This is a genomic window from Criibacterium bergeronii (assembly GCF_001693775.2).
GTDB lineage: Bacteria > Bacillota > Clostridia > Peptostreptococcales > Filifactoraceae > Peptoanaerobacter > Peptoanaerobacter bergeronii.
Genome location: NZ_MBEW02000008.1, coordinates 1 through 57,671, shown reverse-complemented (window position 1 = coordinate 57,671; position 57,671 = coordinate 1). Strand labels below are relative to the sequence as shown.

The following is a 57,671-nucleotide window of genomic DNA, read 5'->3' as shown; positions in this document are numbered from 1 at the left end:
GGAAAATATGGCAGAGTGCTTTTAGATTAATTAGTACAAACATAAATTTGAAAATAAAAAAAGATGGCTGCAAATTTCATATAATCTGCAACCATCTTTTTTTTCATAATCTTTACTTTGAATTATCTAATACTAACTTACATAAGAAAATGTAGTATTAGTTTTAATTATAAAAATTTTTGCATGAGGTAGTAGCATAAATTTCTTTTTAATATGTATGCTACAATTTTCAAAGTAATTTAGTATAATTATTATCCAACTCCAGCTTTTTTTAGAACCAATTCGCTCTAATATTTTTTTCTCTTGAAATATTTTAAAAGCTCTCTTTATGGTTCTGTTTGTTACACCAATTTTTTCTGCTAAGTTTTCTGAAGTATAGCTTGGGTTTTCTATCAAAAGCTCAATCACTATTTTTTGCGTTTTATTTAACCCAACATCTTTATCAAATGGAATAGTAAAGCGGATATAATTACTTGCTGTTTCAAAAGCTTTTAGTCGCTGTTTCAATAGTATCATATAAAAATCTAGCTATTTGAAAGCTTTTATGGCAAGTATTTCTCTGACACTTCCACGACCTCACCGTTTTTAATAATTACATTGTAGAGGTTTGTTCGTGAATTAAGTTCTGTTGCAAAAATTTCTAAAGAGCAATCAACTAAAGCCCAATCTCTGCCGTTTGCAGTGTCTAAAATCTTAAAAACTGCATCCTCGCTTATAGGCAAAGTCAAAAACTCCTTTTATTTTAATATAAATAGACTAAAAATAACTAGTTGCTTTTATGTACTAGATAAATACATAGCAAAAAATAAATAAGAACAAAAATGCCAATAGGAGTTTCCAGTCCTGTTTTAGAATTTTGACCGGCTAAAATAAAACCAATTGCTGGAATTATTCCTATAAAACTACCAACTATAAGCTTTTTTGACAATAAAAAGCCTGCCAAAATAAATAAGAATTCAACTATAAACGCAGTGTTTTCCATAGAGCTTATACCAAAAATATATGACAACCATATCATCAAAATAAAAAATGATATCGCTGGAAAATAATATATAAATTTTTTTAGCATGAAAACTCCAATCATGTAAGGTTTTTTAATTGTTTAATTAATCTGATGAGTATTCAATAAAAAAATATATTCGTATTGAATATGTTTCGATATTATGATATATTATATTTATAAACTTGTCAATCAGAACTTGAAACTTAGAGGTGACCAATGATGCTCAAACAATTAAAAATAATTTCGTTTATGTTAATTATTATATTATCACTTGTGGGTTGTAGTACAACTAAAACTGTTAAAACCAAGCAATTTGAAGATTTTAAAAAGGAAATTTCTTCAAGTGTTTTAAAAGAAAAAATAAAAAATTTTAATGTATATTTTACACGTCCCGAATTGTCTATATATTTTGAAGTTGACAAAAGTTTTAACGATAATGATTTGTTACAGGTAGTTAATCATTTAAAGCCAGTCATAAATGTAGAGCATATGAATGAAATTGCACAAAAATATTGGGAAAATAACTCAAAGATTTCGACTATTAATATTAATTTTTATAATGGTAAAATTGATAATAATGATTTGACACAAAATTTATTATATAATATCAATACCCGATACTATAAATCAAGTGATACAAGTTTACAACCTGAGAATGTAGATGGGTATAAGACTTGGTATATAACCATTAAACAAGAGGATAAAAATAAAGAAAAAAACTTTAAAATGGTATTATTAGATGATTATTTTGACGTGTCTAAAGAAAATTTTTCAATAGTAGAAGATGAGCAGGCAAGCTTACTTTTTAAAGAGTATGGCTGGACATTAGATTATAAAATAGGAAATGTTAAAGCGAACTTACAGGATTTAAGCACCTTGAAAGAGATTTATCCATCTTTATACTATTTTTCATACTGTAATGAGCTTTCTAAAGACATTGGCCTAGATATGAATAATAATCTTGGCGAAGCAGATGTATCAATTTATAGGATTATAGAGCCTATGCCAGAAGAATTTTTTCCAGCTAAAAATTGCAGGGCAGTAGTGGTGAAGAAATCAGATAAAATAATTGGAGCTTTTATAAGTGCAGGTAGACATAGCACATTTAATTCATGTAGTTTAAAAGGCAACAGCTTTGAAAAAGTTACTGGGTTAACAGTAGATGAATGGCTTGCAAAAAATATAAAAGCTAATGACACTGAAAAGATATTGTCAAAACTTAGTCTAGAGCAGATTATCCAAAAGTATTTTAATTCACTAGACCAAAAAAATGCAGATATGGCAAAATATTGTTTGTCAAAGAAAGAAATACTAGAAAATCTATCATCAAACCTAACGAATGATAAGTTGTACAATGAAGATATTGCATTACCTTTAACAGATGCATATGATTGTATAGATGTATTCGACAATTTGAAATCAGCAAAAGTATTAAATATTAAATTAATTCAAGAGCCAGACGAAAATACAAAAATATTCAAAGTTGATATGGATTTGCAATATAACGAAGAAGTAACTATTAATAGTGGCAAGCAAGATTGGGATTGCAAAATGATTTATGAATCTCCACAAACTGGATGGAAGATAGAAAGTTTTGGCCACTAAAAGAACCTATACAGTTTTAAGCATAGAGAATTGTTTATAAAACAATTCTCTATGCTTATTTTTATTTAAAAAATATTAAGTTGATTAACAAAAATATCGCTATATCGTATAATCACGATATAGCGAATAATGGTTTTATCTAAGATATAATTAAAAAATTAACTAATAAGATTATTAAAATAAAATCCGACTTTAATCAAAAATGCTCAAGCTGTAGGAGTAAAAATTTTAGCTTGTGCTATGTCTATGGATGTAATGGGCATAAAAAAAGAAGAACTAATTGATGGAGTAGATGTAGTTGGAGTGGCAACCTATCTTGGTGCAGCATCAGAAAGTAATATAAATTTATTTATATAGGACTGCTTTAGGTGTTAGTGTTACAATAATAAATCTGCAAGTATACTCTAAAATAAAAGAACGTTGAAATCATAGTTTTAATAAACTGATTTCAACGTTTTTTTGAATTATATGAACTACGGCTTATATTTCAAGGGGATTTTTGACTAGGTAGCAGCCGCTATCGTCTTTTACTAAGGCTGTATCTTTAGAGAAGAAGTAAAATTTATCCTGAGTGAATTTTACAGGTGTAAAGGTTTTATAATTATCAGATAGATATCCCCATTTACCATTTGATTTTACAAAAACTTTGTTTAAATTTTTACTGTATTCAAGATTATCATAGATTAGTGGGGTAATTTCTTTTCCATTTTTATCTACTAAACCGTATTTGTCGTTTAAGTTTAAATAAAAAATACCAAGGCTGTCAATAAGGGATAAAGCGTCATATTTAGCAGGTATGAATTCTTTACCCTTAGAGTTTATCACACCATATTTATCATTTAGTCGTACTTCAAATAAGCCCTGAGAGATGTTAAATAAAAAATCATATTTAGGTGGTACTACTTCTTTTCCAGTGCCATCAATTAGTCCGTATTTATCATTTAATACTACTTCAGCCAATCCATCAGAAAAGTCAAATATTGTATCATATTTAGGTGGCACTATTTCTTTTCCGCTGATGTCTATTACTCCATTGAGTTTATTTTGCTTAACAAGAGAAAAGCCTTCGTTAAATTCTGTTGCCCAATCGTATTTTAGTGGTATGACTTCTTTTCCGTTTTCATCAATCATGCCTAGTTTTCCGTTTAAATGCACCTCTACTAGATTATTTTTGCTATATCCGATATAGTCATAGTTTTTAAGCTTAATAAAGTCAGAGGAGTTAGTATTTGTTTTTTCTTGTGCAGCTTGACTGCTATCAGTTGCTTTTGCTAATGAAGTGCTGTTTTTATTGCAAGCAGTAAAAAAGCTGACTGATAATATGGATGTTGTAAGTATTAGTGAAAATATTTTTCTTTTTTTATTCATAATACACCTATTATTCAACTTGTGTTATATACTGATTATATTTTAATTTTAGCATAAAGTAAATAATAAGATTATATTTTCATTACAATTACAGTTAAAGTTAATAAATTGTGGTATAATTATTTCATTAAGACATTAGAACATTCGTAAGATTGATTGGAGATTAAAAATGAAAAATTTTAAAAGGATATTATTTTCGCTATTGCTAATATTTTCTATTGCAGGGGTAACGACATCCTTTGCAGTACCTTCAAAGGTAAAGGTTATAGTTAATGGAGCAGAGCTAAAAACGGATACACCGGCGGTAATTAGAAATAGCAGGACTATGGTTCCATTTCGTGCATTATTTGAGGCACTTGGACTAAACACAATAACATGGGATGAGCCAACTCAAAAGGTTATCGGTAGTAATGGCACTACAACTATAGAGCTTGTAATCGGCTCTTACGATATCTATGTAAATGGCACGCCTGTAACTATGGATACTCCACCGATTATAATAAATTCAAGAACAATGATACCACTTTCTTTTGTATCAAAAAGTACGGGTGCTGATGTAAAATGGGATGGGAAAAATTATATAGCAACAGTTACTCAGCCAAATCAAGCTCAAAATTCATCGCCTGCTTTCCCAACAGGTATAACGGACTTACCTAGTTCACAAGTGATTTCAAATCCTACTGTATTAGATGGATATTATGCTATGGAGGATTTATCAAGGAATAAATATGTTGTATCATATCAAGCGGGTGCAGTGACTATATTAAAAATAGGAGGCGGACGAGCTGTAACAGGCACATACACCTTTGACGGCACAACACTTACCCTAAAAGCCGGCACTATAAATGGCACATTTACTAAGGAAGATGTAAATTATTCAGGTAAAAATATTTTGTTTATGAAAGACAACAACAATCCAAATGCAGGACAGAGCTTTGCAATGGTAAAGACTACTAAAGAAGATTTTGATAAATATGCACTGGCTAAATAACAAATAAAAATGTAAAAGACTTGCCTTAATATCAATGCTTAAATTAGCAGAGATGTTAAGGCAAGTCTTTTTTTATAAATTTTTTAATACTTAAAAATAGCTTGTAGGGGCTAACTTTGTTCGCCCGCAAGTATAATTAAAGTAATTTATTAGAGTTAAACGTGATTTTTAAATGGGGCAACAAATAAAAATATCATTACACCAATATATAAGGCAAAAAGCAGGTAAGTTATCTCAACCATCCAAGGAAAAGAGCCTTCGGGGTGATTTAAAGCATAGCTTATAAAAATTATAAATACAATCAGCATAATACTGGCAATTATTCTTGAGGTTCTTTTAGTCATTGTAAGCTCTCTAATTTAATTAATTTAATTTTGAACTTGGTATTCTTTATTTGTAATCTCTATTTTGTCCTTTAATCCTGAGCTTAGATATACTTTCTTATCATTTGTGATTATCATGCCTTCTACTCCATCCATGTTTTCAAGTAGCTGCATACCTTTTTCTATGCCAAGTGTAAATACGGTTGTTGACATTGCATCGGAGACTGTAGAGTTTTTACATATTATAGAAGTGGCATAAATTCCATTTTTTATCGGATAGCCATCCTTGGTTGATAGTATGTGATGGTAAAATTTGCCATCTTTTGTGAAATTTCTTTCGTATACGCCTGATGTTACTACGCTGATATTTTGTCCTTTATATATGCAAAAACATTGGCTAGGGTCTTTAGAAAAACCATCTCTTATACCGACTTTGTAGTCTTGTCCGTTTTTATTTCCAAGTACATATATGTTTCCACCCATGTTAATAATGGCAGAGCTTACGTCATTTTGTTTTAAAAGCTCAATTATTTTGTCTGTAACATAACCTTTGGCTATAGCTCCTAAATCTATTGACATACCTTGATTTTTTAGAAAAATAGACTTATCGGCATCATTAAATTCTATTTTTTTATAATCAATTAAGTTTAATGCCTTATCAATATTTTTTTGGCTAGGTACGTTTTCATTTTCAGTGCCTATACCCCAAATTGCATTAAGTGGCTGGATAGTGACATCAAATGCTCCGTCAGATAATTCAGAATATTTTATTGACTCTTGTATTAGTTCATATGTCGAATTAGAAACCTTTACCGACGATTTACCGGCACTTTGAGAAATTTTTGACACTTCACTGGTGTCGGACTTGGTGGTAAATTTTTCTTCATAGTCTTGTACTAATTGAGATATTTTTTTATTCAATTCTTCCTTGTCGGCTCTGTCATCAAGTATATTTACTGTAAGCATAGAGTTTAAAAAAAAGTGTTGACCTTGAATAGTTTTTTCTTGAGCTTTTGTAATTTGAGTTGTTTTATTGCTTGCACAAGCACTAATATTTAATATCATGAGTGATAATAATAATAATATATATGATAATTTTTTCAATATGTCACCTCTAATTTATAAAAATTTAACCCTTAGATACTTTAATTTTACTTCCCATGCCATCTTCAGAAGAAATTACGTCTATTTTTATTGGCACAAAGTCCTTGATTTTTTCAATATGACTTATTATGCCAATAGATAGACCGCTGTCGCCTAGATATTTTAAAGTGTCTAATGCAGTATCCAGTGAAGAGTCGTCCAGCGTGCCAAAGCCTTCATCAAGGAAAAAAAATTCCAAAGGGGCACTGCCTTTAAGCTGTATTTGAGAGGATAGGGCGATTGCAAGAGAAAGAGATACCAAAAAGGTTTCTCCACCTGACAAGGTGCTAGGAGTTCTTTTTATTCCTCCATTTTTAAGGTCAATTATTAAAAATTCTCCTTCATCGTTAAGCTCTATTAGGTATCCGCCTCTGCTGATATCTGATAATATTTGTGATGCTCTTTCACAAACGTAGCTTAGCTGGTATCTGCTCAAGAATTGGACGAAGGCTTTTGCCTTGAAAAGAGAATAAATTTTCTCTGTTTCATTTACTACTATGGTTAAAGCTGCTATTTTTTTCTCTAAGTCCAGTTTAACAGCGTAATTTTTCTCAGACACTTCAATTTGGTTTATAAGATTTCCAAGTAGCTTTTGTTTGTCATTTAAGCTTTGTTTTAGCTCAAGATATAAATTTTCGTCATAAGGTGTATTCTTTATAATTTCATCAATTTTTTGTTTTTGCGAATTATAATTTTGCTCGCTAGATTTTAGCTCTGCCTCTAGAGTTTCCTTTTTTGAGGTGTAAGCTTTTAGCTTTTCCTGTATATACGGGAGTTTAGCATATTCGTCTGCAAATGTAAATACTTCTTCAAAATCTGTAAATTCACCTTTTTGAACTAGCTTATTTAATGAAACTTCAAGGCTTGATTTATTAGCTACAAAAATTTCAAGCTTTGTGTTTACTGAGCAGAGTTTATTTGTAGTTTTTGACAGTGTATCTTTATAGCTATCAGCCTGCTTTTGATACTGTTCTAGTTTTAATTTAGTAGCATTAATATCTGACCTTATTATTTGTGAAATGCTATTATTTTTTGACTTATCCTTTAATTCGGCGATTTTCGTATCCAGCTCAGCTTTTTGAGTTTCGCTGTAATTTGATAAAAATTCATTTAGCAAAAGCTGTTCTTTTTTTAAATTATTAGTAATTTCAGAGTTTTGCGAATTTAAAGTATTTAATTTTTCTGAGCTGTTTTCTAATTTAATTTTGTTAGTGGCTATGTTTTTGTTTAGCTCAGCTAATTTATTTGATAAGCCTTTTTGTAAATCAATGTATTTAGAAAAATCTTCACAAGCTATTTTATCAATACAATCAGCTTTTGAAATTGTCTGAGTGGTAGCGTCAGAAATGTTTTGCGAATAGATTTTTATGTTTGTCTGTAGCTCTGTAATTTGCTGAGATAATTTTTTTATATCATCGTCAATTGGTGAAAGATTTTCATTTATGTTTAGACTTAGCTGTATTTCTTGTATCTTATTTCCGCATACAGGGCAGATTTGACCTTTGTGTAGGTGATTTTGCAAATGCTCTACGGCGTCTTTAGTTTTTTGTTTTAGTTTTTGATTTTCTTTAGACTCAAGTTCTAATTTTTTTTGCTCTAAAATTCTATTTAATATCTTTAAATTAAAATGATTTTCACGATTTAATTTTGTCAGCTCATCAGAGAATAAGTCTTTGTCTTTATTTAGGCTTTTATTTTTTAAGCTTTCTTGTCTTAGTTGTTCTTCATTTTTTGACAAGGAGTTTTTTTGCAGTTCAATTTTATCTAGCAAATTAACATAGTCAGTAAGACTTTGTAGCATTTCATAATTTTTGTTATTTTGCTCAGACACTTTAGTTATGTTTTTTTCCAGCTCAGAAGTTTTTTCGTTTATTTCTTTTAGTAATTTTTGCAAATCGTCTTGATTTTTTTTCTCAAGTGGAAGATTTACAAGGATTTCTTTATAGCTCTTTATATCAGAAATGTATTCAGTCAAATTTGACAGTCTTTGAGCCTTTTTTTGTAAGGTATCTATGTCTGTTTCGTTTTCCAGCAACTGGTTATAGCTTTTTTTAGACGAATTTAATTTTTCTTCATAGATTGATAAAATATCCATCTCATTTTTGATTGTTGTATATTTTTCAAACTGTAGCTCCAGCTTGTTTATACTTTCCAAGGTTTCGCTATGCTGTTTTTTTAAAGCACCGATACTTTCTTTTGTAATATCTTTAAAATTGGATAAATTATTTTCTAATAAAGTCATGTTAGTATTTTGCTCTTGTCTATACAGCTTTATCTTTTGGGTGAGGTCGTCTCCATATTTTTGCAGTGAAAATAATCTTTCCAGCATTGATAGTTTATTTGTATTTTTTTCTTTTAGAAATGCACTGAATTCTCCTTGTGGGAGTACAACGGTTTTTATAAAATCCTCGTAGGTTAGACCGATTATTTGCTCTATTTTTGCGTCTACTTCTTTTTTTGAGTCAGCAAGTATTTTTGTTTCATCATCGGATATTTTTTTTAATATTGAACGCTTTGTACCGTTTGCTCTTGGAAGTAGGGGGGAGTTTTCAAGTTTTTCTTTATTAACCTGTCTTGTTATTTCATATATACCAGCCTCAGAGCCTTTTATTGAAAAGGTGAACTTGACAACTGCTTTATTTGAATAGATATTTACTAGGTTGTCTGCTCCTCTAGGGATTTTTGAATAGAGTGAATATATGATAGCGTCTAAAATGCTGGTTTTTCCACTACCGGTTTTTCCAAATATGCCAAAAATCCCATAGGATGTGATATTGCTAAAATCAATGGTTTGTTTTTCTACAAAGCTGTTAAAGCCTTCTAATTCAAGCAAAATTGGTTTCATAGTATCTTCTTTGCAAAATAGTTTTATTAAAAAATTGGACTTTCACTTGTATTTGTATCAGGTGTAGGTGCTGGTTCAGGTGAAGGGACAGGCTCAGGTGCGGGATGGGTTTCTTCTAGTGGAGTTTCAGGAGCTGGAGCTGGCTGTTCAGGAGCTGGTGAATTTTCTACCGGTACTTCTGTTGGTACAATTTCGGCTGGTAAATCAGGCTCTTGCACCGGGATTTCAGGAGCTATAGGTTTATTTTGTCTGACAGGTGTAGTTGGTATATTTCTATTTACTTGTTGACTACTTTGAGAATAGATGTTTTCTATAGGTAATTCCTCTTGTTTTAGCACATTGGTGTTATTGGACTCTTGTTCAGATTTAATTTTAATGCTTTCTTTTTCATCGTTTAAGATTACCGGTTTATCGTATATGCCCATGTATTGAGCGATTACATCTCTAGTGGCAGGTGTTGCAAAGGTACTGCTACCGCCTTGAGTTAAAAATGTTACTACTACGATTTGTGGGTCATCATAAGGTGCGTAAGCTACAAACCACGAAAAGTCGGCGTAAGGTTCTTTAAATCTATTTAGCTTATCTATAGTCATTTTTGGATTTAATTCAAGAATAGCCATTTGTATGAAATATTGTTTGCTGTAGGCGTTGTTATATTCAGCCGCTAATTTATTTGATAAATTTATTACGTCTTTCTTATTAACACCATAATCTCTAAGGTGAGACATATAGTATCCGACTTCGTCCTTAGTAGGAATTTTACCCTGAGTTTCTGCTGTACCTGTCTTTGAGGCGATTTTTACTGGGAAATTTGAGAAGATATTTTTTATTGTGCCTTGCTCTGTAACTAGTAGCATACCTTGTTTAACATAGTCAAAGTTTTGAGGATTGTTTAATTCGACTTTTTGTGACTGTTGTTCAACTTTTGTAATTTCACCGGTTTTTTTATTTTCTACCTTATCAATGACACTTACTTTATTTAAATATCCACCATTGGCTACTGCGGCGATATATCTTGCTATTTGAATAGGTGTATATCTATGAGTGCCTTGCCCGATTGACATATTGAAAATGTCACCGGTAGACCACTGAGCATTGTTAAAGTAAGTGTATTTTAATAGGTCGGCTATTTCTTCCAACAGCTCATTTTTTACATTTAGCTTGCTTAATCTTTTAATAATTTCAGCTCTTGACGGATTTTCGTCTGCCCAAGAGGTTATTTCTTCAAGCCTTTTATTATATTCCTGCTCATTATTTTCAATGGTTATGTCTTTATAAGCCTCTAGCATTTTTGATGAAATGTCTTTTTTCATTCTAGCTATTTGTTGTCTATATTTTTCATAAGGGTCAGGAACGCTGCCGGCTGTTTCAAATATTTCTATGCCTGTTTTTTCATTTAAGCCAAATTTTTTCGCCATATCAATAATTTTCATACCATTTTTCATGTCGCCCATAGGTATTGGCTCATCCTTGGCGTAATTATATGCTACAGATATACAAAAGAAGAAGTAGTTGTTGGAGTCTTTTATTGCGGTTATAACATTTTCAGGACCTTGCAGACCTCTGTTTTCACCATACAACCAGTTTTTAAATTGGACTCCGGCTATAGAAATTACACCTTTATCTTGAATGATATAGTTTGGCGACAATCCGTTTTCTAAGGCTGCTAGGGCACTAATCATTTTAAAGGTTGAACCCGGTTGCACTGCGGTCATGGTAGCTACATTTAATAATGGCTTTGCAGAAAGTGGGTCATTTGGATTTTCGGGTTGCAGTGAATTATATTCGTCTATTGTCATATAATCTGTAAAAATATTCGGGTCATAAGCAGGGTAGCTTGCCATTGCTAAAACTTTTCCAGTTTTTGCATCTAAGGCGACAATTGCACCTGATGTGGCATGATTGTATATTCTATTAGCACCTCTCATTTTTACATTGCCCCATGTGCTGTCATATACTCCGCCGGTTTGTAATTTTTCAAGGGTCTTTTTTAATGAGTCTTCGGCAACTTTTTGCAGTTTTGCATCTATTGATAGGTATACGGAATTTCCGGGGTAGCTTTCCTTGCTGTCGATGTTAGAAATTTTTTTGCCGACTGAGTCAACTAAGACCTTTTCATAGCCACTAACACCTTTTAATTGACTTTCGTAGTATAGCTCTATGCCGGACTTTCCTACATAGTCTTGTTTTGAGTATCTTTCGTCTTTTAGTAAATCTTCATCGCTAGAAGAAATTTTACCTATTTGTCCTATGATATGAGCGGCTAGAGTGCCTTGTGGATAATATCTCAATGGCTCAGCCTGAACAGTTACATTTTTTAGTTCGACCTTGCGTTCCATAATGGACGAAACAGTTTTTTGGCTGATGTCTTTTGCTATAACAGCAGGTTCGTATTGAAGATAGGCTTTTGAAACGATGGCATCGTTCATAGATAAAATATATCTAGCATCAACATCTGATAGTTCTTCTTTGATATTTCTTGATTTTCTTAATTTTGCAAAGGCATCCTTTGCGGAGGTATTTTTATCTTTTATACCGTATTTGTATAGCCACGCATTTTTTTCTGCTGTTTTTGTAAATTCAAAACCATCTTTTATGGAAATAGGGGGGTATATACCGCAGTCGTTAAGTGTTTTTTGCAACACTATTGGGTCTGAGTCTTTAGTTAAGCCGTAGGATGGATTAGTATCTATAAAATTTTGAGCAACTTGGTAAAAGGCTGTCTTTGCATTAGCGTCAAGGGCAATACCATTTTCAGTCTTCCATTTTGCAACTTGCTCGTCAAAGCTATAGGTAAAATTGCCGTTTTCAAGCTTTATTGGAAAAGAGTCCTCTATATTTTCATTATTTTTTACTAGGATTTTTGACAAGATTAGAGCAACATCATTGAATTCTTCTTTTGTGATATTGTCATTTTTATTTATACTCACTGTAAAGACGGGTTTGCTTCCAGCTAGAAGTATTCCGTTTTTATCTCTAATCTCTCCCCTTGGAGCTGGAATGACAATATTTTTATATATGCTACTTTTTTCTATATTTTCATAATATTCGCCCTCAACAACGTTGAGATAAAGTATCCTAAGACATAGTAGTATACATATAAATATTATGAACCTCAGTATATACATCAACCTTTTTGATAGCATTTAATCACCTTATTTTTACTGCTTTTATTGTTATTAAAAGTGCTAGGTAAAGCACTATTGAATTAGATAGTATAAATTGGATATTAGATATAATAAATTTATTTGAGATAATCAAATTAAAGTAAGGATATATTGAAAAAATTGTTCTATATATTGCATTAATTATAAGTACAGTAAAGCATACAAAAAATACTGCTGAAAGCTTATCTCTTAGCAATTTGTTTTTGAGATATGTTAGAGCTACAGCAGTCAAGAAAAAACTAATGCTGTAAAATCCTTGATACCTTGCAATTAAAATATCATATATAATTCCAAGCACTAAGCTTATAATTATAAGTGGGGTATCTTGAGATTTTGAATACAAGCAGACCAAGAATATAAATATCATGAGAAAGTCCGGTTGTGAGAGTAAATCAAAAAAATTCAAAACTGTAGCAGTAAGGATTGCTATAAATATGCCAACTATTAGAATTATAATATTTTTCATATTTATACCACTCAATCTAAATTCTTTTTGTTAAAAATGAGCACATCGTTTACTTTTTTTAAATTTACAAATGGCTCTACGACAACATATTTCAAAAGATTTTTTTCATCAGGGACAATTTGCACAATTTTACCTATAGGTATTCCCTCAGGGTAAAGCCCCAATGATGAAGTAACCACTGTATCTCCAACTTTAACTAGAGAATTGATATTGAACATATAGCCTTTAATATAACTCTCTTTTTCTATCTTAATATTTGATGAGTCCTGAGATAGCATACCTGTATCACTAGAGCTATCAAGTATTTGAAAGCTTACGGGAGAGTCTTGGTCAATAATTGAAACTGCCTTGCTATAGTTTTGAGCAACATTGTAGACTCTACCTATAAGACCTTGTCCATTTATAACTATTGAGTCTTTTTTTACTCCATTTGCTGAGCCGGCAGAAATAGTAAAGGATTTTAAGTAAATCCCATCATTTTTGGCTATAACCTTTGCACTTATTGGAGGTTCTGAGGTTTTGTCTTCGACATATCCCAATGAAGCCTTTAGTGCATTTAAATCATCAAGCTGATTTCTATTTAGTTGGGCGGTGATTAATTCTTGTCTAAGGTTTTCATTTTCTTTTTTTAATTTTTCTATTTCACTGGAGTCATTTTCACCGGTAATACCGTTTTTTATGTTGGCGATTGGTTCAGACAATCCGCCTAAAACATTCATCAAAGACAAATTAAACTTTGGGGCTCTATCATTTTTAACAGAATTGATTAATACTGCAACTAGTGAGAGCAAAATTACAAAAAAAACAATTTGCCCTTTATATTTGGAAATGAATTTTAAAATTTTAGAAATCATCTATAATATTCCTTTTTCAGATTGTATCTTCTTTCATGAAACTATACACTTTATCAGAGCAACCATAGATAAGATGGTCTATAAGTGGTATTCCAACTATTTCTCCGGTTTTTTTGAGATTGTTGGTCACGTCAATATCATTCCTGCTTGGAGTAGGGTCTCCTGAGGGGTGATTATGTATTACAATTATACCGCAGGCATCTCTTAGCATAGCCTCTTTGTATATATCCTTTACTGATACCAAAGACATATTTGTTGTGCCTTTGGTTATGTTTTTTGAAAATGTAATTCTGTTTTTTGCATCTAGGCAAACCAGCTTTACTATTTCTACATTTAATGAGCTAAGCTCATATTTAAAATAATCTATTACTTTGCTTGGGCTGGTTATTTGTGGCATCTCCAACAGGTCGGATTTTAAAGCTCTGCTTGCCAATTCCATAGAGGCTACAATTTTGCAAGCCTTGGCAGGACCAACGCCTTTTACTTTTTGTAACATTTTTACATCAAGTTTTGGCAAATTATTAATACTTCCTGCAAAATGAAGTAGCTCGTCTGCTAATTGCAATACGTTTTGCTCTTTTGTACCGGTATCTAATAGTATAGCTAATAATTCGACATTTGTGAGGTAAGAGCTACCGGAAGTTATTAACTTTTCTCTTGGTTTAAAATCAACCTCCATTTGAGGATTTATGACTTCTTTTTTTGTCATATCATACCTCTGCGGATAGTAAATCTATTTTAAATTTTTCTTTTAATTTGTCATAGATTGCCGAAATTGGTAATCCTACAACATTGTCGTAGTCACCCTCTATTTTTTTGACAAGTACAGAGCCAAGACCTTGTATTGCGTATGAACCTGCTTTGTCAATGCCTTCTTTTGACTCGATGTATTTTTTTATGGTATCATCGTCCAAAGCTTTAAACTCTACTTTTGTACTTACACAATCTACATACTTACTATTTGAAGAGATTATAGCGTAGCCTGTAGTCACCTCATGACTTTTGCCTGACAAGGATTTTAGCATTTTAAAGCTGTCATTTTCATTTTTTGGCTTGCCAAATTGGAAATCGCCAATGGATACTACGGTATCTGCTCCAATAACTACTAATTCGTTGTTAGGAGCTATATTTTTTGCTATAGCCTGCTCAAATACATCCTGAGCTTTCATAAATGCACTGACCATGGTATTTATTCTAACTGTAGAGCTCAGTATCAAGCTATCCTCAATCTTGCTGGGCATTACTGTATAATTATTTGACATAATATTCATAATATCTATGCGTCTAGGTGAAGACGAAGCCAAAATTAATTTCATTATCTACTCCTTATCTAAGGTATTTATACATTATATACGCATCTTCCTTGTTGTCCTGATAGTACTGTTTTCTTGTGGTGATTATTTCAAAGCCGAATTTTTCGTACAAATTTATTGCCTTATAATTAGAAACTCTGACCTCTAGGCTCATGGTAAATATATCCTTTTGCTCAGATACCTCATGCAAATGCTCCATCATGAGATTGCCTATGCCTTGTCCTTGATATGACGGCTCTACTGCAATACTCATTATCTGAGTGTCATCCATTATAAACCACACTCCAAGGTAACCAGCCATTGTTTCGCCATCCATTACTACTACATAATAGGCTAGGCCATTTTCTAATTCTTTGTATAATAAATTTGGTGACCATGCGTCAGTAAAGCATTTTTTTTCTATTTCATGAGCCTGAGGGACATCTTCAGACTCCATTTTTCTTATTATAAAATTTTTTGTAGCTTTCATTTTATCTCGTATACATAAAATTAGTAAATGGGTTTTATATTTGATGAAATTTTTGAATTATGAACTTTAAGGACTATACTTCCTTGTTTATCAGTACGAAAATAGCCTATATTATGTTTTTTTATGACATTTAATACGATTTGTGACGGGTGATTGTATTTATTATCGATGCCACATGATATGACAGCGAATTTTGGTGCTATTCTTTTTACAAAGTATTCACTGCTGGATGTAGAGCTACCATGATGGCCAAGCTTTAAAACATCAGCCTTTATGTTAGGAAAAGCTGATAAAATCTCGTCCTCGATTGCTATACCGGCATCTCCCATAAACATCATTGAAACATTTCCATAATCCATTTTTAAAACAATTGATTGGCTGTTGGTGTCGGAGCTTAAATTATTACCGTCTGGATTTAAAACAGTAAATTTTAAATTATCCATTGTAAAGCTGTCTTTTCTTTGTATAGGAGTTAGCTTTATATTTTTTTTGCTTAGGCTGTCTGCCAATTCCTTATATTCAATGCTATTACTTTGAAAAATTGGCATTGAAAAATACCCTATATCAAAGTAATCTACTATTTTATCCATAGCACCGATGTGGTCTGCGTCAGCATGGGTTGCGATAAGATAGTCAATTTTTTTGATATTCAAATTAGATATATATCCGATTAGTCTGTCTGACATCACATCTAAACCGGAGTCGATTAGCATGGTTTTACCATCGTCTGCTATTATTAGTGTGCTGTCGCCTTGACCGACATCAATAAAATGCACCTCTAAATGTGGAGGAGAAAAAATCCTATATATAAAATTATAAGTATATAATAAAAATGATGCTAAAATCAGAATTAAAATTAGTTTGGTTTTGTTATTCATTTAAATAGAAATTCGCTGCTCATATTATATTAAATTTTTCTTTATAAATTCTTTATTTTGCTCACCAAATTTTTTCTCATACACTTCTTCAGCTTGAGATTTTTGTATATATTTTGGCTGGGCAAAAGCTTGCTGTTCTTTTTCTTGCTCCAAATACTGTTTTTCTGCTAAAATACATATATTTGACGCTTTAATAAAGTTATCCTCAGGAGAAACGGTTATCAGATTATTTAGCTTGTAATCTTCTAAATTTTCTAATAAATATCCTGATAAAACAACATTTTTATCTAAACCTTTAATATATTCAATAAGGTTTTCTATCTTAACTACTTTTTCTTCACAAGCTGCAGTCAATGTGCCATCGTTGGGTTCATAAATACAAGTATACACGCTTTCTCTTTGAGCATCTACTGTAGGTATTATAATAGCATCTGAATATCTATGGTTCATAGCCAAGACTTTTAATGATGAAACTCCCACAACCTTTATGCCAAGACCAAGTGCCATAGCATTTGCCGTGGCGACACCAATCCTTATCCCTGTAAAAGAGCCCGGACCGATACATACTGCTACTAAATCCAAGTCTTTTTTATCAAAGCCTGTAAGCTTAAATAAATATTCCATCGCCGGCATAAGAGTAGTAGAATGGACTAAGCCGGAATTTAAATCCAGCTCACCTAAAATCTCATCATTGGATTTAATAGCTATAGACAAGGTGTTTGAGGATGTATCTATAGATAAAATATTCAATTTTATTTCTCCATCTAAATAAATTTATAAATCTGTATAATATGCAAGTTCTTTAAGCTTGCTGTAAAAAGTTTCAGAATTTTTTTGACTGGAAGTGATTTGAAGTATTCTTAAATCATTTTGTTTTTCAAACTGAATTACAATTTTTTCTTTAGGAAGTATTTCAGGGAATTTGTCTGCCCATTCAATTATTGTGATTGCTTTTTTATCTGATATATATTCGTCAAAACCAACATTATATAACTCATTTTCGGACTCTAATCTATAAAAATCAAAATGATATATTTTTTTGCCGTCAAAATTGTATTCATTTACAATATTAAAAGTAGGACTAGCTACATCATCTTGATTAGCAATTGCTTTTATAAAATTTCTAGTCAGCACAGTCTTGCCTGAACCCATCTCACCAACAAGAGCTATACATGATGGGATTTGGACTAAATTTGCTAATTGTTGTCCAAAATCAGAAGTTTCAAGTTCATTTTTCAGTACAATTTTCATTGAACTCTCCGTGATATATTATTAAATTTTATTGGGATTTATAATATTATAGCACAGTTTATTTAATATTTGAATTTTTTTTGACTATACTTTCGCTAAAAAATATTATAAGTGGGTATATTTAAAATTAGTTTAAATCGCTTTGCTATAAAATAATATAAATTAATTTTGAATTAATAGGAGACGTATGAAATTATTTATCACCAGCAGTATACCGGATAACATTTATAAAAAATTAGAAAATGAGTTTGAAATTACTTACCATGATAGCAATGAGCCATTGACTAAGCAAGAAATAATAGATAAAATTTCTGAAGTAGATGTGTTGTTTTGCCCGCTTTCAGACAAAATTGATGAAGAAATAATAAATTCAGCTAAAAATTTAAAATTAGTAGTAAATTATGGAGCAGGCTTTGACAACATCGACCTAAAATCAGCAAATAAAAATAATATATCCGTATGCAATACACCTGCAAAAAGCTCTGCTTATTCCACATCTGAGCTGGCATTTTTATTAATACTTAGTTGTGCAAGAGACGTTGTGGGCGGAAAATCAGAGCTTAAATCAGGAAATTTTAAAGGCTGGAGACCTACATATCACCTTGGCACTCAGCTACATGGAAAAACGCTTGGCATTATCGGATTTGGAAATATTGGTCAAAGTCTTGCTAAAAAGGCTGTAGCTTTTGGTATGAATGTACTATATAATGCAAATCATCAAAAGAAAGAGCTGGAAAATGAAACAATAAAATTTGCAACTAAAGACGAAATTTATAAAAATTCAGACTTTATATCTTTAAATTTATCATATAATGACAAGTTATTTCATATGATTGACGCTGAGCAGTTTGATATGATGAAAAATACAGCTTATTTAATCAACTCTGCAAGGGGAAAAGTAGTATCTGAGCAAGCTTTAATAAATGCTATTAAAGATAAAAAAATTGCAGGTGCGGCACTGGACGTTTATGAGTTTGAGCCTAAGGTGTCAAAGGAGCTTTTAAGCTTTGACAATTGTATATGCACGCCTCACATAGGTAATGCCACCGTGGAGGCAAGAGAAGAAATGGGCAAGATAGCTGTAGACAATATATTGGCATTTAAAAATGGCAAGGAAATGAAAAATAAAATTAATTAAATTTAAAAGGCAGGTTTTAAAATGGATTATAATAAATTGATAGACGATATCGTAATTTGGCTAAAGGAGCAGGTTAAAAAATCCGGCTCAAAAGGATTGCTTGTAGGAGTTTCAGGAGGGATAGACTCAGCGGTAGTGGCTTGCTTAATCCATAAGGCGGCAGAGGATAATAGCTTAGGAGTAATTATTCCTATAAAATCCAGTAAAAATAGCGTAGAAGATGCAAAAAAATTAATTGAAAAAGAAAAAATTAAATCCATAACCTTGGATTTAACAGACGCACATGAAATTATTTTGGATAAGACAATAAATGCTTTAAAAGAAGAAAAAATTTTGAAAGAAGAATATAAGACAATAACTGATGCAAATCTTAGAGCTAGAATGAGAATGTCCGCACTTTATGCAGTTGCAAATAATTTAGGTTATATGGTTGTAGGTACTGACAATGTGGAAGAAACCTACACCGGCTATTTTACAAAATATGGTGATGGAGGAGTAGATATATTACCACTAAAGCAAATCCACAAAAGTGAAATATACGAAATGGCAAAAATATTGAATGTGCCTGAAAGTATAATAAACAAAGCTCCATCTGCGGATTTATGGGAAAATCAGACAGACGAAAATGAAATGGGAGTAAGCTATCCTACAATAGAAAAATATCTTTCAGGAAATGATGTAGACGAAAAATCTAAGCAAATCATTGAAAGACTTCATAAAAATTCAGAGCATAAAAGAAATCAGATACCATTTTTTGAAAGAAATTAGAAAAATATTTAAATAAGGAATGATATGTACTTTACTGAAGATAAAATAAAAGTAATAAGCGACTTTAACTCAAATGCACAAAACGGACTTACAAAAGAGCAAGTCCAAGCTAATTTTGAGAAGTATGGGGCAAACAAATTAAAAGAAAAAAAGAAAAAAACCATCCTTGAGCTATTTTTGGCACAGCTAAATGACCCACTTATCTATATACTTTTGATAGCTGCAATTGTGTCGGGAGTGTTGAAAGAAGTAAGTGATACAATAATAATTATGGCAGTAGTTGTATTAAATGCTGTAATTGGAGTAACACAAGAGGCAAAAGCTGAAAAATCCATGGAGGCACTAAAAAGTTTGTCTACACCAAAGGCATATGTAATAAGAGATGGGCAAACTATAGAACTAGAGTCGGAAAAAATTGTTCCAGGGGATATAGTTGTCCTTGATGCAGGGCGATATATACCGGCAGATATGAGACTAATTGAAACTGCAAATATGCAGGTCGAAGAGTCAGCATTGACTGGAGAGTCTGTACCTGTAAATAAAAATGCTGAGCTGGTTATTAAAGACGAAAAAGTGCCACTTGGTGATAAAACAAATATGGCATTTTCATCTACTTTAGTTACAAGTGGTAGAGGTAAAGGTATAGTTGTAGCAACAGGAATGGATACAGAAATTGGTAAGATAGCTGATATGCTATCCCAAGAAGATGGTAAAACTCCACTACAAATTAAATTGGCAGAGGTTGGAAAGCTACTTGGAATAATTGCACTTGCTATTTGTGCGGTTATGTTTGGACTGGCAGTTATTCAAAAAAGAGATATTTTTGAAATGTTTCTAACAGCAGTTTCACTTGCTGTTGCAGCTATTCCTGAAGGGTTACCGGCAATAGTTTCTATAGTGCTTGCTATTGGAGTACAAAAGATGGTAAAGAAAAATGCTATTGTTAGAAAATTACCATCTGTAGAAACACTTGGAGCAGTAAATATAATTTGTTCAGACAAGACAGGCACACTTACACAAAATAAAATGACCGTCATGAAATATTATTATGACGATAAAATTATAGAAACAGAAAATGTAGATATAAAGAATGATTACCAAAAGATGTTAGTAGAAGGGTTAATGCTTTGTAGTGATGCTACATCTGATGGCACAACTTCTACAGGTGACCCGACAGAGATAGCATTGATTGATGCGGGAAGAAAACTTTCTATAACAGGAGAAGATGTAAGTGTAAGTCACCCAAGGCTAAATGAGGCACCCTTTGACTCAGATAGAAAGCTAATGAGTACAGTCAATGAATATGGCGGCAATTATAAAGTGTTTACTAAAGGTGCTACAGATGTACTGTTAGACAAAACTATTTCGGTTGTCAAAAATGGCGAAGTTGTACCTATGACACAGGAGCAAAAGCTAGAAATTTTAAAAGTAGTCGGAGATTTTTCTGACCAAGCTCTTAGAGTTTTAGGGCTGGCTTACAAAGTTGTGGGTTCATACGAAAAGCTTGAACAAGAGGACATGGAAAAGGATTTAGTCTTTTTAGGCTTAGTTGCCATGATTGACCCGCCAAGACTGGAGGTCAAAAATTCAATAAATGTGTGCAAAAAAGCAGGCATATCAACAGTTATGATTACAGGCGACCATCAAAAAACAGCATTTGCCATAGCAAAAGAGCTTGGTATTGCCAGTGAATATGACCAATCAATGTCAGGTGTAGAAATAGATAATTACACAGATGAAGAATTTAAAGAAATAGTTAAAAATAAGAGAGTATTTTCAAGAGTATCACCTCAGCACAAAGTAAAAATTGTAAATGCCTTTAGAGCCTCTGACAATATTGTTTCAATGACCGGCGATGGAGTAAATGATGCTCCATCACTTAAAGCAGCCGATATCGGAGTATCTATGGGTATAACCGGTACAGATGTAGCAAAAGGTGCGTCAGACATAATTTTGACTGACGATAATTTTCAGACAATAGTTACAGCAGTAGAAGAGGGTAGAAATATATATGCAAATATCAAAAAATCTGTAACATTTCTGCTATCTTGTAATATTGGAGAAATTGTAGCAATATTTGTTTCAGTATTATTGGGTTGGCCTACACCTCTACAGTCAGTTCATTTGTTATGGATAAACCTTATTACAGACACATTCCCTGCAATATCTCTTGGTATGGACACCGGTGACAAAGATATAATGAAAGAAAAGCCAAGACATTCAAAGCAAAGCCTATTTAAGGGAAGAATACTATTTTTAGTAGTAAATGGTGTATTAATCGGAGTAATAACTTTATTAGCATTTTTAATAGGTGCTGTAATGTATAGTAATATAAATGATTTAGGCACATTGTTAACTCACATGACTTCGTTAAATCTACTAGAAAATGCTGAAGCCGAAAGACACGCAAGAACTATGGCTTTTGTGACGCTTGCAGTTTCTCAGTTATTCCATTCATTTAACCTAAGACATGAGAAAAAAAGTATTTTTGCGATTGGCTTAACCTCAAATATGTATTTAGTCTATTCGCTAATAGGAGGTATTTTAATACAGCTAATAGTAATTTATGTTCCGTTACTAGCTGCCGCATTTAAGGTTTCTCCTTTAAGCTTGCTTGACTGGGCAATAGTTGTAGGACTATCACTTAGTGTAATAGTATTAAATGAAATAGTAAAAATATTTAAAAGAAGTGCAGCTAAATAAATTTCTTTAAAATATATTACAAAAAGCGTTAGATTGCTGTATATGCAACCTAACGCTTTAATATTTTGCGATTATTAAGGTTTATTTAATGTAGCTTGGAGATGTAAAATAATCTAATGATTTGTATTTTGTGATTGGAATATTATAAATTCTATTTGCAAGCAGGTCTTTTTCATAAAATAGTGTAGAATATTCGTCATAAGGCTTATAATTGGCAAATTTATTAATGATTTCTACATTATTTTTTTGTTTTATTTTTTTTATTATATATCTTCCTCTATCGTTAAATGCTAAAATTTTTATATATGGGATTTTATAGCCTGATGCTTTAATAGTGTCTATTTGTGATTTTTGAATGTCTAAGAGGATATTAAACATTATCCTCCTAATCCTAGCTAAGGTGTATCTCTTTGACTTTATGCTAAAAATTAAATCTTCATATGTTTTAGCAGTATCAACAAATTTTAAAATCCTGTTTTCAAGTCCCTCTGATATTTCAAATATATCTTTCAAATTTTCTTTATTAGAAATAATTTGAAATTTTATCATTTCAAAAAAATGTTCATCAAAAATATATTTTTTTTCTTTAAAATCTATAAGGCTGTTTTCCGGTAAAAATTTGAAAATATTTTCCGGGCTTTTATCAGTTAACATACCTTCGTGGATAGAGTTTCTAATTGCAGTTGAACTGGCAAATTCTTTATTAATACTAACTTCATTATGTGAGCTGACGTGCCTTTTCATGGTTAGAGGCACAATATTTGAATTAAAATATTTCAAAGCCTTTATATATTCTATTGCAAGTATATCGTTTGACATATCAGGCAAATTACCATTATTTTCAGAAAAAATTTTTATGAAAGACTTACCACTTTTATTGTTATTTTTAATAAGTGTATTTAGTGGCAAGTTTTTTTCATCCAAAATTGTATCAGAATAAATACTTGAGTAGGAGTTTTCAATTTTCTTTGATTGAGACTCAAGCAGTGCAATATCTCCGGTTTCACTGCCAAAATGTATAGCGTCAACAATACCAAGAGAATTTAATGTATTTATTGCACCTTTTGCAAAGATTTCCGCAACCTGAGTAGAAAAAAATGTGGGTAGCTGTATACATAAATCAGCACCGTTTTTTACTGCCATAGTTGCCCTTGCATATTTGTCAACGATTGCAGCTGCGCCCCTTTGCACAAATTCTCCGCTAATGAGAGAGATTATATAGGGGTTATAATATTCTTTTTTTATAGTTTCTATTTGGTGCTTGTGTCCAGTGTGAAATGGATTGTATTCACTGACTATGCCTATTACTTTATATTTATTTGTCATAATTAATTGTATTATTTATAAATTAAAACTATATCAACATCCCATTAAAGCTAGAAATTAATTGCTTTAAAACTCCGTTATATGGCTCAAATAGAGTTTTAAGTGAGGCAGGGTCTCTTATGACCTCCTCAGTAAAAGTTTTTTGATTTAGCTCAAAATGTGTCAATTTATCTAGGCTTATACCCATTTTGAGTAAAAAGCGACTGTTCTTATTATAAGTTTGTTTTATCTTGTCAAGATTATTTTGATTTCTAGCTAAGTCAATTTTTTTAATTCTGTCAACATTGGTATTAAATTTTTCAAATAAATTTAATATCGAATTTATCGTTTCTATTTCCTCTTTTGAAAATTTGTGATTTTCTTTATGAGAATTAAATTCCTTATCTTCTAAATTTTTATTTTTTCCCTTATAATCCTTTGTTTCGTCTAATTTTTCCTGATATTCTCTAAAAGAAAGCTCTGCATTTTCTGATGCGTATTGACCCTCAACAGGTGATATCGGTGACGTGGCTTGGATTGATTGCACCGGCTGTACTGAGCCTGCATTAAACGAATAATAAGGTCTATTAACAGCACCTCTTGAAATTGGATTTACCTTCATAGTTACCTCCAAAATAAATTTGTGTTTACATATATATCGGAATAAATGCTTTAGCAATTTAGTTTATGAAAATCAATCGCTATTATGTAAATTTTGGTATATAATAAATAGGTAACAATAAATTTACAGGAATATTTAAAAATAGATATGAGGTATATATGCAATTAGAAGAAAGCATTATAAATATACCAAAAATTGGTACAAAAAAACAGTCCGCTCTAAATAATTTGGGGCTTTTTACAATATATGACCTGTTGACATTTTATCCAAGGAGATATGAGGATAGGAGTGTATTTAAAAAGGTACGAGACATCAACGAAGGCGATAAAATCAGTGTAAAAGCTCAGATAGTAAGACGTGAAACCATATTTTTAAGGGGAAACAAAAAAACTATCTTAAAAATATATGTAAAAGACGAAACAGGGCACGCCCTAATAAAAATATTTAACAATAGATTTATACTAACAGAGCTTATAGAGGGCAGAACAATATATTTTTATGGTAAAGCCGCATTTCAGTCGGGAATGTTGGAGTTTAATGCACCTGAAATAGAATTTGATGAGGCTAAACATAAAATAGGACATATATTTCCAATCTACAATTTGACAAGAGGAATTACAAATACTGACATAATAAATTCGCTTGGCTACGCATTAAACGATGTAGATTTAAATGCTTTAGAATATCTTAGCGAAGAAAAACTGAATAGATATAAATTAATCTCTATGCAACAAGCCATAAAAAATATTCATTTTCCGGAAAACTTGGACTTGTTAAAAAGAAGTAGATATCGCTGTATATTCAGTGAATTTTTTGAAATAGAGGCTTTTTTATCAATATCAAAGCTTGAAATTGCGACAGAGCAAGGAATAAAATTTAAAAATTATAAAGAAAAAATTTCTGAATTTATAAATAACTTTCCATTCAAGCTTACACAAGCTCAAGAAAAAGTTGTAAATGAGTTACTTTCAGATATGAACAGTCAAAAACCGATGAACAGACTAATACAAGGTGACGTAGGCTCAGGTAAAACAATAGTATCCTTTATTTGCGTACTCAACAGCTTTTTAAACGGATATCAGTCAGTTTTAATGGTACCGACAGAAGTGCTGGCTATGCAGCATTACAATAACGCACTGGAGGTATTCAAAAACACCGATGTAAAAGTTGGACTATTAACAGGCTCAACCAAGAAAAAAAATCAACTTTTAAGTGACATAGCTGACAGCAAGCTAGATTTAATCATAGGCACACACGCTTTGATACAAGATAAAGTGGATTTTTCAAATTTGGGTTTAATAATCACCGATGAACAGCATAGATTTGGAGTAAATCAAAAAAGAGTGCTGGAGCAAAAATTAAGTATTGTGCCTGATAAAATCGTAATGAGTGCAACCCCAATACCTAGGACACTTTCGCTTGTGCTATATAAAGATTTAGACATCTCTGTAATAGATGAGCTACCAAAGGACAGACTACCTGTAATTACAAAGGCAGTGAAAAAGGACAAAGAGTCTAAAATATTTGATTTTATAGAAGAAAAATTAAAAAATAATTTGCAGACCTATATCGTATGTCCCTTTGTAGAGGAAAATGAGCAAATGGATATTGCCTCAGTAGAAGAAGTGTTTGACAGAGTAAGAGCAAGGTTTGAGCCGAAGTTTTCCGTAGGAATTTTGCATGGAAAAATGAAAGGCACACAAAAAGAAAAAGTATTGCTGGAATTTGAGCAAAACAAGATAAATATTTTAGTATCCACAACAGTAATAGAAGTCGGCATAAACGTGCCAAATGCCACCACAATGCTAATATATGACTCCCAAAGATTTGGACTATCTCAGCTACATCAGTTAAGAGGTAGAGTAGGTAGAGGAGCAGACCAGTCGTACTGTATACTGCTATACGACCAACTCAGTCAGATTAGTAAAGAAAGGTTAAACGTAATAATATCAAGTAACGATGGCTTTGAAATAGCAAAAAAAGACCTCAAACTCAGAGGAGCAGGCGACATCTTCGGAGTAAAACAGCATGGATTGCCTGAGTTTAAAATAGCAGATTTAATCAAAAATTATGACATCCTAAAATTTGCCCAAGATTGTATCGAAGAAATTACCTCTAAAAACGATATAGAGACATTGAAAAAAATTTCACAAAAAATAAATTTGAAAATTAATGCAAATTGATACTAATATACCTTTAAAATCGTAGTATAATAAATTTATATCTCACTTATCCATTTTCTTAATGTTATACTTTTTACCATTTCATTCGTTAGCTTATTTATTGTTTTACATAATCTGTTAATTACATCTTTTAATGTTTTAAATACTTCATTCTTGAACCCCATCTGACGGATTTATTTCAATATCTGTTTGCTGCGTACACATATCTGCAATCTCTTATGTGATGGCATGGCACTTTTGGTCGGATTATCTCGTTACACCAACAATACTTTGGTTTGTTTATTCGTCCGAATCCTGCTTTGTCTTGAAACATTAGTCTTACTCTTTTATTAGGGTAATAGTTTTCTAGCTTCATTCCTGAAATCCTTTTTCTTTGAATTTTCTTAACAAGGTAGCTACATAGTTAGGTGTGTACTGTATAATTTCTGCGATTTCAACATTCTTATATCCTTGAAATCTCAGAGTTATTACTCGTAATTTTTTATCTAGCGTCTTATTATTGTTAGCTTTTCTTATTTCTTCATCTTGTTTATATTCTTGTTCACTTATTTCGTATATTTTTCTCATAATTCATTATTATGCTATAAATTTAAAGGTATGTAAGTATGAGAATAAAAAATGCTGTAGGAAGAATTATCTTCTTACAGCATTTTTTATGAGTTCTATTAGATATTTTAATAATATACCACATATAACTGATAGTGTTACTAGGGGATTGTATTTTTTTATATAATGTTTTTTATAAAACAGCCACATTGTGTGGTAAAAGTTATATATCGTTTTATATTTTCTTTTTTGTCGGCTTTTGTTTTTATAGTGCGTTATAGTTTCTTTTGGATAATATATAATTTCATATCCAGCTTGTTTTGCTCTATAGCAGTAATCTATATCTTCTGCATACATAAAGTAATCTTCGTCAAGTAAACCAACGTTTTCAATTATTTCTTTAGCTATCAGCATAAACGCACCTGATACTGCATCTACATAGCCGATTTCATTTTCATCAAGTGTCAAATAATCGTAAGCACCATATTTTTGTGGATTTTTTTTATCTAATTTTGTGAAATAATAAAATGAGGCTTCAGGAGTTGGGAAACCTCTTTTGCAGGCATGGTCTAATTTTCCATCTTCTAAGAGAACTTTGCAAGTCAATATAGCTGGTTTATGTAGGCTTTCTAAATAGTTAACCGAACCATATATGGCAGTATTAGACACTTTTGTATCAGAGTTCAGTAATAGTATATAATCTGAATTTGACTTTTTAATTGCAATATTATTTGCCTTTGCAAAGCCTAGATTTTCGGTATTTTTGATTATTTCAATTTTATTATTTGAGATTTTATCAAAAAAATCTTGCTCTAGTTTTTCTATGCTACCATCATTTGATGCGTTATCAATGAGGAATATTTCATATTCAAAGTCAATATATGAATTCAATACAGATTTAATTGCACTAAATGTATAATCGTAGGTTTTATAGTTTACTATTATTATTGATAATTTCATGGTTACCATGCTTTTATTAATTTATTAACATATCTAAACATATAAATGAATAAATTTTTTATTAGTAAATATTCGATTTTTATATAATTATGCAAATTCTTTAATCTGAATTTGGTCTTTTTTATTTTGTATAGACTTGATAATCCTTCTTTTATGCCTGATGTATATTCTTTAGCATATCCTTTTTTAACATAGAAAATGTATTTGACAAAAAATCCAATGAACAAAAAGGGAAGGTTAATTATTAATTGTAGAAGGGGCATATTTTTATATGGAAGGTAGACGTTATTCCTAGAGGAAATTTTGACTTTAAATGAATTATATTTACCACCAGTTGTGCAACTGCCTATGTGATAGACTCTTGCATTTGGTGTATAAATGTTTCTATAGCCATGAATTAATGCTCTGTAAGATACGTCTATGTCTTCTAGATATGCAAAGAAGTTTTCATCAAAATACCCAATTTCATCAAATATTTTTCTTCTATATATGACACTACCACCACAAGAAGAAAAAATATTTGCTCTTTTATTCACTTTGTCATCTGTTATTTTTTGGCCATCGCATCTTTTATATGCCCAGCCAAATAGGCTGTAGCTGTCACCAGCAGTGTCAACTAGAGTTCTATCGTAATTACAAATCATCAGACATGATACAGAGAAAATTTTGCTATCTTGCTCAATTGCATTTACAAAATGTTTAAGATAGTCTTTTAAAACAATTGTATCGTTATTTAGTAAGACTACGTAATCTGTTTTAGCTAGTTTTATTCCTTGATTAACAGCTTTTGCAAATCCATAGTTTTGCTGATTTTTTATAAAAGTTGCATTTTTATAATTATTTACAAAACTATAATCCCCATCTGTAGATGCGTTGTCAATTATGATTAGGTCAAATGGAAGTCCTGCATTTTCATATAAAGAGTCTATGCAATCTTTTAAAAAATGGATGCCATTATAATTTGGTATTACTAATGTAACTTTATTCATTAAGTTTTTACTTCCTAATATTAACAATCAAATTCTATTTTTGCTTCTGCAAGGGTTTTTCTATTTTTATCTTTGTCAGAAAGAATAATTTCGTTTATGCCGTCTAAATGCCAATCTATATTTATATCTTTGTCGTCCCATGCTATGCCGCCTTCGTGCTGTGGGTCATACAGGTCTGTGCATTTATATGTGAAGGTGGCAATGTCTGACAATACTACAAATCCATGGGCAAAGCCTTTTGGAATATATAACTGCTTTTTATTTTTTGCACTCAATATTTCGCCATACCATTTGCCATAGGTAGGAGAGTTTTTACGCAAATCTACTCCTACGTCAAAAACTTCGCCATTTATTACTCTGACTAATTTTCCTTGGGTATGCTCTGTTTGATAGTGAAGTCCTCGTAGTACACCTTTTTTGGAAGAGGATTCGTTGTCTTGGACAAATTCGTCAGTTATACCGGCGGCTACAAAATCTTCTTTGTGGTAAGTTTCCATAAAGTAGCCACGATTGTCTCCAAATACTTTTGGCTCTATGACGAACATTCCTTTTATAAAGGTTGGTGTGAACTTAAAATTTGACATTTTTACCTCTTATTTTATTTCAGCTTTTTTATACATATTATCATAATATTTCATATAATCGCCTGAGACTATATTTTTCATCCATTCTTGGTTATCTATAAACCACTGGACTGTTTCTTTTATTCCTTGCTCAAATGTGTAAGATGGACTCCATCCAAGCTTATTTGTGATTTTGCTGTTGTCTATTGCATATCTTCTGTCATGCCCAGGTCTGTCTTTTACATAGGTGATTAAATCCTCAGATTTTCCAAGGGCATTTATTATCAATTTTACGATTTCTATATTAGCTTTTTCATTGTTTCCACCGATATTGTAAACTTCCCCGATTTTGCCTTTTTGTAACACTGTAAATATGGCGGTGCAGTGGTCTTTTACGTGTAACCAGTCTCTGATTTGCATACCATCTCCGTAAACCGGAAGAGATTTATTTTCTATGCAGTTGTTTATCATTAGTGGGATTAATTTTTCAGGAAATTGGTATGGACCATAGTTATTTGAGCATCTAGTGATATTTGTAGGCAGTCCAAATGTGTTGTGATAAGCTCTTACAAATAGGTCGGCACTCGCTTTTGAGGCAGAGTATGGAGAGTTTGGCTGTATGTTAGTATCTTCTGTGAACATTCCTGCTTTGCCAAGTGCTCCGTATACTTCATCAGTGGAGACTTGTAGATATTTTACTCCTTGTTTATATTCTGTGCTGTACTTATTTTCTTTGTCTATTTTCCAGTATTTTTTTGCATTTTCTAATAAATTTACTGTACCATATACGTTTGTCTGTAAAAATATTTCCGGATTTTCGATACTTCTGTCCACATGAGACTCTGCCGCAAAGTTGACTACTGTGTCGATGTCATATTTTTCAAAAATTGATTGTACTAAGTCTTTGTCGCAGATATCGCCTTTTATAAAGGTGTATTTGTCAGGGTTAGATATATCTTTTAAGTTTTCTAAGTTGCCTGCATATGTCAATAAGTCTAGATTTATAACGTTATATTCGTTTTTTTCTAACACATATTTTATAAAATTTGAGCCAATAAAGCCTGCTCCACCAGTGACTAAAATATTTTTCATAATGCTCCTAATTTTAAAGAAATTCTATAATATATTTACATAATCATATGAGCGATAATTTAAAAAGATATATTGCTTTAATTATAACGGTCAATTCTAGGGATGTCAACAAACCCAAGTTGATTATATACAAATTATGGAAATTATTTGATAAATTAACTAATAAATATTACAAACGTTTGTAAAAATAATGTATAATATAAATAAAAAGGATAATTTATGTTAATATAAAATATTTAAAACTTTTTAACAAATAATATAAACTCAATTTCTATACTTTAAAAAATATAATTATTAGAAGTACACTAGTATGATTATAAAATGCCCCAAAACATAAAATAAATGTTTTGGGGCATTTTAACAATAAATAAATTATATTAACTATGAAAAATAAAAAATCTATATATTTTTATTCCTTATCATCATACTGCACTAATGTATTAATATCGTACTGTTTTAATCTTTCGTTGGTATTAAGTGCGGTTAGTTCTATTATAAACTGGCATGATACTACTTGTGAGCCTAAATCTTCTATCATGTCTATGATTGCATTTACTGTACCGCCGGTTGCGATTAGGTCGTCTACTATGGCTACTCTGCTGCCTTTTGGTATGGCGTCATCGTGGATTTGGATGGTGTCCTCACCGTATTCAAGCTTATAGGTTTTTGATAAGGTAGTGCCGGGAAGTTTGCCTTTTTTTCTGATTGGTACAAAACCTACTCCTAATGCGTATGCTACTGGAGCACCTATTATAAAGCCTCTAGCCTCAGGTCCTATGATGTAGTCTATATTTTTATTTTTTAGATTTTCAGCTAATTTATCTATTGCGTATTTATAGGCTTTTTTATCTTTTATAAGTGTAGTAATGTCCTTAAAGCTGATGCCTTCCTTTGGAAAATTTGGTATCTCTCTTATATACTCTTTAAGATTCATTTGAGCTCCTTTGCATTTTAAAAAATTTATTATAAGCTTGGTAGGTGTTATTTTTTGCCAAATCTACTTTGTTATTTACTTTTAAAAGTTTTGCTACTGCTATATTATAGCCTTGTGGGTAGGATATGTCAACCAGTTTGCAGGTATTTAAAATTTGGTTGATTGCATAAAATTCGTCGGTTAAAATATTATATTTTTTTAGTATATCGTATAATTTTACTATTTCGTTAGTTTTGTACGCTTGATACATGACTAGCATTTTATCTCTAATATCTGAATAGCCTTGATAAATGTCGAAATCTTTGATTGGAACTTGATAAATATTTTTAGAACCTTCAAGCTTTAATATATTTTTTAGAAAAACTATGTTATCAAAGCTTTCGATTTCTTTTTCCATAGGAATAAAAAATGCCTCAATATCTTCTAATCCTGATAGTTTGATTATTTCTTGGATATATTCTAACTCTTTTAAGTAATAGCAATAAATAGCAGTTTTTCCTTTTAATTTTTTCAGCTTATTCAGGCTGATTTTTTTAATTAAATCGTTATTTTTATCAGAAATCGTATCATCAACAATTTGATTGACATGCTCTATATCTATAATTTTATCATGTATGTTTTTTAATTCGTCATTGTCATGTATTTCTTTTTCATTAGAATAATTCATATCCTCTATCATCAATTGTAAATTTGTATAGCCATTATATGTGTTTTTGTTTAGGCTAAATGCTATGTCCATTTTTTTGCTGAAATCCACATCTTTTAGCTCTTGAGCTGCGTTAAATCTAATTGCTCTGATATTTGTATCTTCAATTTTTGCTGAGAAATGAGTTTTGTCGCTACCCATGTAGCCGGGATAACTTAATTTTACATCAGTCAATGCAAAAGTAAAATTTTCGTTGCCTACTCCAAAGGGTTCAAATTTTGAAATACTATCAAAATTATCTAAAGTAAGATTTTTTACAGAAGTTATTAGGTCGATTTTTTTAGTAGGGCAGTATTCATTTTTTGAATAAAAATTATCTACATATTCAATCAATTTTTCTTTTAATAAATCCAGTTTATCCAGTGAAACCGACAAACCTCCAGCCATTTCGTGTCCGCCTGATTTTAGTGTAATAGGCTTAACATAATCAAGCATATCGACTATACTAAATCCCTCAATACTTCTAAGTGAGCCGGTGGCAATTTTATCAGTTTCAGCCATTACGATAGCAACCTTGTTGTATTTTTCTACTAATCTTGATGCAGCAATGCCTAATATTCCTATGTGATAGTCTTTTGAGGAAGAAATGACTATATTAGATTTCAAATTTTCTTTATCCAGTTTTTTTACGCTGTCATTGTATATTTCATCACCCATTGACTGCCTTTTTGCGTTTAACTGATTTAATTCGCTGGCATATTTTTTTACATATTCTTCATCTTCTGCCATAAGCAAATTAAGTGCCAAATCTGCATGGGCAATCCTGCCTGCGGAATTTAATCTTGGACCGATTACAAACCCTAATGTCCTTGAGTCTACATTTTCATTTTTTACTCCGGCGACTTTTAATAGGGCATCTACGCCTTTGTTTACACCTTTTTTAATCAATTTAAGACCAAGCTGGACGATTATCCTATTTTCTCCATTAAGCTCCACTATATCGGCAACAGTGGCAATACTGGCAATCTCTAAAATCTCTTCGGGAACAGCTGTAGTATTAGAATTTAATAGTGAAACTCCTAACTTATAAGCAAGTCCAGCTCCGCAAAAATTTTTGAATTTAGATGGGCAACCGTCTTGATGGGGGTTTACTATGCAGTAGGCTTTTGGCAATACATCGGGACAATGGTGATGGTCTGTAAGTATCACGTCAATACCTAAGCTATTTGCCAAATCTATTTCTGCTACAGAGGTTATACCGCAGTCAACAGTTATAATCAGCTTTACATCGTTAGAGGCTAACTTATTTATTGCATCATTGTTTAGTCCATATCCCTCTGTAAGCCTTGAGGGTATGTGATGAGTTACATTTTCGTATCCAAGAGCTTTAAAAGTTTTTAAAAGTATAGCAGTAGAGCAAGTGCCATCAGCATCATAGTCGCCATAGATACAAATTTTTTGATTATTTTTAATTGCCTTATTTATCCTTGATACAGCCTTATCTATACCAAGTATTGTGCCTTCGGTACCTAGGGCATCTATACTTGGGAAAAAGTATTTATTTTCATCAAAAGCATAAACATTTCTTTGGTCAAAAATTTCTTGTAAGTGTAATTTATCTAAATTTATCGCCTTAATATCCCATAAATTATTAAACATTTTGCCTCCTTTGTGGTAGAATACAATTTTACAACATAAAGCGAATTTTCTCAATCATAATGTAATTATTGCTAAATTTAAACAAATTTTTTAACATAATATATACTAGTTGTAAAATTCGTTGTCTTGATATAAAATATACTATATCTGTAAATATTATGAAATGTCGGTGAAATATATGCAAAGGAAATTAGATTTAAAGCCATCAATAATTTGGGTAGGCGGAGATGCCTTTGTGCAGATAGTTTCTGCAAGACTTATGGGCATAAAAGCAGATTTAAACGTAGAAATAAGAGTAATAAACAAACATATTGCCACACTTAAAAGAATAGATTACGAGGCAATCTTTTACGATGGCTCAGAGGAAAGGATAAACGCTGACCCATACCTAGTGAATGGCGAAGAAATATCAATTAAGCCTGACCAAACCGGCTTGGCGTCAAAGCTTAGACTAAATAAAATCTTTCCGGACACAAGAAGAATTGAAATAAAGCTTTTGCAGGCTCACTTTGATGATGATAATTCTTTGGAGTTAATCTACGAGAAAATGGAAAAATACGTTGATGAGGAGCTAGATGTAGACGATTTGGAGCTACTTAGAAAAGTTGCCGGACAAGATGCCTACAGCTTATCTGCCCTTCTAATGTATAACTGGAGGTGTGTGTGCGGGTTTTCCAATGGAAAAAATGTAGACCATTGTAGTAATTGCGGTAGGTCAAGAGACCAAGTAATAGAGGACTATTCTTCAATGAGTAGATTAATTTCTCAGGTTGAAAAAGAAATTAAAGGAGAATTTGACATCTACGAACAAATTGCACAAGAGGAAGAAGAAGAGGTAGAAGAGAGCGTTGAAGAAATAGAAACCTTAAAAAATGCCCAGCAGCTTTCAGATGCAGATTTAACAGATAAGAAAGAAAAAAAGAAAAAGCTCAAAGTTATAGAGTATATAAAAGACTTGGTGGCAAGATATCCTAGATTGGCTCTGATATTATTTTCTTTATCAGGAGTATTTATTGGAGCGACAATTTTTCTATGGGTTTCAAATGTTTTAATGTAATTGGAATGGAGAAAAAGTTGAGAATAACACAAGAGACAGACTACGCTCTTAGAATTATAGACTACTTATCAAAAAGTGGCTGTAAGGTAGTAGACGCCAGCACTATTTCTGAAAAGTTAAAAGTTCCTTTAAGGTTCACATTAAAAATTCTTAGAAAATTAAACCTTGCAGGATTAACCAGTGCCAATAGAGGTGTAAAAGGTGGATATTATCTAAAGAAAGAGCCTAGGGAAATTACTTACAAGGACGTACTTGAAGCAATAGAGGGAGATTTATACATTAATAAATGCCTTCAAGACCAAGTAAATTGTAGTAGAAATATGAAAACCGGTGAGTGCGTTATAAATGAAAATCTTAAAAAAATTCAAGATAAGTTAAACATGGAGTTAGAAAAATATACATTTGAAAATTAAATTTTCAAAAGGCGGAGGGTAAATGAACATCATTATAATGGGCGGAGGAAAGGTTGGAGGTATTCTTTGCAGACAGCTGTCCAGTATTGAAAATTGTGATGTCACTGTAATTGAAAAAAATGAAGAAGTGCTCAACAGGCTAACATCAAAATTTGACATTTATGGTATTGTAGGTTCAGGTACAGACGTAGAAATTGTAAAGCAGACGCCTATTGAAGACGCTGATATATTTGTAGCCGTATCTGAAAAAGACGAGGCAAACCTAATAAGTAGCATAATTGCTAAGAAATTGGGTGCAAAATATACAATTTCTAGAGTAAGAGGTACAGAATATTCGGGCAATCTAGGTTTTTTAAGAGAGGCTATGGGCATCTCTTTAGTAATAAATCCGGAAAAAGAAGCGGCATATAGTGTTTACAGGATGATTAAGTATCCTTACGCTGTAAGCGTAGAAACCTTTGTGGGTTTGGACGTATCTATAATAGGCGTTTACATTGATGCAAATTCCATTGTAAAAAATACTTTGCTAAAAGATTTTCGTAAACGGTTCAATATAATTATTTGCGTAATACAAAGAGACAGCGAAGTATTTATTCCTGATGGCAACTCAAAAATCCACGAGGGCGACATCGTCTATGTTACAGGACAGCCAAAGGATATGCAGTTATTTTACCAAAGTGTTGGATTTTTAAATGAAAAGCCACTTAAAAAAGCTATGATAATAGGCGGTGGAAGAATGAACCACTATCTATTACCTCTTTTAAAAAGGCTAAATATGGATATTACAGTTGTGGAAATAAATAGAGATATGGCAAGAGATATCAGCTCTACATTTGAGGACGTGACCGTAATTAATAGAGATGGTACAGACCAAGACTTGCTTGATGAATTGGTTATAGAGAGCTACGATACATTTATATCACTTACTGGTGTGGACGAAGAAAATGCTCTTGCATCACTTTATGCTTACGAAAAGGGTGTAAAAAAGATAATTACCAAGATAAATCGTACTGCTATTACTAGACTGTTTGATAAGGATAAATTAAAATCTATTGTAAATCCGAAAAGAATTATTGCCGATGAAATCATCCGGACAGTGAGGTCACAAATGAGTGCTATTGACTCTGATTTACTTGGACTATATACATTAGCTGATGAACAAGTTGAGGCAATGCAGTTCCAAGTAGCTGGAAACTCAAAGTTTCTTGGAAAGAAGCTAATTGATTTGCAATTTATAGAAAATACATTAGTTGCATATATTATCCGTGACGGGCGATTGTTTTTTCCAACCGGTATGGATGACATCAGAGAAAATGATTTAGTCCTTATAGTTACTAAGAATGATGAAATTATTGATATTGATGATATTCTTGTCTAGGTGAGTGATGAACAAAAAAATTGTAATTTATTCCCTAGGAAATATATTAAAGGTCGAAGCTTTGCTGATGATACCATCAGTTATAGTTGCTTTAATATATAATGAGGGTAAAAATAATTTATATAGCTTTATTAGTGTTATTGCATTACTTTTAGTGCTTGGCTTTAGTGTTGAATTGGTAAAGCCGCAAAAAATGTCTATGAAGGCGGTAGATGGATTTATAATAGTAGCCTTATCTTGGGTTTTGCTATCATTTTTTGGTGGCTTGCCCTTTGTTTTATCAGGAGAGATACCATCAGTTGTAGATGCTTTTTTTGAGACAGCCAGTGGATTTACGACAACTGGCTCTTCCATACTTACAAATGTTGAAGCTTTATCACATTCTATGCTGTTTTGGAGGAGCTTTACCCATTTGATTGGTGGTATGGGAATTTTGGTGTTTACGCTTGCAGTATTACCTTCTACCGGGCTTGAGTCAGTTCATGTGATGCAGGCTGAAATACCTGGTCCAGTTTTTGGAAAATTAGTTTCAAAAATGAGGTCTACTGCCAAGATACTTTATGGCATTTATTTGGTTATGACAGCAGTATTGGTGGTATTACTTATGCTTGGCGGTATGAATTTGTTTGACTCTTTAATTCATGCCTTCGGCACTGCCGGTACTGGTGGCTTTGGTATAAAGGCTGAGTCGGTAGCGTATTATGACAGTAATTATATACATCTTTTGATAGCCACGGCGATGATATTATTTGGTATCAATTTTAACTTATATTATTTGATACTTGTTGGTGAAATGGGCAAGGCATTAAAATCAGAAGAATTAAGGTTATACCTTGGCATAATCGTAGGTGCAGTGGTACTTATATTTATAAATATTGGTCTTAAAGATGGGTTTTCGTTAATACTTTTGAGGGATATATATTTCCAAGTGTCATCTATTATTACTACTACTGGATTTTCTACTGTAGATTTCAACGCATGGCCATTGTTTTCAAAAGTTATTTTGATGCTATTGATGTTTTGTGGTGCTTGTGCAGGCTCTACAGCAGGGGGATTAAAGGTTTCAAGAGTAGGGATTTTGTTCAAGCTTGCAAAAAGTGAGCTGAGAAGAATTACCCAGCCCGGTAGAGTAGTTACTACAAAATTTGAAGGAGCTGGATTAAAAGACGAAGTTTCGGTTTCTGTATTATTATATTTTGCTGCTTATATATTTATATTTTTTGCAATATTTTTAGTAGTTAGTATAGATACAGAGGATTTTTCAACGGCTTTTACAGCGGTTGCAGCTACGTTTAATAATATTGGGCCGGGGTTAAATGGTGTTGGACCAATGGAAAGTTTTGCAGGGTTCAACGATTTTACTAAGATAGTGTTGTCATTTTCTATGATTGCAGGCAGATTGGAGATATATCCGATACTAGTGTTATTTGGAAGTGTTTTTAAAAAATAGGTGTTTATGATAAATAAAAAAATAACTGCAATAGATGCGATTATTGTAGTAAACGTAATAATATTTTTGATAATGACATTGGCTGGCGGCACTACAAATACTGAGGTACTTCTCAGGTTTGGTGCTATGTATAAGCCATATATCATAGTCGATGGGGAGTTTTACAGATTTATAACAGCAATGTTTATTCACATTGGGCTTGTTCATTTGCTGATGAATATGTTTGTACTAAAAACTATGGGACCGACTTTTGAAAGGTTATTTGGTACAAAAAATTTTGTGATAATATATATTTTATCAGGCATAATGGGTAATATTATGGGCTTTGGGTTTGGCTCTGTAAGGTCGGTGGAGGCTGGAGCGTCTACATCAATTTATGGACTGATGGGCATTATTTTGGGACTTTACTTTTTTTACAAGGAGGAGTCCAACATAAAATATTTTGCAAAGCAATATTTTCCATTTATAGTAATAAGCTTAATTTATTCCATAACAGACCCAAGGGTTTCTGTACTGGGGCACTTAGGTGGACTTATTGGCGGATTTTTGATGACGGGCATATTTGATATTCCTTATCACAAATTGCCAACAAAAACACATATAATATTTTCAGCAGCGTATGTCGTTTTAGGAGCAATATTTTTACTAATTGGCTACATTACTGCATTTACTTTAGCATATTAATAAAAAGGTGTAAATTTATTTAAGAATTTACACTTTTTTTACTTTAAAAATTATTTATTGTGGAAAAAAATTATTTTTGTTGTAAAATAATATTATGGCAAAATTAATATAATTTTTAGTTTAAAATATTATAATAAAATTAATAAATGTTTTTATGTAATTAAAGGTTGATATGAATACAAATCCATTGAATGAAATTCTAAGACCGAAATCTCTTGAGGATGTATTTGGGCAAGAGCATATTACCGGTGAGGGCAAGTTACTTCGGCGTGCTATTTTGACTGGGAATATACCAAGCATGATATTTTATGGACCTCCCGGAGTAGGCAAGACTACAGTAGCTAGGATAATAGCTCAAAATGCAAAAACTGACATACATATGTTTAATGCGACCTATTCAAAGACAGAGGATATAAAAAAAATAATTTCTTCATACAATGTGGATATTAGAAATATCAGACCAATAATATATATTGATGAAATACAAAATTTTAACAAAAAACAGCAACAAATGCTCCTAGACTACTTAGAAAATGGGTCAATCACATTTATCGGCTCAACTACAGAAAATCCGTATATGTATGTGTATAAGGCACTACTTAGTAGACTTACAGTGCTGGAATTTTTTGAGGTGTCCAGTGAAAAAATTGAGCAAAATATTTTACGAAGTATTGAAAAACTAAATCAGGATAATAGAAATATTACTATTACAAACTCTGCGGTAAAAATTATATCTTCATATGCAAATGGCGATGTAAGAGCGTCTATAAATATTATAGAGTTACTTGTAAATCTTTATTCTATGGATGGAAAGCTTGAAATAAATGAAGAGCTTTTAGGTGAGCTTAATATATCAAAAGCCTTAAAATATGATTTAAAAGCTGACAGCTACTATGACTTATTGAGTGCATTTCATAAATCAGTCAGAGGCTCTGATGAAAATGCTGCACTGCATTATTTGGCAAGAGCAATAAAGGCAGGAGATATAAAGCCGATATGCAGGAGATTATTGTGTATAGCCTCTGAGGATATAGGTCTTGCCTATCCAAATGCAGCAGCTATCGTCAATGCTTGTGTAAATTCTGCGTTGCAGCTGGGCCTTCCTGAGGCAAAATTACCACTTGCTCAGGCAACACTTTTACTTGCCACTGCACCAAAATCTAATTCTGTAATAACTGCGATAGACTCAGCATTATCAGATATAGATAGCAAAAATATTGGTCAAATACCGCAGCACCTAAAGGATGCACATTATTCAGGAGCAAAAAAACTTGGCAGAGGAACACAATACAAATACCCTCACAATTTTAAAAACAACTATGTAAAACAGCAGTACTTACCTGATGAATTAAAGGGTGCTGTATATTACGAGCCGGGAAATAATAAATTTGAAGAAAGTATTAAAGCCTATAAACAAAAGATAGGAAATATTAAAGATGTATAAAAATATTGCATAAATTGGAGGCAGTATGCAAAATGGTAATATAGAAGAGGCAAAAGATTTAATAGAAAAAAATTTAACTTTAACGCAAAAGCTTATCAAGCAAGTGCATGATTTTTTTCCAAACTTAGTCATAGGGCTTGCGGTATTTGTTATTGGATATATTATTGCAAGAATAATCAGATATTTTTTAATTAAAATTGAATGCAAATCAAAGCTGGATAAGTCGGTAGTAGGTTTTATATCTCAAGTAGTTTATTTTTTCTTAATACTTGTTACAGTTATGGCATCTCTTACTGCTATGGGATTAGACCCATCTTCATGGGTAGCGGTGTTATCTGCTTTAGCGGTGGGCATAGGTCTTGGTATTAAGGACAACTTGGGCAATATTGCCTCAGGCTTGATGATATTAATATTTAAACCATTTAAGGTCAGCGATTATGTCAGCTACAACAATGAAATCGCGGGAACAGTGATTAACATTAACCTTGTGAATACTTGTCTTGAGACAATAGATATGCGTAGGGTTTATATACCGAATTCTAAAATGACCAGCGAATACGTCATAAATGTAAATGAAAATTCTGTCAAAAAACTTACAATTTCTTTTACCTTATCCTATGAAAGTGACCACAAATTAGCTATGGATATACTAGAGCTGTTATTAAAAAGCCATAAGGACAATTTAAATTATAATGAAACAGCAGTATTTATAGACAAGTTTTCATTATATGGAGTAGATATTATAGGCAGATGCGAAGTATTGACAAGTAGATACTGGGATATGTATTATGAAATAAATAAAAAATTGAAATCTGAATATGATAAACACGACATTCATTTTGCGTGTATTGACAAACAACTTGTTAAAAAGTAATATGGATAATTAATACATATTTACGAAAAGGAAGTACATTGAAAAAATTATTAATAATTTTAACAGCATTTTTAAATGCCATTATGCTGTCAGGGTGCTTTAAAATAGCAACCCCTGAGGAGCTATTGCAAGTACCTGAGCTTTCCAGCGAAAAAAAATCAATGATTGAGGCAGTAGAAAACTTTCGCCCACAAAATACAGTAACCTATCCAATATTTATGAAAGGCGACAAGTCCTCTTCTGCAATGGTAATCAGAGATTTAGACGGAGATGGTTCAGGAGAAATTATATCTTTTTATAAGAAAAATTCTGATGACAAGGTAGGAGTTTTCATACTTTCCAAGTCTGATGCACTATGGATAAAAAAGGCAGACATCACATTTAATTCTTATGAAATCAGCAAAATCCACATTGAGGATTTAAACAACAATGGGAAAAAGGAAATTATAGTGGAGGCTTTTGATGCTTACAATTTTGAAAATCCTAAGCTTTTAAGTGTAATATATTATGAAGATAGAGCTATAAAGGCTGTAAAAGAAATATCATACACTGCCATGCAAATATATGATATAAATCAGGATAAACAAGACGAGCTCTACCTAATAAAAAATCAGGGAAAAAGCGATGGTTATGATTTGAGGATTTTTCAGTTTGAAAATTATGACATAAAACAGACGAATGCTGTTAGTCTAAGAGATATAAGCAATCCTTATGATATTACAATCGGCAATATTAGCGAAAACAAAAAAGCTATGTTTATAGATTATTCAGCAGATGGCGGACAGGAAAATACTCAAGTGTATCTTTATGACAACAAACACTTTAAGAGCCTCAATGAAATTGAGACATTTAGAGAAAAGCATTATATCTTCAACTTGCCTACTGCTGATGTAAACTTAGATGGAATTATAGAGGTAGGATATAAATTTAAATCACCGAATTACAAAGTTTCTGTCACATCTAGCGACCAAGACGAGGTAAACGGATATTTTCATATAAAAGACGATTATTCGTTGGAGCTGATAAGCGAGCAGTATGAGTCGCCTCTTGGATTTAAGTTTTCTATACCAAAGAGCTTTAGAGGGAAGTATAAGATAAATTATAAATTGGACGAGGGATATATCAGTTTTAAATATATTGACAGCAAAGGAATTGAATATCCGCTAGTCAAGCTGTCTTATATGAGAAAATATGATTATATCAAGAAAAAGGAAAAGGACGATACAATGCAGCTATTGATTGAAGGGCAAGAGTATGTAATAGTTGGAAACGTCTTGGATAATGGTAGTATGCTTACCGGACAAGACCATGTAAACTATATAAATATGCGTTCAGACGTTTTAATATTGTCTAATCTAGTAAAGGAAAATTTGTAAATTTAATATAAATTACGATAGGAAGGTAAATATGAAAATATTAGTTTTAGAAGATGAATTTTCCATTAGAAGTTTTATCACACTTAACCTTAGAAGAGAGGGATATGATATAGTTGAGGCAGGCTCAGGAGAAGATGCCATAGAAATATTTGACAAGACACCTGACATCGGTGTGGCTATACTTGACGTCATGCTGCCGGGAATAGATGGCTTTGAGGTATTAAAACACATCAGAGGAAAAAAAGACAACATAGGCATAATTATGCTTACAGCTAGAACAAACGAAGAAGATAAGGTCTTAGGACTGGAATATGGAGCGGACGATTACATTAGCAAGCCTTTTTCTCCAAAGGAATTAATTGCAAGACTTAGAGCGTTGATAAGAAGAGTTACAACCTCAGAAATTCAAATAAAAAGTGATGACAAAATCACAAGCGGCAACTTTACTCTCAGCATTTCAGAAAGAAAATTCTTTAAAGACGATGAAGAAGTGCCACTTACGCCAAAAGAATTTGAAATATTGGAATTATTCTTGACAAATAAAGGCAAGTCTTTATCAAGAGATGACATCTTAGATAGTGTATGGGGCAAAAATTATTACGGCGACTTAAAAGTAGTTGACGTAAACATCAGACGTATAAGAATGAAAATAGAAAAAGACCCATCAAACCCTTCATTTTTGAAGACTGTTTGGGGCTTTGGTTATAGATGGGATGAGGATAATGAATATTAAAGGCTCTTTAAAAGAGCTGGATAATTTTGTTAATTCCAGTATACAAATAAGGTTTATCAAAAATTTTGGGATACTAGTTGCACTAATAGTTGCAATCTTGGAAATATTGTTAATTTCAGTGATACACAACTACTACTATGGTGGAGTTGAGCAGATTTTAAAGGATAGGGTAACTCTGTCGTCAGACTTCATAAACAAAACGTCCAGCTACACATCATCATACGAAAAAATCGACTCAATCTTTGATACATACTTATCCAGCTATAAAGACAAATTTTATGTGCAAGTAATAGATAAAGAAAAAAAGTTGATAAGAGACTCAAACGGCTTTTCAGACAATATGGAAGTAAATACACCTGACGTCACCTCAGCTCTTATAAATAAAAAATTTGACCTGTATAGAGATAAAAATAATATCACAAAGGAAAGTACACTGTCAGCCAGTAGACCGCTTATAAAATATAATGACGTAGACGCAGTGCTGAGGTTTACCGTTTCATTGGAAAAAGTAGATGCAGAGGTAAGAAATTTTATAGTATTCAGCGTAATTTTTTCATTATTTATAATAGTTTTTTTCATATTCACACTAACTCAGCTATCAAAGAGTATAATTAATCCGCTAAAAAAATTAAATGAGACGGCAAGAGAATTTGCCTCAGGAAATTTTGAGCGTCAAGCTGAAAAGGTCTATCAGGACGAAGTAGGTGAGCTGGCAGATACGATGAATTTTATGGCGGAAGAAATAAAAAAATCCGATAAGCTTAAAACAGAGTTTATATCCTCAATATCCCATGAGCTAAGGACTCCGCTCACTTCAATAAAAGGTTGGGCTGAAACTTTACAAATGAGTGAGGCTTATCAAAAAGACTCAGATTTGGCGGTAGGACTAAATATTATCACAACAGAGTCAGAAAGACTTAGCAAAATGGTTGAAGAGCTACTTGATTTCTCTAGATTTGAGTCAAGTAAAATGAAGGTAGTCAAAAAGCCGGTAAATATAAAGGGCATTATCTTCCAAGTATACAGGCAGTTTAGCAACCAAAAGAGCAACGATATAGAGATAAAATGTAGATTTAAGGGCGAAGACACAATAATAATGGCTGATGAAAACAGGCTAAAGCAAATTTATATAAATTTGATTACAAATTCTATTAAATTTACAAAAAAAGCAGATGGAAAAATAGATATAATCGCCTCTGGATTTGCAGATAAGATTGTCACTGTCGTAAAAGATAATGGGATAGGTATTAAGAAAGAAAATCTAGCTCACGTTACAGAAAAATTTTATAAGGGTAGCAGTACACAGCCAGGTAGCGGACTTGGTTTATCGATTGTCGATGAATTAGTTAAGCTACAGGACGGGCAAATGACTATTAAAAGTAAAGAGGGAGCGGGTACGGCTATAATTATAGTATTTCCTGCAATTAAAAAATTAGAAAACCCTATAAAAGAACAGCTACAAGCAGAGGTTGAAGAGAAAAAGACGGAATAAAGCACCAGTTTTTTAGGATTTAATTTTTGATTTTAACAGGTTTTATAAGGATTTTTTTTGGAGTTAAAATGGATAAATTCAAGGACTTTTTAATACAAGCATTAGTAATAGGATTGTATTTTTTCTTAACATCAAAAAAAGTACCTAAACAAGTAAGAGAAACTACCAGTGCCTCAGCCACGCTTATATTTGCGTTAGTTGGCTTATTGATGCTTGTTGGAGGTTTTTATGCAATAAAGGCGGCAGACATAAAAATGCTACTTATGTTTTTAGGAGTAAGTATTCTAATGTTTTTTGGTGTAAAAAATCAGTGGAAAAAAACTGATGATATAATCAATGATAGAGATGGTATACAAGAATATTCTCAAGAAGATGTGAAAGATGTTAAATTTGATGAATTAGATTTAAAAGATAATTTATCAGAAAAAGACGATATAAACGCAGATAAAAAATAAAAAGTTAAGCTCTTTTACTTGACTAAAGTAGTTTTATCAGTTATAATCACATAGTTAATTATTAAGTATGTTCCTCTGGTGCGATTTAATCATTACGAACATATTATTTGGAGGAAAAAAATGGAAAAAATCAGAGAAATTGAACAAAAACAGCTTAAAGCTGAAATTCCTAACTTTGGACCTGGGGACACAGTAAAAGTTCACGTAAAAATCAAAGAAGGAAAAAGAGAAAGAATACAGATTTTTGAAGGCGTTGTACTAAAAAGACAAGGCGGAAGTGTTAGAGAAACATTTACAGTTAGAAAAATGTCTTTCGGTGTTGGAGTAGAAAAAATATTCCCACTACACTCTCCATTAGTAGAAAAAATCGAAGTTGTAAGAAAAGGTAGAGTTAGAAGAGCTAAAATCTACTACATTAGACAAAGAACTGGTAAGGCTGCAAAAATTAAAGAAAAAGGTATCAGATAATCACAAGAACCAAAAGGTTGCCATTTGGCAGCCTTTTTTCTATGATTTTAAATAACAAGATATTGAATTAAAAAGCAAAGTTGGATATACTTATATTGAGATAAAATTAAAACTTATCGATGATTTTGAAATATACCGGATTATATTTTGGAGGAAAAATGTTTATTTATAAAGCTAGAGATTATCAGGACATGAGTAGAAAAGCGGCAAATATAGTATCAGCACAAGTAATTTTAAATCCAAGCTCAGTATTAGGATTAGCTACAGGGTCGTCTCCAATAGGACTATATAAACAGTTGATTAACTGGTATCAAAAGGGCGATATAGATTTTTCTAAAGTCAAGACAGTGAACCTTGATGAGTATATCGGGCTACCGCCTGAAAATGAGCAGAGCTACAGATATTTTATGAATACAAACTTTTTTGACCATATTAATATAGATAAAAAAAATACATTTGTGCCAAATGGCTTGGAAAAAGATTTAGAAAAAGCCACTAAGGGCTATGATAAAATAATAGCAGATATGGGCGGAGTAGATTTGCAGATACTTGGCATAGGAAATAACGGGCATATAGGCTTTAATGAACCAGCGGACGAATTTCCAAAGGGAACACATTTAGTTGACCTCACTCAAAGTACGATAGAGGCTAATAAAAGATTTTTTAATTCAATTGATGAAGTGCCAAAGCAAGCCTACACTATGGGCATAAAATCCATAATGTTGGCTAAAAAAATTGTCTTGATTGCAAGCGGAAAAGGCAAGGCAGAAATTTTAAATAAAGCCTTAAATGGACCGATAACACCAAAAGTGCCAGCCTCAATATTGCAACTTCACAAGGAGCTATTTGTCCTAGCAGACGAAGAGGCACTTAGTCAGTGGGAAGATTGATTTTAATGTAAAAAGTTTTTTATAAGAAACTCCATAAGTAGTTCGTTAGAAAACTAAAGCTACTCATGGAGATTTTTTGTCTGCTCTATATAGTTCAACTTAGCATTTTAGTATATGAGCTTTTATAGTTGACAACAAATTTTACTAGTGATACTAACTTACATAAGAAAGTGTAGTATTAGTTTTCATTGTAAAAAATTTTGCATAAGGTAGTAGCATAAATTTCTTTTTAATATGTATGCTACAATTTTCAAAGTAATTTAGTATTAAATGCGGAAAAATTTTTAAATTCATTTCAAATTTGGTGAATTTGCTATATAATTAAAAATATAATATCACAAAATTTTTTAATTTATAATTATATAAGAGGGTGTTATGTTTTCAAAAGCTCTATGGGCTAAAAGAGAAACTAAAGACTCAGGATATTATTGGCTACCACTATATCAGCATTTAGTAGATACAAAAGATGTGATTGGACTATTATATGAGCATTGGCTTAGCGATGGGCAAAGGAATATATTAGACGACTCACTTGATGAAAAATCAAAAGGAAAAGCAAAAGAGCTGGCAGTGTTTTTGGGAGCAGTTCATGACATAGCCAAAGCAACTCCGGCATTTCAAACAAAAAAGTTGAATTTTTTTGATGAAGATATATTAAATGTTTTGATTGAAAAACTAGAAAATGATGATTTCAAAAACTTATTAAATTTTAAGGCAGCATCTGCAAAATATTCACATCATACAGTTGCAGGAGAGTACATACTAAGTATTTTGGGAATAAACGAAGATATAAATTGTATTATAGGCTCGCATCATGGCAAGCCGGTTGATTATTCAAAAACATACAAAGACCAAGCATCATATGAGGACAATCTTTATCAGATACCTTTAAACTCTATAGATAATGAATTAAAAAAGAAAATACATAACAGATGGAAAAATGAGCAAAAAGAAATTTTATACTGGGCACTGAAAATAAGTGGGTTTAATGAAGTATCTAATTTACCTAAAATAAATCAGATAGGTCAAGTAATATATACAGGATTACTTATAATGGCTGATTGGATAGCAAGTAACGAAACTTATTTTCCACTTATACCGATAGAACAAAGTGAAGTAAAGGATAAAGAAAAACGAAAAGAAACGGGTTTTTTAAGCTGGAGAAAGTCATATAATTGTATACTGGAAAATACTTTAGACTATAAAGAAAAATATAAAATAAGGTTTGGTTTTACACCTAGAAGTGTGCAAGCTAAACTATCAAAAATAATAAATGAAACTGAAGAACCGGGAATATTTATATTAGAAGCTCCTATGGGAGTTGGAAAAACTGAAGCCGCATTGATAGGGTCAGAGCAATTAGCAGAAAAAACGGGCAGAAGTGGAATATTTTTTGGACTGCCTACGCAGGCGACATCTGATGGCATTTTTCCAAGAATATTGTCATGGCTTAACAGCATAAAAAATGAGAGCAAAGAAAATTTACAAATCAGATTAGTTCACTCAAAAGCTGCACTAAATGATGATTTTATGAGCCTTGCATCAAATGTAGACTTAGACTCACCTGATGGAAATATAATTGTAAATCAATGGTTTTCAGGCAAAAACACAAGCTCTATTGACGATTTTGTAGTTGGCACAGTAGATTATTTTTTGATGGTTGCATTAAAGCAAAAACATCTATTTTTAAGGCATTTAGGATTTAGCAAAAAGGTAGTAATAATTGACGAAGTCCACGCTTATGATGCTTATATGAGCCAGTATTTGATAGAGGCAATAGAGTGGATGGGAGCATATAAAGTGCCTATGATTATACTTTCAGCAACCTTACCGGAAGAAAAAAGAATTCAAATGATAAAATCATATCTTAAAGGTAAGGGAGCGGATATAAAAGGTGATACCTTTGAGCAATTAAAGCAAACTTTAAGTACACTATCATACCCACTAATTACATATACAGACGGTAAAGCTGTAAGACAAGAAAGAGATTTTATAGAAACAAATGAGACCTCAAAACAAATAAATATATTGCATTTAGATACATCAAGGCTTATAGATAAAGTAAAAGAGCTTACCTTTGATGGAGGTATAGTAGGAATAATTGTAAACACAGTAAAAAAAGCTCAAGATTTGACAAGACTTTTAGAACAAGAGCTTGGAGAGGAAAATGTAGAGCTTTTACATTCAAATTTTATCTCAACAGACAGGATAAAAAATGAAAAAAATCTATTGTCAATCATTGGTAAAGGTGTAGGAAATAATAGAGCATTCAAAAAAATAATCGTAGGTACTCAGGTAATAGAGCAGTCATTAGATATTGATTTTGATGTGATGATTAGCGACATTGCACCAATGGACTTGCTAATCCAAAGGATAGGGAGATTGCATAGACACGATTTGAAGGATAGACCTAAAAGTTTAAAAATCCCTAATTTATACATTTTAGATACAAATGATGATTATGAGTACGAAAAAGGCACAGAGGCTGTTTATGGCAAATATATTTTGATGAGGACGCAGTATTTTATGCCAAAAATAATTAATATACCTATGGACATTTCAGACTTGATACAAAAAACTTACTCAAATGAAGAACTTGAACTAGACGAAAATTTAAAAAGCATTTATGAAAATTCAAAACAAAAATACAATGAAAAAATAGATTATAAGAAAAAAAGAGCTAACGATTATAAGTTAAAATCACCAGTCCTAAAGCAAAAGCGTCTGCAATCATCAACATTGGTAGGTTGGTTGAATAATTCTAGTAAAGATAAAACTGACGAAAAAGCCTTCGCACAGGTAAGAGATATAGAGCAGACTATAGAAGTAATTGCACTAAAAAAAATGGGCACTGGATATGGGATATTTGAAGATGGATTAGATATATCTAATCAGATTGGCAACTATAATATAGATAAAGAAATAGCTAAAAATACACTTAGATTGCCTAGATTACTTTCACTACCGCACAATATAGACAAAACTATAGAGTTACTGGAAAATTATTATAAAATCCATTTACTTAAATGGGAAAAATCTACATGGCTTAAAGGTGAGCTAGGTATAATATTTGATGAGGAAAATAAATTTGAAATAAACGGAGTTACTTTAAAATATGATACCAAATACGGAGTGTATGTATTAAGAGAGGAGATTGACAATGGGAAGATATAACCTGTTAGATGAGCCGTGGATAAGTATTTTGGTTGATGAAAGTGGAAAATCAAGGGAAGTATCACTAAAAGAAGTTTTTAGAAATGCACATAAATATATTGACTTGGCAGGTGATACAAAAACGCAAGATTTTTCAACCCTGAGGTTACTACTTGCAGTATTGCACACAGTTTTTTCAAGATTTTCAGCTGATGGAGAAGAATATGCCTTTTTTAAATTAGATGAAAGGTTTAAACAAGTAGAAAAAATTAGAGAGGACGATTTAGAAGATTATAAAGACAAGCTTTGTGATACATGGTTTGACTTGTGGGAGAGCAAAGAATTTCCTGATATAATACAAGATTATTTGGAAAAATGGAGAGATAGATTTTATCTATTTGATGATAAATATCCTTTTTATCAAGTGGTTAACGAAGATATAACATCAGATAAGATAAGCAAATCTGAAGGCAGTGAAATATTAGGAAAAAATATTAATAGATGTATATCTCAAAGTGCAAATAAAATATCATTATTTTCGCCTAAATATGAGCTAGATAACAACAAAGAAAAAATGACATATCCTCAAATGGTAAGATGGCTAATACATTTGCAAAACTACATTGGATTGTCAGATAAAGTTATTTTTGGCAAAGATAAATATACTGCATCTAAAGGCTGGCTATTTGACTTAGGAGGAATATATCTTAAAGGTAAAAATCTTTTTGAAACTCTTTTATTAAATTTTTACATCTTAAATGAAGAAAATAACAATCTTTTAAACATTCAAGAGCCTTGCTGGGAGCTAACTAGTAATGAAATGATAAAAAAATTTCTTAAAGGCGGTTATGTATCTGATGTGGCTGGACTATATACAGCGTGGTCAAGAGCGGCATATATTGATAAGGATATCACTGAAAATTCAATTTTTTCTTGTAAAATAGTGAAACTGGCAAATATAAACCATCAAGATAATTTTATAGAGCCAATGACCTTGTGGAAATATAATAAGGATGGCGACAATAAGGATAAGTTTACCCCGAGAAAACACCAAAAGAATAAATCAGTATGGAGAAATTTTGGACTACTTACAGGATTTGAAGATGCAACGCCTTCAAATAAAATCCGACAACCTGGTATAATCAATTGGCTAAATACCATAGAAGAAGAAATTGGAAATCAAAATGTGACTATTTGTGCAGCAAGTATGGAAGATGACGCAAATGCCACATCGTGGGTGCCAGTAGACGAAATTTTAGATGAAATAAATGTAAATAACACTGTATTGGCAGATATGAACAGTTGGGTAGTTAGGATTAACGAAGTAGTTGATAATACAAAACTTATAATAGATTTTTATTATAAAAACTATCTCAAAGATATTTTAGAGATAAGAAACTCAACTGATAAGGGATTTGTAGAGACGAATATTGAGCGAATATATTTCCTTATAGACGAAAGCTTTAAAACTTGGCTTTCAAACATAAAAAAAGACGATGACCCAAATATAAAAATAAAACAATGGAACAAAATATTAAAAAGTTCAGTCATCAATCAAGCTAAAAGTCAACTTGAAAGTGGAAATACAAGAGATTTTAGAGGCATAGAAAAAGATGGAAAAGTTAAAAATATAGCTACCGCTTATAACGCATTTTTATCAAATATTAATAAACATTTAATAGTAGAGGAGGAGAGTTAATTGGGGCAGGAAAATGAAGTTTACAAAATTACAAGTACAATTTTAAGTAAACTAAGTAGCAGTTACATTTCAGAAAATTTATCAGGGAAAGCTAACTTAGCAAAATTGCGTAAGTCTGTAGGTAAGTCGATAACAGAGTCTAATGAAGTTTGGCAAATACTGTTTGAAAACTTACCAGAAGAATTTTTAGGTAATACTAAAACTCCAAGCAATTATGAAAAAGCAATCTTATGCAGTCTACAGCTATACGCATTACATCAACAAGGGAAAACAGACAGTGTGTTATCACAGACACAAGAAAACAAATATAAAAACATAGGTTATTCCTTAAAACAAATGAGAACATCAGATAATCAAGACGCATTAGACAGAAGATTTAATGCAATGCTAGTTGCCAATACCTATGAAGAGCTAAGCAACCATTTAAGATATATGATGAAACTACTAAAATCTAAAGCACCTGAAACTAAGGTAGACTACGCAAAACTAGCACAAGATTTGTACTGGTTCTTAGTTGGCTATAAAAAAGAAACAAGATTAAATTGGGCAAGAGAATATTATAAAATGAATAAAACAGAAAAAGGAGAACAAGAAAATGAATAATAATAGATTATACCTAGATATCCATGCAATACAGACATTACCACCATCTAATATAAATAGAGATGACACAGGCAGTCCAAAGACAGCTATGTACGGCGGAGTAAGAAGAGCTAGAGTAAGCTCACAGTCATGGAAAAAAGCTATGAGGGACTACTTTAATGAAAATGGAGAAATTAAAAACGTAGGGAAAAGGACGCTAGATATAGTTACATATGTAGCAAATAAAATTTGTGCTTTAGACATCCAAATATCAATGGAAAAAGCTATGGAAATGGCAGATGCTGTTATAAATAATGCAGGAGTAAAGACAAACAAGCAAAAAGCTAAAGCATTATTTTTTATGGGAGAAGTGCAGGCTCAAAATTTAGCAAAAGCCGCAATTAATGGAGAAAAGGACAAAAAACAACTTCAAGAAATTTTAAAAAACAATCCATCAATAGACATAGCCTTATTTGGAAGAATGGTAGCAGATGATGCCTCCTTAAACGAAGACGCATCAGCTCAAGTAGCACACAGCATATCCACTCACGCTATAGAAAATGAGTTTGATTTTTATACAGCATTAGATGATTTATCACCTGAAGAAAGTGCTGGAGCAGGGATGCTTGGAAACATCGAATTCAATTCATCAACATTATACAGATATGCGAATGTAGCCGTTCATGATTTAGAAGGACAGTTAAAAGATAAAACTGCAACAATAAATAGTTTAAAATTATTTGTAGAAGCATTTGTAAATTCAATGCCTACAGGCAAAATTAACACATTTGCAAATCAAACACTACCACAATTATTAGTAGTCAGCATAAGAAATGACAGACCAGTAAATTTAGTCAGTGCCTTTGAAAAACCTGTAAAATCAGCAGAAGGCTATATTGAACAGTCAATAAAAAAACTTTGCAAAGAATATGAGAAAACTGAAAAATTTGTAAACAAACCACTTAAAACATTCTACATTTCATTAGAAGAATTAAGCAAAAAAGAAGATAATGAGTTACTTAATGAACTACTAGAAAAAGATACATTATCAGAATTATTACAAGATTTAGGAACTTCACTAAATGAACTAATGTAATCAGGTGATAAAATTGAAAACAATTTTAATGAAATTCGCAGCTCCCCTGCAGTCATGGGGTACGAACTCAAGATTTGAGACAAGGCAGACAGATTTTTACCCATCAAAAAGTGCAGTAATTGGTATGATATCAGCAAGCTTAGGATACAAAAGATATGAAACAGAAAAAATAGAAAAACTAAATAATCTTTCCTTTGGAGTTAGAGTAGACCAGCAGGGAAACTTGATGAAAGATTATCACACAGCAAGAAAATATAAAAAAACAGTAGAAAAAGAAGTTGAAAGAACGTACGTTACAAATAGATACTACCTTGAAGATGCAATATTTTTAGTAGCGTTAAGTGGAGAAGATATGCTTGTTGAAGAAATAGAAACCGCTTTAAAATCACCATATTTTCAGCAATTTCTAGGTAGACGTTCATGCCCTATAAATTACGATTTTATACTTGGATTAGAAAATAAAGACTTATTAGACATACTTAATTCGACAAATTGGTTAGCATCACAGTGGCAAAAAAAGAAAATAAAAAGCAAAGAGGTAGATTTACAAGCCTATGTAGACTCACATTTATTAGACAATAAACAAATAAAATATAGACAAGATAGAGTAATTTCATTTTCTCAAAAAGACAGACAATTTGGGTATAGAGGTGAAAGCTTTATAAATATTAAAGTAAATAATGAATTTTTCAAAGAGAAAAATGTGCAAACAGCTCACGATATATTTTCAAGCTTAGGAGATTAGAAAATGTATATGTCAAGAGTAGAAATAGACGTGGAAAATAGAAAGAAAATAAAAGACTTAATCCACTTGAGTGCAATACACAACTGGGTAGAGACAAGTTTTCCAAATGAATTTGAAAAAAATCTTAGGACAAGGAAACTTTGGAGGATAGACAGGCTAAACGGCAAAACTTATTTAATTTTAGTTAGCCAAACAAAACCGAATTTAGCCATATTAGAAAAGTATGGAGTAGAAAATACAGCACAGACAAAAGACTATGACAAATTTTTAGATAAATTAAAACAAAATCAAAAAATGAAATTTCGTATAACATTAAATCCAGTGATTACAAAGTCTATGGGAAAAGGAAATAGAGGTATAGCCCAGCCGCAGTTAAAAATTAAAGACCAAGAAAAATTTTTGCTTGATAGAGCAGAAAAAAATGGTTTTAGAATAAAGCAAGGAGAATTTTTAATAACTCAAAGAGGCACAGAAAAATTTGAAAAAAAAGGTCAAAAAAGTGTAGACCTAGTAAAAGCCGTTTATGAAGGAACACTTGAGATAATAAATGTGGAGCTATTTAAACAAACTCTAATTAATGGCATTGGAAAGAAAAAAGCCTATGGATTTGGTCTTATGACAGTTATACCATTGGAGTAGATATGCGAAAACAAATTGGAGCAAAGAAAACTGAGTTAATTGAGCTGCCAAAAATCAGTGATAGAGTTACATTTATTTATGTAGAGCACGCAAAAATAAATAGGATAGACAGCTCAATTACAATTGCAGAAAGTAGGGGAATAGTTAAAATTCCTGTAGCAATGATTGGGGTTTTAATGCTTGGACCTGGTACTGAAATAAGTCATAGAGCCATGGAAATAATAGGCGATGCTGGCACATCCGTTGTGTGGGTAGGAGAAAGGGGAGTAAGACAATATGCACATGGTAGAGCACTTGCACACTCAACAAGGTATTTACAAAAGCAGGCAAAATTAGTTTCAAACCAAAATTCACGCCTTGAAGTTGCAAAGAAAATGTATCAAATGAGATTTTCAGGAGAAGATGTCACTGGACTTACTATGCAACAATTAAGGGGCAAAGAAGGGGCAAGAGTTCGTAGGGTATATAGAAAATTATCTCAAATTCACGAAGTTGAGTGGACAGGAAGAGAATATGATATAGATGATTTTGAAGGAGGAAGTCTAGTAAATCAGGCACTGTCATGTGCAAATGTGGCACTTTATGGTTTAGTTCATAGTGTGATAGTTGCATTAGGATTATCACCAGGCTTGGGCTTTGTCCACACAGGTCATGATTTATCATTTGTTTATGATATTGCGGATTTGTATAAAGCTGAAATAACAATACCAATTTCATTTGAAATTGCCTCAACTATTGAGATAGGGCAAGACATAGCAAGAATAACTAGACAAAGACTCAGGGATATATTTGCAAAAGGTAAGTTAATGTCAAAAATAGTAAAAGATTTACAGTATTTACTAGAAATTGATGAAGAAGAAACAATAATAGGTGAAGAAATTAGCCTTTGGGATGACAAAATGGAATTGGTAAAATATGGAGTAAGTTATAAGGAAAGTGATAACTAAATGCCATTTACTGTAATTACACTAAAAAGTGTGCCGATATCACTTCGTGGGGATTTGAGCAAATGGATGCAAGAATTGTCTACAGGAGTTTATGTAGGTAATTTTAACTCAAAAGTACGAGAGCAAATATGGAAAAGAGTTATTGATAGCGTAAAAACTGGAGAGGCAATCATGTGCTACTCCTGTAATAACGAAATCGGATACAATTTTGATACAATAAATACAGATAGAAAAGTCGTAGATTATGACGGTATACCATTAATTTTGATTTCAAAAACACAAGAAAATAATGAAACAATTGGACAAATTTCGCATGGATTTAGTAAAGCTGCCAAGTTCAGAAAAGCGATTAAGTATAAAAACAAATCTGTAGCAAAAAAAGAGCAAAGAAAGACATATGTGGTTATAGATATTGAAACAGACGGATTGGACTATACAAAAAATTCAATTATAGAAATAGGAGCTGTAAAAGTAGATTATACAGATGGAACAATAATTTCTGAATTTCAAAAATTAATAGCATATAACAAAGCAATTCCAGAAGAAATAAAAAAATTGACAGGCATTGATGATAATTTACTTTGTGAATATGGGGAAAATATTAATTCAGTTTTAACCGAATTTTTAGAATATCTAGGTCAAGATGATTTAGTGGGATATAATATAGATTTTGATTTAAAATTTTTAAATCATTTATTAAAACTAAATGGAATTGAAGAAATTAAAAACAATAGACATGACATTATCAAATATATAAAAAAAGACAAAATGTTTTTAGAAAATTATAAGCTACAAACAGTAATGCAAAGTTATGGTATAAATAAAAAACAGAAACACAGAGCTATTGATGACGCAAAAATTACTTTTGAGATTTCTAAAAAATTAAATAAATTTTTAGAAAAAGTTAAATAAGAATGCTTAAATATTAAGAATCTATTAGTGTTTTTCCCGCACACGCGGGGGTGATCCTGAAGCTAAAAGTGAAATAAATGATGTAATTGAGTTTTTCCCGCACACGCGGGGGTGATCCTTATCAATACAATCCTGCATGTGATATGCTTTGGTTTTTCCCGCACACGCGGGGGTGATCCTAAAAGCGAGTACAAAGTGGAATTCAAAAAACAGTTTTTCCCGCACACGCGGGGGTGATCCTTGTTTTACCTTGCCCCCAAAGCCCGAAATAACGTTTTTCCCGCACACGCGGGGGTGATCCTCTATATATACTTCTTCAAAAGTTCCGTATACGGTTTTTCCCGCACACGCGGGGGTGATCCCTGTTTTTTCATTTTCTTTACCTCTCTTTTAAAGTTTTTCCCGCACACGCGGGGGTGATCCCCGAAAGGAATACCATCAAATCCGAATTCAAATGTTTTTCCCGCACACGCGGGGGTGATCCCATAATATTCAACAGCTTCCAACTGTTCTTTTGGTTTTTCCCGCACACGCGGGGGTGATCCTGATGAATGGTCAATCGGTGAAAGAGCAGCAAGATTTTTCCCGCACACGCGGGGGTGATCCCGGGTTTAATATCATCAAGTTTTATCAATTGCCATTTTTCCCGCACACGCGGGGGTGATCCCAGTCCAACAGTTGAAATTAAAATTACAAGAGAATTTTTCCCGCACACGCGGGGGTGATCCTATTCAGAACTGCAAGAACGATATTTAAAACAAATTTTTCCCGCACACGCGGGGGTGATCCTATGACACTTGAAATTGAACCAGTAATGATAGTATTTTTCCCGCACACGCGGGGGTGATCCTAATGAATATTGAAAAAAATATAGTAAACATAGATTTTTCCCGCACACGCGGGGGTGATCCTGAGCGAAGCGAACTAGCCATTGACTAACTCAAATTTTTCCCGCACACGCGGGGGTGATCCTGTAAAATTATTCATATTAATAGCTCCTTTGTAATTTTTCCCGCACACGCGGGGGTGATCCTGGTATAAGCGGAATCTTTGACCAGTTATATCCATTTTTCCCGCACACGCGGGGGTGATCCTAGAAAAGGAAACGGTAAACGTATTTTATACTCATTTTTCCCGCACACGCGGGGGTGATCCTGCTTCACACTGCCAAGACAAAAGAGTACCTTGATTTTTCCCGCACACGCGGGGGTGATCCTGTACTTTCTAGCATTTCATCAACTGGAATTGTATTTTTCCCGCACACGCGGGGGTGATCCTAGTTTTGGTGCTGAATTAAGAAGTAATTTTCAATTTTTCCCGCACACGCGGGGGTGATCCTGTAAAATTATTCATATTAATAGCTCCTTTGTAATTTTTCCCGCACACGCGGGGGTGATCCT

55 protein-coding genes and 1 CRISPR repeat array (1 of these 56 running past the window's edge) are annotated in these 57,671 nt (G+C 32.1%); of the genes, 29 read left to right on the top strand and 26 right to left on the bottom strand.

The features are described from left to right. A protein-coding gene (ylqF, locus tag BBG48_RS05355) for a ribosome biogenesis GTPase YlqF (RefSeq protein WP_068913396.1) crosses the window boundary here: on the top strand, positions 1–30 show its end. Its footprint begins 822 nt before the window's first position; 30 of the gene's 852 nt are visible here — the last part of the coding sequence; the start codon falls outside the window, past its left edge; the stop codon is at positions 28–30. Positions 31–132: 102 nt separating this feature from the next. Here the strand turns inward: ylqF and BBG48_RS05350 are convergent, their stop codons facing one another. From BBG48_RS05350 to BBG48_RS05340, 3 genes are read right to left on the bottom strand one after another with little or no spacing between them, the layout of a single operon-like run. Next, positions 133–516, bottom strand: coding sequence for a winged helix-turn-helix transcriptional regulator (locus tag BBG48_RS05350; protein ID WP_068913397.1), 384 nt, complete (start codon positions 514–516; stop codon positions 133–135). 26 nt (positions 517–542) lie between these two features. Next, complete coding sequence (locus tag BBG48_RS05345) at positions 543–722, bottom strand: hypothetical protein (protein ID WP_068913399.1); 180 nt, start codon at positions 720–722, stop codon at positions 543–545. A 44-nt stretch (positions 723–766) separates the two neighbouring features. After that, the gene (locus BBG48_RS05340; protein ID WP_068913401.1) at positions 767–1,069 is read right to left on the bottom strand and encodes a hypothetical protein; all 303 of its coding nucleotides are present in this window, start codon (positions 1,067–1,069) and stop codon (positions 767–769) included. Between the two features lie 150 nt (positions 1,070–1,219). Here BBG48_RS05340 and BBG48_RS05335 point away from each other — a divergent pair, with 150 nt between their 5' ends. Next, on the top strand, positions 1,220–2,608 hold the full coding sequence (locus BBG48_RS05335) for a DUF4829 domain-containing protein (protein ID WP_068913402.1): 1,389 nt from the start codon (positions 1,220–1,222) through the stop codon (positions 2,606–2,608). 195 nt (positions 2,609–2,803) lie between these two features. Then, entirely contained in the window at positions 2,804–2,965 is a 162-nt protein-coding gene (locus BBG48_RS05330; protein WP_094754444.1) for a DsrE/DsrF/DrsH-like family protein, read from the top strand. Positions 2,966–3,088: 123 nt separating this feature from the next. Here BBG48_RS05330 and BBG48_RS05325 read toward each other — a convergent pair whose 3' ends face one another. After that, positions 3,089–3,976 (bottom strand): WG repeat-containing protein, encoded by an 888-nt coding sequence (locus tag BBG48_RS05325; protein ID WP_068913404.1) that lies wholly within the window; start codon positions 3,974–3,976, stop codon positions 3,089–3,091. A gap of 169 nt (positions 3,977–4,145) precedes the next feature. Between BBG48_RS05325 and BBG48_RS05320 the strand changes: the two genes are divergently transcribed. Further along, on the top strand, positions 4,146–4,967 hold the full coding sequence (locus tag BBG48_RS05320; protein ID WP_068913406.1) for a copper amine oxidase N-terminal domain-containing protein: 822 nt from the start codon (positions 4,146–4,148) through the stop codon (positions 4,965–4,967). A gap of 155 nt (positions 4,968–5,122) precedes the next feature. Here the strand turns inward: BBG48_RS05320 and BBG48_RS05315 are convergent, their stop codons facing one another. Genes BBG48_RS05315 through tsaE form a run of 12 tightly spaced genes read right to left on the bottom strand, consistent with a single transcriptional unit; the run spans position 5,123 to position 17,676 of the window. Next, positions 5,123–5,311 (bottom strand): hypothetical protein, encoded by a 189-nt coding sequence (locus BBG48_RS05315; RefSeq protein WP_068913407.1) that lies wholly within the window; start codon positions 5,309–5,311, stop codon positions 5,123–5,125. A 24-nt stretch (positions 5,312–5,335) separates the two neighbouring features. Then, the gene (locus BBG48_RS05310) at positions 5,336–6,394 is read right to left on the bottom strand and encodes an FAD:protein FMN transferase (protein WP_243446744.1); all 1,059 of its coding nucleotides are present in this window, start codon (positions 6,392–6,394) and stop codon (positions 5,336–5,338) included. A 25-nt stretch (positions 6,395–6,419) separates the two neighbouring features. Continuing rightward, entirely contained in the window at positions 6,420–9,278 is a 2,859-nt protein-coding gene (locus BBG48_RS05305) for an AAA family ATPase (protein ID WP_068913409.1), read from the bottom strand. Positions 9,279–9,304: 26 nt separating this feature from the next. Then, positions 9,305–12,424 (bottom strand): penicillin-binding transpeptidase domain-containing protein, encoded by a 3,120-nt coding sequence (locus tag BBG48_RS05300; protein WP_068913411.1) that lies wholly within the window; start codon positions 12,422–12,424, stop codon positions 9,305–9,307. A 4-nt stretch (positions 12,425–12,428) separates the two neighbouring features. Beyond that, complete coding sequence (mreD, locus tag BBG48_RS05295; RefSeq protein WP_144015821.1) at positions 12,429–12,911, bottom strand: rod shape-determining protein MreD; 483 nt, start codon at positions 12,909–12,911, stop codon at positions 12,429–12,431. Between the two features lie 11 nt (positions 12,912–12,922). Continuing rightward, positions 12,923–13,765 carry a rod shape-determining protein MreC gene (gene mreC / locus BBG48_RS05290; protein WP_068913415.1) on the bottom strand — a complete coding sequence of 281 codons (843 nt, stop codon included), beginning with the start codon at positions 13,763–13,765 and terminating at the stop codon, positions 12,923–12,925. Between the two features lie 16 nt (positions 13,766–13,781). Then, positions 13,782–14,474 carry a RadC family protein gene (gene radC / locus BBG48_RS05285; RefSeq protein WP_068913418.1) on the bottom strand — a complete coding sequence of 231 codons (693 nt, stop codon included), beginning with the start codon at positions 14,472–14,474 and terminating at the stop codon, positions 13,782–13,784. Position 14,475: 1 nt separating this feature from the next. Then, the gene (locus BBG48_RS05280) at positions 14,476–15,081 is read right to left on the bottom strand and encodes a Maf family protein (RefSeq protein ID WP_068913420.1); all 606 of its coding nucleotides are present in this window, start codon (positions 15,079–15,081) and stop codon (positions 14,476–14,478) included. A 10-nt stretch (positions 15,082–15,091) separates the two neighbouring features. Continuing rightward, positions 15,092–15,547, bottom strand: coding sequence for a ribosomal protein S18-alanine N-acetyltransferase (rimI, locus tag BBG48_RS05275; RefSeq protein WP_068913422.1), 456 nt, complete (start codon positions 15,545–15,547; stop codon positions 15,092–15,094). 20 nt (positions 15,548–15,567) lie between these two features. Further along, positions 15,568–16,425, bottom strand: coding sequence for a ComEC/Rec2 family competence protein (locus BBG48_RS05270; RefSeq protein ID WP_068913423.1), 858 nt, complete (start codon positions 16,423–16,425; stop codon positions 15,568–15,570). A gap of 24 nt (positions 16,426–16,449) precedes the next feature. Continuing rightward, positions 16,450–17,175 carry a tRNA (adenosine(37)-N6)-threonylcarbamoyltransferase complex dimerization subunit type 1 TsaB gene (gene tsaB / locus BBG48_RS05265; RefSeq protein ID WP_068913425.1) on the bottom strand — a complete coding sequence of 242 codons (726 nt, stop codon included), beginning with the start codon at positions 17,173–17,175 and terminating at the stop codon, positions 16,450–16,452. Positions 17,176–17,199: 24 nt separating this feature from the next. Then, positions 17,200–17,676 (bottom strand): tRNA (adenosine(37)-N6)-threonylcarbamoyltransferase complex ATPase subunit type 1 TsaE, encoded by a 477-nt coding sequence (gene tsaE, locus BBG48_RS05260; protein WP_068913427.1) that lies wholly within the window; start codon positions 17,674–17,676, stop codon positions 17,200–17,202. A gap of 187 nt (positions 17,677–17,863) precedes the next feature. On the opposite strand from tsaE, the gene BBG48_RS05255 reads away from it, so the two are divergent. Genes BBG48_RS05255 through BBG48_RS05245 form a run of 3 tightly spaced genes read left to right on the top strand, consistent with a single transcriptional unit; the run spans position 17,864 to position 22,285 of the window. After that, positions 17,864–18,814 (top strand): NAD(P)-dependent oxidoreductase, encoded by a 951-nt coding sequence (locus tag BBG48_RS05255; RefSeq protein WP_068913428.1) that lies wholly within the window; start codon positions 17,864–17,866, stop codon positions 18,812–18,814. 21 nt (positions 18,815–18,835) lie between these two features. Next, positions 18,836–19,582, top strand: coding sequence for an NAD(+) synthase (gene nadE, locus BBG48_RS05250; protein WP_068913430.1), 747 nt, complete (start codon positions 18,836–18,838; stop codon positions 19,580–19,582). Between the two features lie 24 nt (positions 19,583–19,606). Beyond that, positions 19,607–22,285 (top strand): cation-translocating P-type ATPase, encoded by a 2,679-nt coding sequence (locus BBG48_RS05245; RefSeq protein ID WP_068913432.1) that lies wholly within the window; start codon positions 19,607–19,609, stop codon positions 22,283–22,285. Positions 22,286–22,366: 81 nt separating this feature from the next. Here BBG48_RS05245 and BBG48_RS05240 read toward each other — a convergent pair whose 3' ends face one another. Further along, positions 22,367–23,611, bottom strand: coding sequence for a tRNA(Met) cytidine acetate ligase (locus BBG48_RS05240; RefSeq protein WP_068913434.1), 1,245 nt, complete (start codon positions 23,609–23,611; stop codon positions 22,367–22,369). Between the two features lie 28 nt (positions 23,612–23,639). Then, positions 23,640–24,212, bottom strand: a complete 573-nt coding sequence (locus BBG48_RS05235) for a hypothetical protein (RefSeq protein WP_068913435.1) — start codon at positions 24,210–24,212, stop codon at positions 23,640–23,642. A 158-nt stretch (positions 24,213–24,370) separates the two neighbouring features. On the opposite strand from BBG48_RS05235, the gene recG reads away from it, so the two are divergent. Further along, positions 24,371–26,395, top strand: a complete 2,025-nt coding sequence (recG, locus tag BBG48_RS05230; RefSeq protein ID WP_068913437.1) for an ATP-dependent DNA helicase RecG — start codon at positions 24,371–24,373, stop codon at positions 26,393–26,395. Positions 26,396–26,573: 178 nt separating this feature from the next. On the opposite strand, the gene BBG48_RS10985 is transcribed toward recG, so the two are convergent. From BBG48_RS10985 to recJ, 8 genes are all read right to left on the bottom strand, one after another. Further along, positions 26,574–26,750 carry a hypothetical protein gene (locus BBG48_RS10985; RefSeq protein ID WP_158527905.1) on the bottom strand — a complete coding sequence of 59 codons (177 nt, stop codon included), beginning with the start codon at positions 26,748–26,750 and terminating at the stop codon, positions 26,574–26,576. Then, positions 26,747–26,962, bottom strand: a complete 216-nt coding sequence (locus BBG48_RS05225; protein WP_116170940.1) for a helix-turn-helix domain-containing protein — start codon at positions 26,960–26,962, stop codon at positions 26,747–26,749. The genes BBG48_RS10985 and BBG48_RS05225 overlap by 4 nt, the downstream gene beginning before the upstream one ends. Positions 26,963–27,028: 66 nt before the next feature. Beyond that, positions 27,029–27,901 carry a glycosyltransferase family 2 protein gene (locus BBG48_RS05220; RefSeq protein WP_068913441.1) on the bottom strand — a complete coding sequence of 291 codons (873 nt, stop codon included), beginning with the start codon at positions 27,899–27,901 and terminating at the stop codon, positions 27,029–27,031. 2 nt (positions 27,902–27,903) lie between these two features. Then, the gene (locus BBG48_RS05215) at positions 27,904–28,890 is read right to left on the bottom strand and encodes a glycosyltransferase family 2 protein (protein ID WP_068913443.1); all 987 of its coding nucleotides are present in this window, start codon (positions 28,888–28,890) and stop codon (positions 27,904–27,906) included. A 20-nt stretch (positions 28,891–28,910) separates the two neighbouring features. After that, complete coding sequence (rfbC, locus tag BBG48_RS05210; protein ID WP_068913445.1) at positions 28,911–29,474, bottom strand: dTDP-4-dehydrorhamnose 3,5-epimerase; 564 nt, start codon at positions 29,472–29,474, stop codon at positions 28,911–28,913. A 9-nt stretch (positions 29,475–29,483) separates the two neighbouring features. Then, entirely contained in the window at positions 29,484–30,545 is a 1,062-nt protein-coding gene (gene rfbB / locus BBG48_RS05205; RefSeq protein ID WP_068913447.1) for a dTDP-glucose 4,6-dehydratase, read from the bottom strand. 409 nt (positions 30,546–30,954) lie between these two features. Further along, the gene (locus BBG48_RS05200; protein ID WP_068913448.1) at positions 30,955–31,479 is read right to left on the bottom strand and encodes an adenine phosphoribosyltransferase; all 525 of its coding nucleotides are present in this window, start codon (positions 31,477–31,479) and stop codon (positions 30,955–30,957) included. Continuing rightward, positions 31,469–33,784 (bottom strand): single-stranded-DNA-specific exonuclease RecJ, encoded by a 2,316-nt coding sequence (recJ, locus tag BBG48_RS05195; RefSeq protein WP_068913450.1) that lies wholly within the window; start codon positions 33,782–33,784, stop codon positions 31,469–31,471. Before recJ ends, BBG48_RS05200 begins: the two co-directional genes overlap by 11 nt. Positions 33,785–33,962: 178 nt before the next feature. Between recJ and BBG48_RS05190 the strand changes: the two genes are divergently transcribed. The 21 genes from BBG48_RS05190 (at position 33,963) to cas2e (ending at position 56,271) form a co-directional block, all read left to right on the top strand. Next, complete coding sequence (locus tag BBG48_RS05190; RefSeq protein ID WP_068913451.1) at positions 33,963–34,841, top strand: hypothetical protein; 879 nt, start codon at positions 33,963–33,965, stop codon at positions 34,839–34,841. 17 nt (positions 34,842–34,858) lie between these two features. Continuing rightward, positions 34,859–35,254, top strand: a complete 396-nt coding sequence (locus BBG48_RS05185; protein ID WP_068913818.1) for an RrF2 family transcriptional regulator — start codon at positions 34,859–34,861, stop codon at positions 35,252–35,254. Positions 35,255–35,276: 22 nt separating this feature from the next. Then, positions 35,277–36,632 carry a Trk system potassium transporter TrkA gene (trkA, locus tag BBG48_RS05180; RefSeq protein ID WP_068913453.1) on the top strand — a complete coding sequence of 452 codons (1,356 nt, stop codon included), beginning with the start codon at positions 35,277–35,279 and terminating at the stop codon, positions 36,630–36,632. Between the two features lie 7 nt (positions 36,633–36,639). Further along, positions 36,640–38,082 (top strand): TrkH family potassium uptake protein, encoded by a 1,443-nt coding sequence (locus BBG48_RS05175; protein WP_068913461.1) that lies wholly within the window; start codon positions 36,640–36,642, stop codon positions 38,080–38,082. A gap of 6 nt (positions 38,083–38,088) precedes the next feature. Continuing rightward, positions 38,089–38,766 (top strand): rhomboid family intramembrane serine protease, encoded by a 678-nt coding sequence (locus BBG48_RS05170; RefSeq protein WP_068913463.1) that lies wholly within the window; start codon positions 38,089–38,091, stop codon positions 38,764–38,766. A 172-nt stretch (positions 38,767–38,938) separates the two neighbouring features. Further along, a complete protein-coding gene (locus tag BBG48_RS05165; protein ID WP_068913465.1) occupies positions 38,939–40,210 on the top strand; it encodes a replication-associated recombination protein A in 1,272 nt (423 codons plus the stop codon). A 25-nt stretch (positions 40,211–40,235) separates the two neighbouring features. Next, the gene (locus BBG48_RS05160) at positions 40,236–41,084 is read left to right on the top strand and encodes a mechanosensitive ion channel family protein (protein WP_068913467.1); all 849 of its coding nucleotides are present in this window, start codon (positions 40,236–40,238) and stop codon (positions 41,082–41,084) included. A 38-nt stretch (positions 41,085–41,122) separates the two neighbouring features. Next, entirely contained in the window at positions 41,123–42,460 is a 1,338-nt protein-coding gene (locus tag BBG48_RS05155; RefSeq protein WP_068913469.1) for a hypothetical protein, read from the top strand. Positions 42,461–42,491: 31 nt separating this feature from the next. After that, entirely contained in the window at positions 42,492–43,193 is a 702-nt protein-coding gene (locus tag BBG48_RS05150) for a response regulator transcription factor (protein WP_068913471.1), read from the top strand. Then, positions 43,183–44,685 carry a sensor histidine kinase gene (locus BBG48_RS05145; RefSeq protein ID WP_068913473.1) on the top strand — a complete coding sequence of 501 codons (1,503 nt, stop codon included), beginning with the start codon at positions 43,183–43,185 and terminating at the stop codon, positions 44,683–44,685. Before BBG48_RS05150 ends, BBG48_RS05145 begins: the two co-directional genes overlap by 11 nt. Positions 44,686–44,753: 68 nt before the next feature. Then, positions 44,754–45,140, top strand: a complete 387-nt coding sequence (locus tag BBG48_RS05140) for a hypothetical protein (protein ID WP_068913475.1) — start codon at positions 44,754–44,756, stop codon at positions 45,138–45,140. A gap of 120 nt (positions 45,141–45,260) precedes the next feature. After that, positions 45,261–45,608, top strand: coding sequence for a 50S ribosomal protein L19 (gene rplS, locus BBG48_RS05135; RefSeq protein WP_068913477.1), 348 nt, complete (start codon positions 45,261–45,263; stop codon positions 45,606–45,608). 158 nt (positions 45,609–45,766) lie between these two features. Continuing rightward, positions 45,767–46,498 carry a glucosamine-6-phosphate deaminase gene (nagB, locus tag BBG48_RS05130; RefSeq protein WP_068913479.1) on the top strand — a complete coding sequence of 244 codons (732 nt, stop codon included), beginning with the start codon at positions 45,767–45,769 and terminating at the stop codon, positions 46,496–46,498. Positions 46,499–46,873: 375 nt separating this feature from the next. Next, complete coding sequence (locus BBG48_RS05125; protein ID WP_068913481.1) at positions 46,874–49,672, top strand: CRISPR-associated helicase/endonuclease Cas3; 2,799 nt, start codon at positions 46,874–46,876, stop codon at positions 49,670–49,672. Next, on the top strand, positions 49,659–51,350 hold the full coding sequence (locus tag BBG48_RS05120; protein WP_068913483.1) for a type I-E CRISPR-associated protein Cse1/CasA: 1,692 nt from the start codon (positions 49,659–49,661) through the stop codon (positions 51,348–51,350). Before BBG48_RS05125 ends, BBG48_RS05120 begins: the two co-directional genes overlap by 14 nt. Continuing rightward, positions 51,351–51,953, top strand: coding sequence for a type I-E CRISPR-associated protein Cse2/CasB (gene casB, locus BBG48_RS05115; protein ID WP_068913485.1), 603 nt, complete (start codon positions 51,351–51,353; stop codon positions 51,951–51,953). It begins immediately after the preceding gene. Continuing rightward, positions 51,946–53,028 (top strand): type I-E CRISPR-associated protein Cas7/Cse4/CasC, encoded by a 1,083-nt coding sequence (cas7e, locus tag BBG48_RS05110; protein ID WP_068913487.1) that lies wholly within the window; start codon positions 51,946–51,948, stop codon positions 53,026–53,028. Before casB ends, cas7e begins: the two co-directional genes overlap by 8 nt. A 13-nt stretch (positions 53,029–53,041) precedes the next feature. Beyond that, positions 53,042–53,773, top strand: a complete 732-nt coding sequence (gene cas5e / locus BBG48_RS05105) for a type I-E CRISPR-associated protein Cas5/CasD (RefSeq protein ID WP_068913489.1) — start codon at positions 53,042–53,044, stop codon at positions 53,771–53,773. Between the two features lie 3 nt (positions 53,774–53,776). Beyond that, a complete protein-coding gene (gene cas6e / locus BBG48_RS05100; protein WP_068913491.1) occupies positions 53,777–54,412 on the top strand; it encodes a type I-E CRISPR-associated protein Cas6/Cse3/CasE in 636 nt (211 codons plus the stop codon). Positions 54,413–54,414: 2 nt separating this feature from the next. Beyond that, positions 54,415–55,359, top strand: a complete 945-nt coding sequence (gene cas1e, locus BBG48_RS05095; protein WP_068913493.1) for a type I-E CRISPR-associated endonuclease Cas1e — start codon at positions 54,415–54,417, stop codon at positions 55,357–55,359. After that, positions 55,360–56,271: a type I-E CRISPR-associated endoribonuclease Cas2e gene (gene cas2e, locus BBG48_RS05090; protein ID WP_068913495.1), complete on the top strand. Its 912-nt coding sequence runs from the start codon at positions 55,360–55,362 to the stop codon at positions 56,269–56,271. A 29-nt stretch (positions 56,272–56,300) separates the two neighbouring features. Further along, positions 56,301–57,671: a CRISPR direct-repeat array (repeat unit 29 nt; unit sequence ATTTTTCCCGCACACGCGGGGGTGATCCT).

Bases quoted from the DNA above. Each gene is read 5' to 3' on its own strand.
- BBG48_RS05350 (WP_068913397.1), bottom strand. From the start codon at position 516: ATGATACTATTGAAACAGCGACTAAAAGCTTTTGAAACAGCAAGTAAT.
- BBG48_RS05340 (WP_068913401.1), bottom strand. From the start codon at position 1,069: ATGCTAAAAAAATTTATATATTATTTTCCAGCGATATCATTTTTTATT.
- BBG48_RS05335 (WP_068913402.1), top strand. From the start codon at position 1,220: ATGATGCTCAAACAATTAAAAATAATTTCGTTTATGTTAATTATTATA.
- BBG48_RS05325 (WP_068913404.1), bottom strand. From the start codon at position 3,976: ATGAATAAAAAAAGAAAAATATTTTCACTAATACTTACAACATCCATA.
- BBG48_RS05320 (WP_068913406.1), top strand. From the start codon at position 4,146: ATGAAAAATTTTAAAAGGATATTATTTTCGCTATTGCTAATATTTTCT.
- BBG48_RS05315 (WP_068913407.1), bottom strand. From the start codon at position 5,311: ATGACTAAAAGAACCTCAAGAATAATTGCCAGTATTATGCTGATTGTA.
- BBG48_RS05305 (WP_068913409.1), bottom strand. From the start codon at position 9,278: ATGAAACCAATTTTGCTTGAATTAGAAGGCTTTAACAGCTTTGTAGAA.
- BBG48_RS05300 (WP_068913411.1), bottom strand. From the start codon at position 12,424: ATGCTATCAAAAAGGTTGATGTATATACTGAGGTTCATAATATTTATA.
- mreD (WP_144015821.1), bottom strand. From the start codon at position 12,911: ATGAAAAATATTATAATTCTAATAGTTGGCATATTTATAGCAATCCTT.
- mreC (WP_068913415.1), bottom strand. From the start codon at position 13,765: ATGATTTCTAAAATTTTAAAATTCATTTCCAAATATAAAGGGCAAATT.
- radC (WP_068913418.1), bottom strand. From the start codon at position 14,474: ATGACAAAAAAAGAAGTCATAAATCCTCAAATGGAGGTTGATTTTAAA.
- BBG48_RS05280 (WP_068913420.1), bottom strand. From the start codon at position 15,081: ATGAAATTAATTTTGGCTTCGTCTTCACCTAGACGCATAGATATTATG.
- rimI (WP_068913422.1), bottom strand. From the start codon at position 15,547: ATGAAAGCTACAAAAAATTTTATAATAAGAAAAATGGAGTCTGAAGAT.
- BBG48_RS05270 (WP_068913423.1), bottom strand. From the start codon at position 16,425: ATGAATAACAAAACCAAACTAATTTTAATTCTGATTTTAGCATCATTT.
- tsaE (WP_068913427.1), bottom strand. From the start codon at position 17,676: ATGAAAATTGTACTGAAAAATGAACTTGAAACTTCTGATTTTGGACAA.
- BBG48_RS05255 (WP_068913428.1), top strand. From the start codon at position 17,864: ATGAAATTATTTATCACCAGCAGTATACCGGATAACATTTATAAAAAA.
- nadE (WP_068913430.1), top strand. From the start codon at position 18,836: ATGGATTATAATAAATTGATAGACGATATCGTAATTTGGCTAAAGGAG.
- BBG48_RS05245 (WP_068913432.1), top strand. From the start codon at position 19,607: ATGTACTTTACTGAAGATAAAATAAAAGTAATAAGCGACTTTAACTCA.
- BBG48_RS05240 (WP_068913434.1), bottom strand. From the start codon at position 23,611: ATGACAAATAAATATAAAGTAATAGGCATAGTCAGTGAATACAATCCA.
- BBG48_RS05235 (WP_068913435.1), bottom strand. From the start codon at position 24,212: ATGAAGGTAAATCCAATTTCAAGAGGTGCTGTTAATAGACCTTATTAT.
- recG (WP_068913437.1), top strand. From the start codon at position 24,371: ATGCAATTAGAAGAAAGCATTATAAATATACCAAAAATTGGTACAAAA.
- BBG48_RS10985 (WP_158527905.1), bottom strand. From the start codon at position 26,750: ATGAAGCTAGAAAACTATTACCCTAATAAAAGAGTAAGACTAATGTTT.
- BBG48_RS05225 (WP_116170940.1), bottom strand. From the start codon at position 26,962: ATGAGAAAAATATACGAAATAAGTGAACAAGAATATAAACAAGATGAA.
- BBG48_RS05220 (WP_068913441.1), bottom strand. From the start codon at position 27,901: ATGAAATTATCAATAATAATAGTAAACTATAAAACCTACGATTATACA.
- BBG48_RS05215 (WP_068913443.1), bottom strand. From the start codon at position 28,890: ATGAATAAAGTTACATTAGTAATACCAAATTATAATGGCATCCATTTT.
- rfbC (WP_068913445.1), bottom strand. From the start codon at position 29,474: ATGTCAAATTTTAAGTTCACACCAACCTTTATAAAAGGAATGTTCGTC.
- rfbB (WP_068913447.1), bottom strand. From the start codon at position 30,545: ATGAAAAATATTTTAGTCACTGGTGGAGCAGGCTTTATTGGCTCAAAT.
- BBG48_RS05200 (WP_068913448.1), bottom strand. From the start codon at position 31,479: ATGAATCTTAAAGAGTATATAAGAGAGATACCAAATTTTCCAAAGGAA.
- recJ (WP_068913450.1), bottom strand. From the start codon at position 33,784: ATGTTTAATAATTTATGGGATATTAAGGCGATAAATTTAGATAAATTA.
- BBG48_RS05190 (WP_068913451.1), top strand. From the start codon at position 33,963: ATGCAAAGGAAATTAGATTTAAAGCCATCAATAATTTGGGTAGGCGGA.
- trkA (WP_068913453.1), top strand. From the start codon at position 35,277: ATGAACATCATTATAATGGGCGGAGGAAAGGTTGGAGGTATTCTTTGC.
- BBG48_RS05175 (WP_068913461.1), top strand. From the start codon at position 36,640: ATGAACAAAAAAATTGTAATTTATTCCCTAGGAAATATATTAAAGGTC.
- BBG48_RS05170 (WP_068913463.1), top strand. From the start codon at position 38,089: ATGATAAATAAAAAAATAACTGCAATAGATGCGATTATTGTAGTAAAC.
- BBG48_RS05165 (WP_068913465.1), top strand. From the start codon at position 38,939: ATGAATACAAATCCATTGAATGAAATTCTAAGACCGAAATCTCTTGAG.
- BBG48_RS05160 (WP_068913467.1), top strand. From the start codon at position 40,236: ATGCAAAATGGTAATATAGAAGAGGCAAAAGATTTAATAGAAAAAAAT.
- BBG48_RS05150 (WP_068913471.1), top strand. From the start codon at position 42,492: ATGAAAATATTAGTTTTAGAAGATGAATTTTCCATTAGAAGTTTTATC.
- BBG48_RS05145 (WP_068913473.1), top strand. From the start codon at position 43,183: ATGAATATTAAAGGCTCTTTAAAAGAGCTGGATAATTTTGTTAATTCC.
- BBG48_RS05140 (WP_068913475.1), top strand. From the start codon at position 44,754: ATGGATAAATTCAAGGACTTTTTAATACAAGCATTAGTAATAGGATTG.
- rplS (WP_068913477.1), top strand. From the start codon at position 45,261: ATGGAAAAAATCAGAGAAATTGAACAAAAACAGCTTAAAGCTGAAATT.
- nagB (WP_068913479.1), top strand. From the start codon at position 45,767: ATGTTTATTTATAAAGCTAGAGATTATCAGGACATGAGTAGAAAAGCG.
- BBG48_RS05125 (WP_068913481.1), top strand. From the start codon at position 46,874: ATGTTTTCAAAAGCTCTATGGGCTAAAAGAGAAACTAAAGACTCAGGA.
- BBG48_RS05120 (WP_068913483.1), top strand. From the start codon at position 49,659: ATGGGAAGATATAACCTGTTAGATGAGCCGTGGATAAGTATTTTGGTT.
- cas7e (WP_068913487.1), top strand. From the start codon at position 51,946: ATGAATAATAATAGATTATACCTAGATATCCATGCAATACAGACATTA.
- cas6e (WP_068913491.1), top strand. From the start codon at position 53,777: ATGTATATGTCAAGAGTAGAAATAGACGTGGAAAATAGAAAGAAAATA.
- cas1e (WP_068913493.1), top strand. From the start codon at position 54,415: ATGCGAAAACAAATTGGAGCAAAGAAAACTGAGTTAATTGAGCTGCCA.
- cas2e (WP_068913495.1), top strand. From the start codon at position 55,360: ATGCCATTTACTGTAATTACACTAAAAAGTGTGCCGATATCACTTCGT.